At 45.5% G+C, this 48958-nt stretch carries 51 protein-coding genes and 3 tRNA genes; 45 read left to right on the top strand and 9 right to left on the bottom strand.

The features are described from left to right. Positions 1–65: 65 nt before the first annotated feature. The gene (locus tag DOT_RS03100; RefSeq protein ID WP_009614059.1) at positions 66–458 is read right to left on the bottom strand and encodes a hypothetical protein; all 393 of its coding nucleotides are present in this window, start codon (positions 456–458) and stop codon (positions 66–68) included. A 427-nt stretch (positions 459–885) separates the two neighbouring features. Between DOT_RS03100 and DOT_RS03095 the strand changes: the two genes are divergently transcribed. Both DOT_RS03095 and DOT_RS30185 read left to right on the top strand, forming a co-directional pair. Then, a complete protein-coding gene (locus DOT_RS03095) occupies positions 886–1890 on the top strand; it encodes a cell wall hydrolase (protein ID WP_242833758.1) in 1005 nt (334 codons plus the stop codon). 90 nt (positions 1891–1980) lie between these two features. Further along, a complete protein-coding gene (locus tag DOT_RS30185) occupies positions 1981–2148 on the top strand; it encodes a hypothetical protein (protein WP_009614055.1) in 168 nt (55 codons plus the stop codon). Between the two features lie 323 nt (positions 2149–2471). Here the strand turns inward: DOT_RS30185 and DOT_RS03090 are convergent, their stop codons facing one another. Beyond that, a complete protein-coding gene (locus DOT_RS03090) occupies positions 2472–3404 on the bottom strand; it encodes a metallophosphoesterase (protein ID WP_009614053.1) in 933 nt (310 codons plus the stop codon). Positions 3405–3521: 117 nt separating this feature from the next. On the opposite strand from DOT_RS03090, the gene DOT_RS03085 reads away from it, so the two are divergent. Continuing rightward, a complete protein-coding gene (locus DOT_RS03085; protein WP_040411112.1) occupies positions 3522–4499 on the top strand; it encodes a hypothetical protein in 978 nt (325 codons plus the stop codon). 175 nt (positions 4500–4674) lie between these two features. On the opposite strand, the gene DOT_RS03080 is transcribed toward DOT_RS03085, so the two are convergent. The 3 genes from DOT_RS03080 to DOT_RS03070 all read right to left on the bottom strand — a co-directional run bounded on the left by DOT_RS03080 (position 4675) and on the right by DOT_RS03070 (position 6270). Further along, the gene (locus DOT_RS03080; RefSeq protein ID WP_040411100.1) at positions 4675–4965 is read right to left on the bottom strand and encodes a hypothetical protein; all 291 of its coding nucleotides are present in this window, start codon (positions 4963–4965) and stop codon (positions 4675–4677) included. After that, complete coding sequence (locus DOT_RS03075) at positions 4940–5611, bottom strand: hypothetical protein (protein WP_009614047.1); 672 nt, start codon at positions 5609–5611, stop codon at positions 4940–4942. Before DOT_RS03075 ends, DOT_RS03080 begins: the two co-directional genes overlap by 26 nt. 170 nt (positions 5612–5781) lie before the next feature. Next, positions 5782–6270, bottom strand: a complete 489-nt coding sequence (locus DOT_RS03070) for a YlbF family regulator (RefSeq protein ID WP_009614045.1) — start codon at positions 6268–6270, stop codon at positions 5782–5784. A gap of 160 nt (positions 6271–6430) precedes the next feature. Between DOT_RS03070 and DOT_RS03065 the strand changes: the two genes are divergently transcribed. Beyond that, complete coding sequence (locus DOT_RS03065; RefSeq protein ID WP_009614043.1) at positions 6431–7108, top strand: GDSL-type esterase/lipase family protein; 678 nt, start codon at positions 6431–6433, stop codon at positions 7106–7108. A gap of 442 nt (positions 7109–7550) precedes the next feature. Here the strand turns inward: DOT_RS03065 and DOT_RS03060 are convergent, their stop codons facing one another. Beyond that, positions 7551–8291: a ZIP family metal transporter gene (locus tag DOT_RS03060; RefSeq protein WP_009614041.1), complete on the bottom strand. Its 741-nt coding sequence runs from the start codon at positions 8289–8291 to the stop codon at positions 7551–7553. A 253-nt stretch (positions 8292–8544) separates the two neighbouring features. Between DOT_RS03060 and DOT_RS03055 the strand changes: the two genes are divergently transcribed. After that, positions 8545–9297 carry a GerMN domain-containing protein gene (locus DOT_RS03055; protein WP_040411097.1) on the top strand — a complete coding sequence of 251 codons (753 nt, stop codon included), beginning with the start codon at positions 8545–8547 and terminating at the stop codon, positions 9295–9297. On the opposite strand, the gene DOT_RS29525 is transcribed toward DOT_RS03055, so the two are convergent. Beyond that, positions 9272–9580 (bottom strand): hypothetical protein, encoded by a 309-nt coding sequence (locus DOT_RS29525; RefSeq protein ID WP_009614037.1) that lies wholly within the window; start codon positions 9578–9580, stop codon positions 9272–9274. The genes DOT_RS03055 and DOT_RS29525 overlap by 26 nt on opposite strands. Before the next feature lie 76 nt (positions 9581–9656). On the opposite strand from DOT_RS29525, the gene DOT_RS03050 reads away from it, so the two are divergent. The 15 genes from DOT_RS03050 to DOT_RS02985 all read left to right on the top strand — a co-directional run bounded on the left by DOT_RS03050 (position 9657) and on the right by DOT_RS02985 (position 25617). After that, positions 9657–10094, top strand: coding sequence for a MarR family transcriptional regulator (locus DOT_RS03050; protein ID WP_040411095.1), 438 nt, complete (start codon positions 9657–9659; stop codon positions 10092–10094). A gap of 144 nt (positions 10095–10238) precedes the next feature. Further along, positions 10239–10925 carry a response regulator transcription factor gene (locus tag DOT_RS03045; RefSeq protein WP_040411093.1) on the top strand — a complete coding sequence of 229 codons (687 nt, stop codon included), beginning with the start codon at positions 10239–10241 and terminating at the stop codon, positions 10923–10925. 47 nt (positions 10926–10972) lie between these two features. Further along, complete coding sequence (locus tag DOT_RS03040) at positions 10973–12448, top strand: ATP-binding protein (RefSeq protein ID WP_242833757.1); 1476 nt, start codon at positions 10973–10975, stop codon at positions 12446–12448. Positions 12449–12679: 231 nt separating this feature from the next. Beyond that, the gene (locus DOT_RS03035) at positions 12680–14302 is read left to right on the top strand and encodes an HlyD family efflux transporter periplasmic adaptor subunit (protein ID WP_009614020.1); all 1623 of its coding nucleotides are present in this window, start codon (positions 12680–12682) and stop codon (positions 14300–14302) included. A gap of 39 nt (positions 14303–14341) precedes the next feature. Further along, entirely contained in the window at positions 14342–15067 is a 726-nt protein-coding gene (locus DOT_RS03030; protein ID WP_009614018.1) for an ABC transporter ATP-binding protein, read from the top strand. Then, the gene (locus DOT_RS03025) at positions 15064–16281 is read left to right on the top strand and encodes an ABC transporter permease (RefSeq protein ID WP_009614016.1); all 1218 of its coding nucleotides are present in this window, start codon (positions 15064–15066) and stop codon (positions 16279–16281) included. The genes DOT_RS03030 and DOT_RS03025 overlap by 4 nt, the downstream gene beginning before the upstream one ends. A gap of 141 nt (positions 16282–16422) precedes the next feature. Beyond that, complete coding sequence (locus DOT_RS03020; RefSeq protein WP_009614013.1) at positions 16423–18042, top strand: cell wall-binding repeat-containing protein; 1620 nt, start codon at positions 16423–16425, stop codon at positions 18040–18042. A 380-nt stretch (positions 18043–18422) separates the two neighbouring features. Continuing rightward, positions 18423–19376: a GntR family transcriptional regulator gene (locus DOT_RS03015; protein ID WP_009614009.1), complete on the top strand. Its 954-nt coding sequence runs from the start codon at positions 18423–18425 to the stop codon at positions 19374–19376. Next, a complete protein-coding gene (locus tag DOT_RS03010) occupies positions 19373–20275 on the top strand; it encodes a glutamate racemase (protein ID WP_009614007.1) in 903 nt (300 codons plus the stop codon). The genes DOT_RS03015 and DOT_RS03010 overlap by 4 nt, the downstream gene beginning before the upstream one ends. A 146-nt stretch (positions 20276–20421) precedes the next feature. Next, complete coding sequence (glmS, locus tag DOT_RS03005; protein WP_009614006.1) at positions 20422–20841, top strand: methylaspartate mutase subunit S; 420 nt, start codon at positions 20422–20424, stop codon at positions 20839–20841. A gap of 14 nt (positions 20842–20855) precedes the next feature. Beyond that, the gene (gene glmL / locus DOT_RS03000) at positions 20856–22235 is read left to right on the top strand and encodes a methylaspartate mutase accessory protein GlmL (protein WP_009614005.1); all 1380 of its coding nucleotides are present in this window, start codon (positions 20856–20858) and stop codon (positions 22233–22235) included. A 13-nt stretch (positions 22236–22248) separates the two neighbouring features. Beyond that, positions 22249–23703, top strand: a complete 1455-nt coding sequence (locus tag DOT_RS02995) for a methylaspartate mutase subunit E (protein ID WP_009614004.1) — start codon at positions 22249–22251, stop codon at positions 23701–23703. Between the two features lie 44 nt (positions 23704–23747). Continuing rightward, positions 23748–24071, top strand: a complete 324-nt coding sequence (locus tag DOT_RS02990; protein ID WP_040411087.1) for a hypothetical protein — start codon at positions 23748–23750, stop codon at positions 24069–24071. Between the two features lie 21 nt (positions 24072–24092). Then, positions 24093–24269 (top strand): hypothetical protein, encoded by a 177-nt coding sequence (locus DOT_RS30180; protein WP_157998397.1) that lies wholly within the window; start codon positions 24093–24095, stop codon positions 24267–24269. Positions 24270–24339: 70 nt separating this feature from the next. Further along, positions 24340–25617 carry a methylaspartate ammonia-lyase gene (locus tag DOT_RS02985; RefSeq protein ID WP_009614003.1) on the top strand — a complete coding sequence of 426 codons (1278 nt, stop codon included), beginning with the start codon at positions 24340–24342 and terminating at the stop codon, positions 25615–25617. Between the two features lie 128 nt (positions 25618–25745). Here the strand turns inward: DOT_RS02985 and DOT_RS02980 are convergent, their stop codons facing one another. Next, positions 25746–26321, bottom strand: a complete 576-nt coding sequence (locus tag DOT_RS02980; protein ID WP_009613993.1) for a Uma2 family endonuclease — start codon at positions 26319–26321, stop codon at positions 25746–25748. A gap of 286 nt (positions 26322–26607) precedes the next feature. Here DOT_RS02980 and DOT_RS02975 point away from each other — a divergent pair, with 286 nt between their 5' ends. The 8 genes from DOT_RS02975 (at position 26608) to citG (ending at position 34276) form a co-directional block, all read left to right on the top strand. Continuing rightward, positions 26608–27621 carry a 2-hydroxyacyl-CoA dehydratase family protein gene (locus tag DOT_RS02975; RefSeq protein ID WP_009613992.1) on the top strand — a complete coding sequence of 338 codons (1014 nt, stop codon included), beginning with the start codon at positions 26608–26610 and terminating at the stop codon, positions 27619–27621. 266 nt (positions 27622–27887) lie between these two features. Continuing rightward, positions 27888–28664: an acyl-CoA dehydratase activase gene (locus tag DOT_RS02970; protein WP_009613988.1), complete on the top strand. Its 777-nt coding sequence runs from the start codon at positions 27888–27890 to the stop codon at positions 28662–28664. A 190-nt stretch (positions 28665–28854) separates the two neighbouring features. Then, positions 28855–29118, top strand: a complete 264-nt coding sequence (gene citD, locus DOT_RS02965; protein ID WP_040411111.1) for a citrate lyase acyl carrier protein — start codon at positions 28855–28857, stop codon at positions 29116–29118. 200 nt (positions 29119–29318) lie between these two features. Further along, positions 29319–30197, top strand: a complete 879-nt coding sequence (locus tag DOT_RS02960; protein WP_009613984.1) for an aldolase/citrate lyase family protein — start codon at positions 29319–29321, stop codon at positions 30195–30197. 29 nt (positions 30198–30226) lie between these two features. Beyond that, on the top strand, positions 30227–31765 hold the full coding sequence (citF, locus tag DOT_RS02955) for a citrate lyase subunit alpha (protein WP_040411110.1): 1539 nt from the start codon (positions 30227–30229) through the stop codon (positions 31763–31765). 14 nt (positions 31766–31779) lie between these two features. Beyond that, positions 31780–32832, top strand: a complete 1053-nt coding sequence (gene citC, locus DOT_RS02950) for a [citrate (pro-3S)-lyase] ligase (RefSeq protein ID WP_009613980.1) — start codon at positions 31780–31782, stop codon at positions 32830–32832. Further along, positions 32833–33360 carry a citrate lyase holo-[acyl-carrier protein] synthase gene (citX, locus tag DOT_RS02945; RefSeq protein ID WP_009613978.1) on the top strand — a complete coding sequence of 176 codons (528 nt, stop codon included), beginning with the start codon at positions 32833–32835 and terminating at the stop codon, positions 33358–33360. It begins immediately after the preceding gene. Next, entirely contained in the window at positions 33344–34276 is a 933-nt protein-coding gene (citG, locus tag DOT_RS02940; protein ID WP_009613976.1) for a triphosphoribosyl-dephospho-CoA synthase CitG, read from the top strand. The genes citX and citG overlap by 17 nt, the downstream gene beginning before the upstream one ends. Positions 34277–34518: 242 nt before the next feature. Here citG and DOT_RS02935 read toward each other — a convergent pair whose 3' ends face one another. After that, complete coding sequence (locus tag DOT_RS02935; RefSeq protein WP_009613975.1) at positions 34519–35901, bottom strand: methyl-accepting chemotaxis protein; 1383 nt, start codon at positions 35899–35901, stop codon at positions 34519–34521. Between the two features lie 446 nt (positions 35902–36347). Between DOT_RS02935 and DOT_RS02930 the strand changes: the two genes are divergently transcribed. The 17 genes from DOT_RS02930 to DOT_RS02855 all read left to right on the top strand — a co-directional run. After that, on the top strand, positions 36348–36563 hold the full coding sequence (locus tag DOT_RS02930; RefSeq protein WP_009613971.1) for a hypothetical protein: 216 nt from the start codon (positions 36348–36350) through the stop codon (positions 36561–36563). Positions 36564–36822: 259 nt separating this feature from the next. Beyond that, entirely contained in the window at positions 36823–37581 is a 759-nt protein-coding gene (locus DOT_RS02925) for a nitrite reductase (RefSeq protein WP_009613967.1), read from the top strand. 51 nt (positions 37582–37632) lie between these two features. Further along, positions 37633–38025: a hypothetical protein gene (locus tag DOT_RS02920; RefSeq protein ID WP_009613966.1), complete on the top strand. Its 393-nt coding sequence runs from the start codon at positions 37633–37635 to the stop codon at positions 38023–38025. An 80-nt stretch (positions 38026–38105) separates the two neighbouring features. Beyond that, entirely contained in the window at positions 38106–39353 is a 1248-nt protein-coding gene (locus tag DOT_RS02915) for a globin-coupled sensor protein (RefSeq protein WP_009613964.1), read from the top strand. Between the two features lie 8 nt (positions 39354–39361). Continuing rightward, positions 39362–39811: a hypothetical protein gene (locus DOT_RS30935; protein WP_040411086.1), complete on the top strand. Its 450-nt coding sequence runs from the start codon at positions 39362–39364 to the stop codon at positions 39809–39811. 271 nt (positions 39812–40082) lie between these two features. Then, positions 40083–41306, top strand: a complete 1224-nt coding sequence (locus DOT_RS02905) for an HD-GYP domain-containing protein (RefSeq protein ID WP_085930971.1) — start codon at positions 40083–40085, stop codon at positions 41304–41306. A 67-nt stretch (positions 41307–41373) separates the two neighbouring features. Further along, the gene (locus tag DOT_RS29515) at positions 41374–41715 is read left to right on the top strand and encodes a hypothetical protein (RefSeq protein WP_139024107.1); all 342 of its coding nucleotides are present in this window, start codon (positions 41374–41376) and stop codon (positions 41713–41715) included. Between the two features lie 380 nt (positions 41716–42095). Next, positions 42096–42743 (top strand): O-methyltransferase, encoded by a 648-nt coding sequence (locus tag DOT_RS02900; protein ID WP_040411106.1) that lies wholly within the window; start codon positions 42096–42098, stop codon positions 42741–42743. A gap of 166 nt (positions 42744–42909) precedes the next feature. Continuing rightward, entirely contained in the window at positions 42910–43623 is a 714-nt protein-coding gene (locus DOT_RS02895) for a heparan-alpha-glucosaminide N-acetyltransferase (RefSeq protein WP_009613957.1), read from the top strand. A gap of 19 nt (positions 43624–43642) precedes the next feature. Then, on the top strand, positions 43643–44569 hold the full coding sequence (locus tag DOT_RS02890; protein ID WP_009613955.1) for a hypothetical protein: 927 nt from the start codon (positions 43643–43645) through the stop codon (positions 44567–44569). A gap of 98 nt (positions 44570–44667) precedes the next feature. Beyond that, a complete protein-coding gene (rph, locus tag DOT_RS02885; protein WP_009613952.1) occupies positions 44668–45393 on the top strand; it encodes a ribonuclease PH in 726 nt (241 codons plus the stop codon). Then, positions 45390–45989, top strand: coding sequence for an XTP/dITP diphosphatase (locus tag DOT_RS02880; RefSeq protein WP_009613950.1), 600 nt, complete (start codon positions 45390–45392; stop codon positions 45987–45989). Before rph ends, DOT_RS02880 begins: the two co-directional genes overlap by 4 nt. A 137-nt stretch (positions 45990–46126) precedes the next feature. Further along, positions 46127–46204: transfer RNA gene (locus DOT_RS02875), tRNA-Pro, on the top strand. Between the two features lie 59 nt (positions 46205–46263). After that, a tRNA-Arg gene (locus tag DOT_RS02870) sits at positions 46264–46340 on the top strand. 16 nt (positions 46341–46356) lie between these two features. Continuing rightward, a tRNA-His gene (locus tag DOT_RS02865) sits at positions 46357–46432 on the top strand. A 366-nt stretch (positions 46433–46798) separates the two neighbouring features. Then, on the top strand, positions 46799–47113 hold the full coding sequence (locus DOT_RS02860) for a DUF5658 family protein (RefSeq protein WP_009613948.1): 315 nt from the start codon (positions 46799–46801) through the stop codon (positions 47111–47113). Positions 47114–47974: 861 nt separating this feature from the next. Continuing rightward, on the top strand, positions 47975–48958 hold a 984-nt coding region (locus DOT_RS02855), incomplete at its 3' end, for a histidine kinase (protein WP_242833756.1).

Below are 48958 nucleotides of genomic sequence, written 5' to 3'. Positions count from 1 at the left end.
AGGAAAATGCGTCTGGATTAGGCTTAATAAGCCATTTCAAGGCGAATTTTTTTTATGTGCTATTTTTATGTGCGCCTGTTTTGCAACAGCCCCTTTTCTGAATAACTCTCCTCTGCAGGCAGGCAGAAGGCTCGATAGAACGCATGATTTTGAAGTTGGTGTTCCAGAGAAAAAGGCAATCTTTTAGCCGCTGATGTCATGAAATACGGGGATTCTTTTTCACTGCCTTGCAATAAACGATAACGTCTATTGAGAAGGCTATATTGTGTCTCTACAAGTAGGAGTTCAAGTACAGCAATTTCTACGTATTCAGGTGCCGCAAAATCCAGACGGTTCCAGGCGTATTTCATCTTCACTCTTGTATCCTCAATTTCTGCAAGCAGGTGTTCGGCCTCGCTAAGCTGTGGCGCTTCAGGAGAAGAGAAAGATGATAAAAGGTTTTTAACTAAAGTCCTCATATAATTCAGCCCTCACTTCACATACCGTGCTTTGACTGATATTAAGAAAACTGGCTGAAGCCTACACGAAGACACTGTCTTCGCACGTGTTAGCCTTTTTGCAGACACTATCTTCGCACGTATTAACCTTCTTGTTAGCCTTGGGCAAAGACAGTCGCCTTAGTTGCACTGATGCGCTATACTTTCTGATAAGTATAAAGAAAAAAACCTAGTTTTCTTTTGCTCAGTCAGAATAATATATGTCCGCTCCTTGTTGGATATGATAAATATGGTAAAAGTAAGCAATACAATAAGCAGTTAACATTGTTTTGTTATAAATCTCGCCTTTCTTGGGAAAGACTAGAAATAGTCTAAACTTTAAGAGGTGATTTTTATTTTATTGCCACACCGACGATGTCGGAAATCCTCTGCAATATTCCTATGTGGGATGATGTGCTTGTTTCTGTGGCAAGCCAGTATTTATCCCGCCCTGGGACGAGGGAGCAAAAATGGAACCGTGCTTTCTTATAATATTGCTATGGAAGAAACAAAGAAAGTTAATTATGTAAACGATAATGCTCTCGAGAATCCAACAGGCACCCTAGAAATTGTAGTTCAGCGTGGAGAAAGCCTTTGGAACCTGGCCCAAAAATACCATACTACGGTTGACCAAATTGCGAAGCTCAACCAAATGAAGAGTCCTGATCAAATCCAAGCTGGAGAACCCTTGCAGGTCCCGAATGGAGAAACAAGACAAACAACTAAAGACCCGGTGACTATTGATGTGAAAGATTATTCTGAGGAAGTCGCAAATACTACGTCAAGAGCAGTCGATAATACGGTCACAAGGTCGTGGTGGGAAAGTATTTTACGAAGTATACCGGTTTTTGCCGGAATTTATAAGCAAGGGTCAAGTACATCACGTTCGAGCGATCTTCAACCGTCACAGATGGAATCGAAGATTCCAACGTACGACATAGTTGCAAACCAAGAAACACAGTCAATCGATCAAGACGACGCTAAGACACAAGTAGCGCGAAACACGGTTCCAATAGAGGCTGAAAGCCAGGTTCTTTCTCGAGGCTTAGCGCATTTGGTATCCAAAGAAGATGTCGAACTCTTATCCCGTGTTATCTATGGCGAAGCTCGGGGTGAAAACTTTGAAGGACAAGTGGCAGTTGGAGCAGTCGTGCTCAATCGTCTGAAAGACCCTCGTTTTCCTAAGTCTATACAGGCTATTATTTACCAATCAGGTGCCTTCACAGCCGTAGAGGACCGACAGATTCATTTAGAACCCGATGATGAGGCCTATAAGGCCGCTGAAGCAGCACTATCTGGCATGGATCCGACGAACGGAGCAATATTTTATTTCAATCCACGTATTGCCACAGACCGTTGGATTAAGAGTCGACCCGTTATTAAACGGATTGGCAACCATACATTTAGTATCTGACTTGTATGACACAGCGCTCAGTGCTTACGACGCAGAGCAAACTAACCGTTCAAACTCCTGACTGTGGGGAGCGGGGTTCATCCTTCGGCGATGGCGATAATCTCCACTGGAGACTATCGTGCCAAAAGCGCCATCCTTGGCGCATTGGCGGCAGTGCACATCCGCTGGCCCGAAGACACTGTCTTCGCACGTATTAGCCTTCTTGCAGGGTGGCTGAGTGTCCCTGAAGCCCGAAGACACGGTCTTCGCACGTATTAACCTTCTTGCAGGACGGCGAGAAGGGACCTTGTGCACTGCCCCGTGTTTAGGGTCGGTTGCTTTAACGGAAGTTTGCTGATCTGCTTACGTAAAGACGTCGCGCTCGTGTCATACTGCGTCTGGGCTTGGGTCGAGGAACTTGTAACGGGGAATAAGTGGGAGAGGGGACGGTTCTTGACTTGCATCGAATCTGCAAGCAAGAACCGTCCCCTCTTGCGTCTCTTTACATATTTACCCCCCAGGCCACTGTGCTACGTTATTACCAATGACTAAAAATAGGTTATTTTCAGGGTAAAAGGGCACGAAGCATCGTGCCCCTTCACTTATGAGTGATGTTTTGGTGGTGCTTCCCCAAGGTGTAAGGTGAAAAAGGCAACCTCTGGTGGGACATTAAAGCGAAGTGGAATAACGCTTTCACCTATGCCGCGGTTAATGTAAAGAGGAACGTCGTTAATCACATGATAGCCTTCATAAATCCCATAGTCTCCCAGATAGGTGTTGGTAATCAGTGGTTGTAGCCCTGGCAGCCGGATTTGCCCACCATGAGTATGCCCGGTAAGAAGAAGTTCGGCCCCGTTTTTAGCCACATCGTCTAGGCAATCTGTGGAATGGGCTAGGACTAGGCGAAAGGGTGGAGTAGGAGGCGGGGAAGAAGAAAAAACCTTTTGATAGGCCAGCTCCACATCGTCATGGGCAGTAGCTGGGTCGTCGACTCCGATGACCCAGAGATTAAGCTGCGCTAAGAAAGAGGCATCGTTGAGCAAGGGGATCCATCCTAAGTTTCGAAGCTGTTGGAGATATCGTTTAAAGAGGGTGTGGGAAAGATTGCTATAATCGTTGTTTCCCATGACAACATATTTTCCGTAGGTTGCTGTAAGCCTTCCTAGGAAAGGAGTTAATTTATTCAGATCCGTCCGGGTGGAAATGATATCCCCGGTAATCACGAGGAGATCCGGTTTTTGGGCCATCACGACCTGGTCAATGCGTTCAGGTGAAATTCGTAGGCTTTCTAGATGCAAATCACTGAGTTGACAGATCGTTTTTCCCTCTAAAGCAGCAGGTAGGTTGGGGTAAAACAAATCCCACTGTTCCCGTTTCAGGGCCATAGTATCATGTTCGGCCCAGCCGAGGACCCCCGCGCTGCCAAGAGGTAATGTGGAAAGCAACCAATGGTTGGCTATAAAACCGCCGACACGCGAGAGAAAGGTGCGTCGGGATATGTTTTTAGAAAGCAGTGGAGTAAGTTTTTCGGGCATAGTTTGCTCGCTCCTTAATTATTAGTTTGCCCATTAGGTTGTCTTCAGAACCCTTCCATTCGTCCTATCATATCATGTTATAAAGTTACATTGAATTAAATAAAGGAGGGGAGCATGGTGAAGTTCGGTGGGGATAAGCCAAATGGTCCTTATGAGCCTATCGGACCGCAGGGGTTCCCTATGCAATTACCTAATGGTCAATTAGCTCCGGGATACTCTCCGGGTTCGATTCGCAATACACTGGGTTCAGGACTTAAAGCGAGTGGGGTCTTTCAAAAAGATGGACAAATCCAAAATCTACGCGGGGGTTTTATAGGCGCAAAGCAACCGCCTCCTTCAGGGATACCGTTCCAGCCCCCTCCACCTATGCCAGGCGTGGGCAATAGTCCACCTCAACAGGGTGGGGGATATAATCAGGGTGGATATAACCCAGGCATGGGATATAATCAAAGTCCAGGATATCAAGGCGGGTATAGCCAGGGTCCTGGATATAATCAAGTTCAATTTCAAGGGAATCCAGGGATGAATCAAACCCGGCAACTTGTTCTACAAGCCGCTCAAGAGGGGATTAATGGTAATGGGGCAGCGACGATTTCACCCGACAACAGCTTTCTGCTGATCGCTAATTTGCCAGTGCCCCAAACGTACCTGGGACCAGGACAGACAGGGATGTATGCAGCTTACTTGGTCGATGACAAAGGAAAGACTGGATTTTTGGTGGGGCTTTTGCGGCCCGTTGGAAATGGAGTTTATCGGGCACATTTCCAAAGTCCGGTTCCTCTTCAGCATTACAGTCGTGTCGTCGTTTCTGTGGAAAACCCCGCTCAGCTTGGGCAGGCTCCCAATGGACCAATCATATTAAAAGTCAAAGAACCCATGGGGATGATGACCTTTCTCACTCCAATGAAGAATACAGCAACGACAGTTTGGGGGAAAGTCACAGGATTGATTAGTGGCAGGAAAAAACCAGCAATAAGCCCAGAAGCTGCCCCCATAAATCCAGAACTTTTAGAATCGCTGAACCAGATGGGAGTCGCTTCCGAACCTATAGCCCCACCGATCCCTCCAATGTCTCCGCCGATAGGTCCGAATTAATTCGCATGGATTTAACGTATCGATAGCCATAACTGATCATTGGGGCTATAACAATTTTTATGCAAATTCATTTATTTTCGACCTTGAACAATATGAAAGATAATTTTAAGAGCCTTACACTTTGATGAGTGAAAGGCTCATGCTTTTGGTGTTTTAATGTTAATGGTCCGCATCCTTAAAATAAAAACAGAATGAGCACAACTAAGGCAAGTAACCCAAACGTACCTATAGTCACGGTGATGCCTAGGGTTGTGAAGGATGCTGGGGCTAAGAGTACATTAGAGAAAAATGCAATGAAATAGAACAAGGTTATCGCCAAAATGCCCGCGCCAACGGGTGGGGACTGTAGTAGTGGTGCAAACCGTTTAAACCCATAATCGTAAGTTTGAGGAGACTTGGGTTCGAAACATTTCTGAGGAATTACAGTAGGAAAGGTGGGATTACGGGGTCGACTTAGCAGTGGCATTTTTTACCCCTCCCTTCCCATCATTGCTATTGGTCACATTACCGTTTGTGTCGGGGTTCCCAGATCCATTTCCAGTTCCATCAGGAGTTCCTATTCCAGTGCGTTCAATAAAGAACTGAGCAATGATTAAACCTAGAGCAATAATCAGGTTGCCGGGTGCTCCGGGGATTTCGAATAAAGGAACGTTAAATGACGTATCAGGGCTTCCGTCAAATGGCGCAAAAGGAGCAGATATGATCAAGGAAACACTTAAATTATCGGGAAAGAGAGGTTCATCCCCTCCGACGGGACCAATGCCTTGCCCCGGAGCAGTTTGAACAGGTGAAGGCATAGGAACCTGCCCATTGATGGCTGCTTGCATGAGTTTGGTTAGTTGTGGCAAGGTAAGTGTTACGGGATAAAGATCTGGACTTGGGCGGGAGGGGTTTGGAGGATGGGCCAAGGAGCGTTTGAAAAGAAATGCCATAAGCACATCTAAACCCACAATAATCATGGAGGCATAATGAATTTGCGTAGAAGCCAAAGGAAATATCATCGCACTGACAGGGCTAAACTTTAAATTACGCCGAATGGGGCTGTCCACTAAGATGGAAAAGGAGAAAGGAGTCGCCGGCATCGGGGGTATACAGTTATATTGGTTGATCACGGCGTTTCTCCTTTCGTTAATAATTCATCAAAACCAAGTGCGAATAGTTACCCATCCCCCTAACAGCATGACGATTAGGAAGGCAATTAAAGTCATAGGATGCGTGATATCATTAACGAAATAGGGCCCGTGGTAACCATCGAGAGGCACTTTTCAATAACACTTCCCTTTTATAGTTTCTGAGTTAAGCCGGGTGGAAGCTTAATACCTTTTAACATCTCCGGTGAGATTTGCATCTTTTCCATGGAATCTCCGCCGCTGATTTTGTCAAGAATTTGCTGAGCCATGCCTTTTAACTCTTCCGGAATAGGCAGGTCATTTGCGGAAGGCATGCCATGCATTGAAGTGGTTAGGGTCAGGTTCACCATAGCCATAAGTTTTTCGTATTTTTGCTGTTGAACAAAGTACGCTTTTATAAGAGGATATTTATTCATAAGACGGATTTTTAGATCAAGAAGTGCTAGAGAATCTTTTTCTGGAACAACTTTACTGATCATTTGCGTGGTCACCAGTCCGCGTTCTTTATCCTGGTACTGGCTAAATGCTTCTTGACTTAGGGGATCGGCCATAATGGCAGCTTCAGCAGCTTTTAATCCCTGAATTTCAGGGGTTTGAGACAGGGCCTCCCCTAATTCACGAGCCTTGTTAATGTAATTCATGAGGCTACCTCCTTTTTTCCTTATACAAATTATGCGTTAAAGGGCGTACTGGTGTATGATGGATTTCGTAAGAGGTGAGAAAAAAGGTGTACTAAGGGAGAAAGAAGGAATGTCGTGAATGGGTGTAGAATATTTTTATATATAGAAAGGGGAAATTTTTATGCGTACGTATCGATTAGAAATACGCCTGATTCAAGTCGCTGCTGGACTTGCTTTTATCGTGCTGATCGCCGGATATTTTGGACTATGGGGGCAGGCTACCAAACCTCTTGCGGAAACTGCGGTTAATACTCAGGTTCAAGCACTCAGCAATCCAAAGATCGTCGCTTTAGGAGACTCGTTTACCTCAGGATATCCACTGGACGAGGAACATTCCTGGACTCAACGGATGGCGGATGTTCTCCAGGTTCCAGTAGTTAATAAAGGGAAAGTGCGGCAGACAGCTAAAGACCTACTTTCTCGCTTCGATGCAGATGTTGTGGCTGAGAAACCAGGCCGGGTTATTATTTTTGCAGGGATTGGGGATGCAATTCAAGAAGTGCCTCTGAAAGAGGTGCAAACCAATATTAAAGCTATAGTGGAGAAAGCAAAATCCAATCACATTACTCCAATCCTAGCCCTTCCGATCGGGTACCCGGGGGCTCAGCAAAACATTAAAGACACCCGGGAGTGGGAGCAGGATTATACCAAGGAGGAAAATATCCTGACCCTAGACTTTTCCAGCGTATTATTTGATTCCAACGGTAAATACCTAAGCGGTTTATCAGATGATGGGAAATATCCAACTGCCAAAGGGTACGAAGCGATGGGAGACTACGCGGCCCAAATACTCAAGTAACTCATTTGTTCATTTATTTCCAGAAAACAGAAATGCCATTATCACCACAAAGCAGGGGATACCGTAAATTCGGTATCCTCTACTTTTTTATCTTTCTTATGTCCCAACCAGACAGGCACTTAAACCTCGAGGAGGTTTGCTAGCTGAGAGCGCATTTTAGAATTGCATCTGAACACAAGCATTTTTGCGTCAAGCATGCAAACGGCTACAGCTAACAGAGCCCTAAAGTCGTCCTCCTCCCGGCGACCCAGCCCAGAGGAAGTTTCTTAGCTTAGAGAGCGCTTTAGCGGAATCGCGTCAATGGACGCAGACGATCAAGCGTTAAGAAACGCAACGGTTAACATGCAGAAAGCCCAGAGGTTTTGCGTTTTAGCTTTATCGTCAAGGGAATAGCGATGAAGCGTGTGCGAACGTGCTAAGACACTTCCTCCTCACTTCCTCCCTAACCTGGATGCAAAACACTGACTAACGTAAAAAAGACAAATCCAATTGTTCCGCCGAGTAGGGCATAATGCGGGTGCCGCTCTCGGGAGAGAGGAATAAGTTCAGCGAAGATGAGAAAAGTCATCGCACCTGCAGCAAGGGCGAGAAAAAAGGCCAAGGAATTCTGAACGTTTTCGAGGGCCAAGAGCCCGAGCAAGGCTCCGAGCGGAGTGAAAAAGGCGATCACAATATTGAGGAGAAGAATTTTCCACCAGCGGATACGGGCCATTTTTAACGGTGCCGTTGTTGCCATCCCTTCAGGCAGGTTATGTAATGTAATGGCAAAGGCAATAAGAAAGCCGAGGTTGGAGGCGGCTTCTTGGCTGACGGCGATGGCCATGCCTTCCGGAATATCATGTAAGGCGATCCCGGTTGCAATGAGGAGTCCGGTCCTTTTTAGACGTTGGCGACGTGACAGGGGGAGTGTGTTATTGGGGACCTCGAGACGTTTAGCCGCAAGAAGCATGAAGAGCAGGCCTAGTGCAAATCCAGCTCCTACTTGCAGCGGTGGGCCATTTTGCCAAGCACTTGGTAACAAATCGACGGTTACAACCGCGAGCATCACACCGCCAGCTCCTGCTATTAGGGAAGCCAGAACTCGTTCTTGTGGCTTTCCAAATAAAAGAACCAGTATGCTGCCAAAGGTCGTGGCCAGTCCGGCAATCGTGCTAATCCAGAGGATTTTGAATAAATCGTGCATCAGAGGCTCCTTTCTCTAAACATAACGATACCCATATTTATGGCTCAGAGCGACGCTTTATACAAAACAACCTGTACTATTTTTGAGGACAAAGCATAGGTTTAGAGTAAGGCAAAGGAACTTACTCAGTGGAGTACTTTAGATGAAGTTCAGTTTGAACTTATCTAGGGGCTAAAATGGGCGATGCGATATTCGGACATCGAACCATCGAAAGTCGAACGTCGAACATCGATCAGGGGAAGGGGCAAAGAATATGAAAATACGGGTTAGAAACAGTCTATTCATGGGGGTTGTACTCTTCAGTCTGATTTTTCTTCTGGGCTGTGGGACATTGGAGACCTTAATTAACAAGGAGGGTACAGCGACTTCGTTAGGAGATTTTATTGGTGGGGATAAAACTGCCACTCTTCCGGCTGCATCAACAGCGTCAGCTTCAGCGGATTCGAGGGAGATTTCACTGTACTTTGCAGATGGGACAGGTAAGTATTTGGTAGAAGAACAACGAACGTTGCCCAAGACTTTGAGTTTAGCTAGAGAGACGGTAACTCAATGGTTGAAAGGTCCCGCAGTTTCAAGTGGAACGACTGTGCAAGCCGCTGTTCCAACAACCACAATGCTCCTTGATATTGCCATTAAAGAGAATGTGGTTATCGTAGATTTGAGTAAGGAATTTTTGCAACCCAATTCTAAGGTGTCTTCTGAAGTCGCTCTCTATGGGCTAGTTAACACCCTAACCCAGTTTTCGACAATCAAGCAAGTCCAGATTCGCGTCGAGGGAAAACCTTTGACTAAGTATGGGACAATCGATGCAACAAACCTGGTAAATAAAGCAAACCTGGTTAAGGGGGGCGACTCTACAGACATAAACGCGAACCCTATTACCCCAAGCCCAGGAACAAAAAACAAAGGTTCAGGAGTTTCTACATCAGAGAAAACGAGCAACGGAGCGCTGCCTGATTCTCCAAGCTCAATTAATCTTTTTAACTATCCTCCCAGTTCCACGTGAGAGGGTTAACGAGATAATCGTTCAGCCGTTGCGCTCGATCACGTGCTAAACTGGGGCTTTGAACCTTTGATGCAAGTGGGCAGTGTGAAACACGAGGATGTGTTTCGGTCAGAGTGACATCATGTCGCAGGGTCGGCGACTTACGCAAAGGGCTTCGAACTGTATTGATCGCGGACCCTCCGGGACAAGATGTGAGGAGAAGACGGAAGAAACGAGGCTGGTAGGTACTCGGCAAACAAGGCATTGCTTTGTTTAGCCGAGTATCTTTCATTTCCATTTCCATTTATCCCATCTCTTAGATGTACTAGCAATAAATCTATGTTAAAATAAGATCTAAATAGGGGAATGGGGGTCGAGGGATGGCACCTACCGAAGAATTGACAAAACAGTTAGAGGAGACCTTAAGACGTGCTAATACCATTTTGTACAAGCGTGGTCGATCAATTCTAATTGGCATGGAGATTTCTGCACTTCAATTCAATGCACTCTTAACCATTCGGGAATTTGGGCCCTTGACAATGGGAGATTTAGGTAAACACTTGTTTGTCGCGTGCAGCACGGCAACTGACTTAGCGGACCGAATGGAACGGTCGAGCCTGGTCGAGCGAGTTCGGGACAACAAAGACCGAAGAGTGGTCAGGCTGCACTTGTTAGCTAGAGGGGATGAAGCCCTTGATGCCGTGATTAGAGAACGTCAAAGTTTTCTCGGTGCAGTCCTTAAGGATTATACAGATGAAGAATACGAGGACTTGTTGAGTCGATTGGAACTTCTGACCCAGCGGATGGAGTTGAAATAATCGTTTAGATACCTTTGCTTAAGATAAATTAGGTGAAGGTATTATTTTATCTTCATACAATCTTGAGAACTTTCCTAAATACATCTGAAAGATAAGCGGTATACTTATAATAAAAATGAGTACCGGAAAGTGGTGAATGTGGCAATGAAAATTATCTTAGTAGATGATGAACAGGAAATCTTAACCCTCGTCAGAGACTACCTTTCGCGGGAAGGATTTAATGTCTTGACGGCGATCAATGGTCTAGAAGGGATAGAGCTTATCGAGCGAGAAAAACCGGATCTCGTTTTGCTTGATTGGATGCTTCCAGGGATGAGTGGGTTAGAAATATGCAAACACTTACGTGAGACGAGTACGATCCCAATTATCATGCTTACTGCAAAGTCAGAGGAAATCGATAGAGTTTTAGGCCTCGAGTTCGGAGCGGACGATTACATCGTTAAGCCGTTTAGCCTTCGAGAATTGGCAGCGCGGATTAAGACAGTGCTGCGGCGTTCGTCGGGGGTGGTTCAGGAAAATAATTCTTCGATATTAGTCCGAGGAGAATTGAGCATCGACGTCACAAGCCATAAAGTGACGAAAAGAGGGCTGGAAATCTTCCTAACCCCGACCGAATTCAACATACTTCATCTACTTGCCATTCGCCCTGGTACAGTTTATAGCCGTCTTCAACTTTTGCGTCAGGCCATGGGGGAGGAGTACCTCTACTATGAGCGATCTATTGATACGCATGTTTCTAATTTGCGCAAGAAACTTGAGGACAACCCAAGTGACCCTAAATATGTGGAAACTGTGTTTGGCGTTGGGTATCGGTTCGGTGAAGGCGTGTGACATTACGGCGCAAATTTCTGCTCGCACTCATTGGCATGGTTTTTTTTATGTCCATTGTTTTTACCTTCATTGCCCTAACTTCTACTCAAGCCTTGCTAGGGCATGCTGAAACTTATGTACAGCAAGCCTTTGGTGAGCGCTTTAATCAAATGTTGAGTATTTACTATGAGAGCCACAGTAGCTGGGATGGGGTTCAAGAGTATATTACAAAGCTCAACCAGGGGCCGCCAGATCAGAAGTTTTCACGTCCCCCTCGTGACTCCCAACGCTTTTTAGTGTTCAACCAAGCAGATAGCGTGGTGGCAGCCGCATCAAGTAAAGATCTTGGCAAATCACTTGCGATGTTTCCGTTAGACACTAAAATCTCGAAACAATGGCAGGCAATTAAGGTGGGTGGGCAGACGGTAGGACATTTCTGGCAAGATCAACGTCCAACAGCGATGGATGGTAGAGTGGCAAAGGCCATTGGTACCTCGATTATTCAGGCGATGATCATCGGATTGATTATCACTTCCTTGGTGGCTCTATTCTTGGGGTTATTGCTGACTCGACATTTCACCCAGCCCTTAAACCATCTCATGGAGGCCGTGCGGAATGTGGGGAAAGGGAATTTGTCCTCGCGGGTTGATGTGAAGGGCAATGGTGATATTGCGACTTTGGCCCGGGACTTTAATCGGATGACTGAACAATTGGCCCGTAATGAAGAAGTGAGGCGTAACATGGTGGCGGATATAGCGCACGAATTGCGTACGCCTCTGGCAGTTATTCTTGGAAAACTGGAATCAATTCAGGAGGGAGTGCTCCCTTCAACGCCGGAAACTATCCTCCCGATTCAGGATGAAACGTTAAGACTCATTCGTCTGGTGCGAGATCTGCAACAGCTGAGTCTGGCTGAAGCCGGCAAATTACCTATGAGTTGGAAAGCAGTCGATCTCAAACAGATTCTAGAGAGAATTATTGAGCAATTTGCTATAGAATTTGAGGAACGAGAGCTGAAGATCGAAGTTATAGGAGATACGGCGGAAATTATTGGTGATCAAGATCGCTTGACCCAGGTATTTGTGAATCTGATTGGAAATGCTCTTCTCCATACACCGCCGGGAGGTTCTTTGCGCGTGTTGTTAGGGAGGGTCGAAAGGCCGATAGAAGATGAAACCATTCACGAGGGAAATACGCGTTTCCGTGCTGTCTTCCGACGCAAAGGGGAAAAACCGGAAGAAATGGACAGAGCGGAAAAAAGCCAAGGGGAGTTACGACCCGGAGAGTGGGTACAAGTGATGGTTGTGGATTCTGGAGAAGGAATTCCAGAGGAAGAACTTGAGCATATCTTTGACCGTTTTTACCGTGTAGATAAAGCACGAGAGCGGGAAAGTGGTGGAACGGGCTTAGGGCTCGCGATTGCCAAGGAGTTTATCCAGGCACACGGTGGCTCTATTAATGTGAAGAGCAAGCCGGGAGTCGGAAGTTGTTTTCAAATCTTTTTACCGGTAAAACCGAATGTAACTACCTTAACAACATCTTAAGAAGTCTATCGCTATTTGATCATATTACTATGTTATATTAAGCAAGGAATTTAGTCCGATGGCTAACCCCCACTAAATTCCTTGTTAATTACTTATGGAGAAAATGGCGATGAACCCTTGGATAAAATTTAACCCAACTTTATTATGAGAACTTCATTTAAGTAAGTTTACTTATACCCAATAGCTTAGTTTGATGACTGTTTCATTAACAGGTAGAAAAGGAGAGAGAGCATGAACAAAAAATGGGTAACCCTTGGAGTCTTGGGCGTTCTGGTCTTAGGAGGTGGCTATTGGGGTTATGAACATTTTAAAGCCAAGCCTGTCGTTGCCTCTAACATTACCGCAAAAGTAAAAATGGGTGATGTCAACAAGGTGATCACGGCAACTGGAACAGTCAATTACCCACACGCGATCACTTTAACCTTTCCAACAACCGGAAATTCTTCACAAGCCGGAAAGATCGTGGAGCTCAATGTCAAGGAAGGGGATACAGTTAAAGCAGGGCAAGTTCTGGCCAAGATAGACGAAACTAAGCTGGAAACTTCCGTTTTGCAAGCACAGGCCAATGTAACGTCCGCCGAGTCCAAACTTCGAAATCTTGAAGATTCATTCAATGACCAAACCCGTGCTCAGGCGCAGGCAGCGCTTGCTAAGGCACAGCAGAGTTTAACAACTGCCCAACAGAATGCCGATCCGAGCTATTTAGCTAACCAAGTCTCACTAGCCGAACAGGATGTCAAATCGGCTAGTGATAATTTAGCCAAGGCACAGCAGAGCGGAGAGGCTTCCTCTATACAATCCGCGCAAAATGCTTTGAACCAAGCGATCAATGATTTGACCGCTACTAAGAATCTCCAAAATGGAGGGGCGGCCAAGGCTTTGATATCTGCCCAGGCAGATGTTACATCCGCTCAATATCAAGTGGATCAACAAGCTCAGGGCCCGAAAACAGCAGATATTCAATCGGCTCAAGCGGGTATTCAAATAGCCCAGGCTCAACTGGCTAGTGCTCAGGCGGATTTAAATGATGCCGCAATTGTTGCCCCGGTGGACGCAGTGGTTGTCAGTTGCCCACTTGAACTGGGCCAAGATTCAGATGAAAAGTCAATTATTACGATAACTCCCCAGGGTGATAATCTGGAAGTGGATGCTTCGATAGATCAGGCAGATATCTCACAGTGCAAAGTAGGGCAGAAAGTGGATATTACCCTGGATTCCTATCCGAATGACCATATCAGCGGGACAGTAAATGCTGTTGCCTTACAAGGTACAACCACTCAGAACGTTACGACGTATACAGTCACGGCGATGGTCGATCAAGCCAGCGATTTGCTACGGGCAGGAATGAATGCCAATATAAACATCATTGTAGCGGAAGCGAAGGGTGTTCTAACTGTTCCCAGTGAAGCGGTTAAAACCAGAGGAAATGAAAAAGGTGTCATGGTACCTGTGACTTCCAGTACTGGTGCAGATCAAGCGAATGCGGCAGGTCAATCAAGCACCAAAGCTAATAATGCAGGAAACGCAAGTTCAGGTAATGCCGCTACAGGTAATGCCGCTACAGGTAATGCTGCTGCAGGTAATACTGGCACAAGAAATGCCGGCGCGGGATATGCTGGCGCAGGAAATGGCGCAATGGCGAATGTTCGGTTTGTTAAGGTAGAGACCGGTTTAGATGATGGAACGAATGTAGAAATCAAAAGTGGTTTAGAAGAAGGGCAAGAAGTCATTATTGGCACACGTTCGTCCTCGACGACAACCACGACTAATTCTACTTCTGGCTTTAGATTAGGCGGCGGTGGCGGAGGCGCTAACCCTGCCAGAGCAATGGGCGGCGGTGCCCGAGGGAACTAAGTGAGCTTGCTTTGACGAATACGTCAGGAGGGGTGCGATTTGATAGATCTCAAAGGGATCAAAAAAATATATGCGAACGGTGATATTCAAGTGGCTGCTTTAAATGGGGTGGACCTTCATGTTGGCGCCAGTGAGTTTGTCTCCATTATGGGACCCTCAGGATCCGGCAAATCATCCATGATGAATATTTTGGGATGCTTGGATACTCCGACAGAAGGCGAGTATTATCTGGATGGAACGGATGTGGCGAAGGCCAGTGGTGATGATTTATCTGTGATTCGTAACCGCAAGATTGGGTTTGTCTTTCAAGGCTTTAATCTTCTGGCTCGGACAACGGCGGTTGAAAATGTAGAACTCCCCATGCTCTATGCGGGGATAGGGGGTAAAGAAAGACGGGCACGGGCCATTGCTGCCTTAGAATCGGTTGGCTTAGGTGGTCGGATTCATCACCGCCCCAAAGAACTTTCAGGTGGTCAGCAACAACGGGTTGCTATTGCCCGCGCTCTGGTCACAAAACCTTCCATTATCCTAGCCGATGAGCCCACAGGGAACTTGGACAGTCGGTCTAGTGAAGAGGTAATGGCAATCTTTCAACGTCTCCACGCTTCAGGAAACACGATTATTATTGTGACGCATGAACCGGATATTGCAGAATTCACCCAAAGAATTGTCCGTTTCCGCGATGGTCATATTGAAGGGGACGAAGTAGTTCAAAATCAACGTCTAGCTCAAGCTCTGGTCCTTGAGGAGGGAGAAGCAAAGTGAACTTTTTTGAAAGTATCCGAGTCTCTCTCAGGGCTCTGCGGGCCAATAAACTGCGCTCGGCCTTGACGATGCTCGGGATGATTATCGGAGTGGCGGCGGTTATTGCCATGGTTGGGATCGGAAATGGCGCAACCGCTTCGATCACCTCCCAGATTCAGGGCCTCGGTTCGAACCTTCTGACAATTAGCTCGGGGCAGTCGAATTCCGGTGGGGTTCGCGGGGGGGCTGGCAGCTCCGATGCCCTAAGCATGACGGATGTTTCAAAAATTCCAATTGATACGGCAGTGAAGGCAGTTTCGCCTGTTACGACTACAAATGCCCAAGTAGTCTTCGGTTCCGGAAATACCTCCACAAGCATTACAGCCACTACAGCGGACTATGCCTTAATTAAAAATGTCACAATAGCTAGTGGGCGTTTTATTACCCAAGAGGATGTCGATAGTAGCGCAAGAGTTGCTGTTCTCGGCCCAACAGTGGTTACAAACCTTATGGGTGACGCGAATGCTTCAGTTATCGGAAAAGTTATTAAAATCAACAACGTTCCCTTTCAAGTTATTGGGGTGACAACGGCCACCGGGTCAACCGGGTTTATGAGTAGTGATGATATGATTACCGCACCCATTTCAACCGTTCAGGCGCGCTTAATCGGGAAAAAGACAGTGCGCAGTATCCTGGTATCGGCTACTTCAGCGGACTTTATGCAAACGGCTCAAGATGAAATTACAACAGCCTTGCATAAAGCTCATAAAATTCCCGAGGGCAAAGCGGATGATTTCACAGTTCAGAATCAAGCGGATATGTTAGCTACCATGACAGGAGTAACCCAAACCTTGACCATGCTTCTGGGTGGAATTGCTGGTATCTCCTTACTGGTTGGAGGGATTGGAATCATGAATATCATGCTTGTTTCGGTCACCGAACGAACACGGGAGATTGGAATTCGGAAAGCAATTGGGGCTAAAGGCATGGATATTCTGTTGCAGTTTCTCATCGAAGCAGTCGTACTTAGCGTCTTAGGTGGAGGGATTGGTATTGCCCTGGGGTATGGAGGATCTACTCTGGCAGGGAAGGCCTTAAAGATGAGCACCAGTATTTCTATGACCTCAGTGTTGGTTGCTTTCTGTTTTTCCGCCGCGATTGGGATTGTCTTCGGAGTTTTCCCGGCACGAAAGGCTGCGGCAATGGACCCCATTGATGCCTTAAGGTATGAGTAGATCCAACCTTTTAACAACCTTATTCGAGGTTTGTGAATCTCTGAGTTTCTAAGTACGCCGAGCCCCTAGGACGAGGAAAAACTCGTATAGATTCGAGGGTGTTGTTATATTTGTTCTGCAAGTTAGAAAGGAGAAATAGACATGGGGAAGAAGCGACAGATACGGACTGTTTTAAGTATTCTAATGATGGTTTCTTTGCTGATTAGTATGATTCCGGGGTTGGCAGTTGCTGCTACTGATTCCACTACTAGTGACAATTACATTACCTTGAGAGGGATTACGTTCGTGTCTGACGAAGACTCCACACTGATTATCGGGGAACCAACCACCATAAATGTGAAATTAACTCGGATTCCGGTGAGTAAGGTTTTCACGGGATCGGTCAATGCGACCATTACAGATCCTGAGGGGAAAGTGACCCAGTATTCTGCATCGGGTGGTGGTGGCTTTTACAATATCTCTAATGTTACCTTATACACACCGGGAGACTACACGCTTAAGATTAGTGCCGTTGATCCAAACAAAGGTTCAGTAACTGCGACCATAAAGGTCCTCGATGCAATTACAACGGTAACGGATCCGCTTGTTATAAACGCAGATAACTCTATAACAGTCAAGCTTACGGATTCTGAGGGGAATCTTTTGAAACAAAGGTCAGTGACTGTTGATGGAACGGAAGTTGATGGCGGATCTCAGAATTATACGACCTTAAATGATGGAACCTTTATACTGAATATGACTCCGACAAAATCAGGTAATGTCAACTTTCTCTTTGGTGGAAAGATCATTGGGACAATACCTGTTAGTCCAGCTTTTGTAGCGGATAGTCGGATTGGTTCCCAAACGTCTGATAATGTGGGGCTTGCGATTGAGGTTGCCAAGCAAGGTTGGCAGAGCGCAACAAATGTAATTTTGGCGCGGGATGATCAGTTTTCCGATGCTCTAGCAGCGGCTCCACTCTCTAAGAAACTCGATGCTCCGATTCTTATGACAGCTTCTTCCAGCTTAGATGAGCGGACATTAGCAGAGATTCGCGAGCTGGGTGCCCAGAACATCTATATCGTTGGCGGTACAGTGGCCATATCCCAGAGTGTCCAAGATAGCTTGAAGGGGTTTAATGTTACTCGGATAGCTGGCCAACAGGGATATGATACCGCTGCTCAGATTTCCTCAAATGTGGGAACTGATTCCACCCATACCGTATATCTGGCCAATGGGCATGCAATTCCAGATGCTATAGCGATCAGTGCCTTTGCTGCTGAGCAAGGAAACTCGATTTTGCTGACCGATAGAGATTCATTGCCAGCTTCTACGATGCAGGCTTTGACAAATCTGAATGCCAGTAACGTCATCTTACTAGGCGGAACGGCGGTTATTGGTACTTCGGTGGAACAACAATTAAGCGCAAAGTATTCAGTCAAACGTTGGGGTGGCTTAGACCGTTATGATACGCAAAGTATTATTTTCCAAAACCTTCTTAATACCGAAAATCCTCAGTCCCCACTTTATTTCACCTCGGGGCGAGTTCGCCAAGATGATGTCAGCTCGGGAAAACCCTATGCAGATGCCTTAGTGACGGCTGCTTTGGCTGCCAAAACAGGCGGTTTTGTAGCAATGCTGCCTGAGAATAATATTCCTTCAAGCTTAAACTATTTTTTATTGTTCAATAAGGGGTATATTGCCAAATCAGCTGTTGTGGGTAACAATAGTGGCGTCTCACAGAATTTGGAACAACAGCTTCAACAAATGTTGAATTATTAAACAGCTGGTAGGGGGCGCTTCATATGAAGTTTGAGCTCTACCATGGTTAGATTGATATGCAAAAGATTTATCCGATCCGCAGAAAGAAGTAGAGGATTTGGCAAGATGCCAAGTTACTCTACTTCTTTTTTGTATTAATCAAAAAATATAACCTTCGTTCTTTATCTTCATATAATATGGATGCACATTTAGACGACAATCTTTAAGTCTTTTAAATAAGATAGGATTATTAATATAATATTTTTTTTATAAATACTAAGATAAAGAAGGGAAATTTGGGAGAATGGCGAAATTATAAACAATTAATTGGACTAATTAACCATACCAATATAAGTCAATCCAAAGCTGAAATTGAATAAGGATGGGGAAGAGGGGATTTAATGAATCTGGATCGGAAAAGTGGTGTACCATATTACATTCAGCTTAAAGAACAGATTCGGCGGCGAATAACCCAGGGAGTATGGACAGCAGGAACAAAACTTCCGACAGAACGAGAGCTGTCTGAAAGCTTGTCTCTCAGCCGAAATACGGTGAGTCAAGCATATAAGGAACTGGAAAGTGAAGGAATCTTGAGTTCAGTGAGGGGGAGAGGCACCTTCGTAGAGGATACGTTACTGATTATGCAGCAGGAAGGTCGTAAAGAGAAGGTCTTACGCATCGTTGATGTGGCCATGGAAGAGGCGGTCGGGCTTGGCTTTACGATCGATGATTTTGTATCCTTCGTACACGTACGGGGGATGGAAAAAAAGGCGCTCCTTTCCCGGAGGAAAGTGGTCTTTATTGTAGATAACCCTGAGCAGCTCTCAGAGGCCCATTGGAATCTCGGCCCAGGTGTGAGTCTCCTGCCGTTTTTGCTTTCTGAACTTCAGGGATCCCCTCGGGTGCAGGAACGTTTGGCAGGAATGGACATGGCCGTCACAGGAGAAAACAACCTGGCTGAAGTCAAGGTTCTCTTAGATAAAGTTGGTATTCCTATTCTGGGGATTTCACTTCAGCCTAAACTGGAGACAATTGTTCGGATTGCCAAATTGACGGTGGGCCGGGAGTTGGCTTTAGTTTGCGAAAGCTATCAATTTGCTGAAATAGTTAAACTTGCGTTGAAGCAAGCCGGTTTGCGCCCAACGTTTAAAACGCTGGTCCAACCGAATGAGGATAATTTACGGAAGGTTTTGTTGGAATGTGGGGCAGTGATTGTAGCTCCAAAATTTCGACGAAGGGTTGAAAAAGTGCTTCCGGAACATATGGAATGTATTGAATTCCGCTTTGAACCGGATGCTGGGAGCCTTAACCTCCTGCGCGGCACTTTGCTTGAATTGAAGGAGGAGAAGATTTGAAAAAACAACGCGTGATCGGTATATTTGACTCCGGGGTCGGGGGACTTACCGTAATGAAAGAGATTTTGGAGCAACTGTTGGATGTCCGAGTTGTTTATTTTGGAGATACAGCTCGGGTTCCTTATGGGAACCGCTCTCGGGAGGAGCTTATACTTTTCGGAGAAGAGAGTGTCACGTTTCTGATTGGGCAAGGGGCTGAGGTGATTGTTGTAGCCTGTAATACCAGTTCGGCAACCGCGCTTCCCATTCTTAGGGATCGATTTGATGTCCCAATGATCGGTATGGTCGAACCAGGAGCTCGCTTGGCAGTTGAAAAAACAATTGCTGGCAGAATTGGTTTGATAGCCACGGAAACCACGGTGCGTAGTAAAGCCTATTCGTCCGGGGTGAGTCGAGCGTTAGCTAAAGGTTGTGTACCTGAAAACACGGTACTTCGTGAAGCTTGGCAGCACGGAGAGCAAGCCATTGCTCTGGTCAAAGCTCAGGGTTGTCCGCTCTTTGTACCTTTGATTGAGGCCGGGTTAGCCAATTCAGCAGAGGCTCGAGGAATTGCACGAACATATCTGACGCCACTCCAGACGGCTGGCGTAGATGCCCTTATTTTAGGGTGTACACATTATCCCTTCCTTGAACCAGTCATTCGGGAGATCTTAGGGGAGGATGTGCTGATTGTCGATCCGGCTTTGGCTGTTGTCCAAGAGCTTAAAGTATTGCTGCAGCAAATGGATCAGCGGGAACAATCAGGATTGGTTTTGGCACCTTCCGGTTCAATTCTGGGGAAAAGTCATTGGCGGACCCGTTATTTTGTAAGTGGAGATCCAGGCCTTTTCCGACAAGTCGGAAATACGCTCCTCCAGGAACCGATTGATCTCGTGGAGCAGGTAATCCTGAGCGAATGACGAGACTCGAGGCTCGAGGCACTAGGGTAAGAAGCAAGAACACGAGGCCTGAAGCACGAAGGATGAAGAATGGAATACTAGGCACGAAACTTGGAACTTGGAAAATCGGACTTCGGACTTCGAACCTCGATTATGGAGGAATGAATGTGGAACAAAAAACCTTGGTTTTAGGGGTTATTGGATCAGATGTTCATGCCGTGGGAAATCGGATATTGGATTATGCCTTGACCCAAGCGGGTTTTAAAGTCATTAATATTGGGGTGCTGGCAACTCAGGAGGAATTCATCCATGCGGCTATTGAAACGAATGCTGACGTGATCCTGGTTTCATCCTTGTATGGACATGGAGAGATGGATTGCCGAGGTCTGCGGGAGAAATGTCAGGAAACAGGGATTGGTAATATCCGTATGTACGTCGGAGGTAACCTGGTTTGTGGAAAATGCGACTTTGAGTCTGTCAAAGAACGGTTCTTGGCCATGGGTTTTGACCGGGTTTATCCACCTGGAACTATGCCAGAGACGGCGATTGAAGATTTGCGTAAGGATTTGGGTATTACGGAAGATTAAAGGGGGAATGGACCTTGCAAGCAGTCCTTCTCATTGATTTTGGTAGTACGTACACTAAGGTCACGATTGTCGATCTGGATACTGAGGAAATAGTTGGGACGGCCCGAGCGGGTACGTCGATTGAGACGAACATTATGGACGGGCTGAAGGTGGCCTTGGCTCAGATTCCTGAGCCAGCGGGAGGTTGGAATTTTGTTCGCAAGCTCGCCTGCAGCAGTGCAGCCGGTGGATTGAAAATGATCGCCAGTGGTTTGGTTAAAGAGTTAACCGCCGAAGCGGCCAGACGGGCGGCCTTGGGAGCGGGGGCGCGAGTGCTTCAAGTCTTTAGTTATGAACTGACCTTACAGGATCTCGACAAAATTACAGTCTCGAAACCGGACATCCTCTTAATAGCGGGAGGAACGGACGGTGGGAATAAAGAAATACTGCTGAAAAATGCAGAAATGCTTTGCGCGCTTCCTACTAGCCTTCCTATTGTGATTGCAGGAAATAAAGCGGTCTCAGCGCAGGCTGCGGACATCTTAAGAAAACACCACGATCCCGTAGTTGTGGCAGACAATGTGATGCCAGAACTCGGTGTTTTGGCAGTAGAATCTGCCCGTTTAGCAATTAGGGATGTCTTCCTGACCCACATCATCAAGTCCAAAGGGTTAGATAAAGCCGAGGAGTTCCTGGAGCGGATCATGATGCCAACGCCAGCTGCAGTGCTTTCGGCAGCAGAACTTCTGGCTCAGGGACACGGTTCCGAGCGAGGAATGGGAGAACTGATGATTGTGGATGTCGGGGGAGCCACGACAGATGTGCATTCCATTGCTAAAGGTGACCCGAGCAAACCCAGCGTTATGCTTAAAGGCTTGCCGGAACCTTATGCCAAACGGACGGTCGAGGGTGATTTGGGGATGCGTTACAGTTCGGAAGCTTTAGTGGAAGCGTCCGGGCGTCGCTTGTTTGATTATTTGGGTTGGACAGATGAGCAAGTTGCCTGTCAATTGGGCTTATGTAAGGAAAACCCTTGGCGAATCCCTCAAACGGAGGAGGAGGCCAAGTTCGATAGGGCTATGGGTCGAATGGCTGTGAGTTTAGCCGTTGAGCGGCATGTGGGAACAGTTGAGGTTGTTTATACTCCCTTCGGCGCGACCTATGTGCAGCACGGCAAAGATTTAACTCCCCTTCCAGTGGTAATCGGTACGGGAGGAGTCCTGCTTCATCACCCAGATGCCTTGGAAATCTTAAAAGGGGCGGTCTTTAATCCAGAGGAACCGACGCTTCTTAAACCACAAAAGGCTAGTTATTATTTAGATAAAGAGTACATTTTAGCGGCTATGGGCCTGCTGCGAGAGGTAGCGCCGCAAGTCGCGCTCCGGATGATGAAAAAATATGTGGTTAAATTATAGGAGGGTTCAGTAAATGGAATTAACTGTCCGACAAATGGATGCTGAAGAGTTTCAGCGCCAGCGACTGGAAGTCTTGGGACAATGGGAGACGGGCAAGGCTGTAAACCTTGAAGAAGCGGTCGCCTATCATAAATCCTTACCTAAGAGTAAAGTATTTGCCGAAAAACTCGCTGAAGGAAAGGCCAAGGGCCTCACCTTTGCTCAACCGCGCGCCGGTGTCGCCCTGCTTAATGAGCATATCGAGCTGTTGCGCTTCCTGCAAGATGAAGGAGGAGCAGATTTTCTTCCGTCTACGATTGATTCTTATACTCGCCAAAACCGTTATACCGAAGCTCAAGCTGGGATTGAAGAAAGCCAAGGCCTTGGGCGCTCTATGCTTAATGGGTTTCCAGCCGTCAACCACGGAGTTGCGGCTTGTCGGCGAGTAGTTGAAAGTGTTCAAGTGCCGGTTCAAGTTCGTCATGGGACCCCAGATGCCCGGTTACTGGCGGAAATTACGCTTGCCGGTGGATTTACGGATTATGAGGGAGGCGGAATCTCTTATAACATTCCGTATTCCAAAGATGTTTCCATCGAAAGTACGATCAAATACTGGCAGTATGTGGACCGCTTGATTGGTCTGTACGAAGAGCAAGGGGTCAAAATCAACCGCGAACCGTTCGGCCCTTTGACTGGGACGCTTGTGCCACCTGCTATCTCACATGCGGTTGCGGTGATTGAAGGAATTCTCGCGGTCGCTCAAGGTGTCCGCAGTTTGACGCTCGGTTACGGACAATGCGGCAATCTCATTCAAGATGTCGCTGCACTGCATACCCTGCCTGTCCTGGCAGAAGAGTATCTGGCAAAACTCGGCTTGCCGAAAGTGATGATCACGACGGTCTTTCATCAATGGATGGGTGGTTTCCCTCAAGATGAAGCAAAGGCTTTCGGAGTCATCTCATGGGGCGCGGTGACTGCGGCTTTGGGTAAGGCTACAAAAGTCATCGTGAAAACGCCGCATGAAGCCCTGGGTATTCCAACCAAGGAGGCCAATGCGGCAGGTATTCGCACGACGAAACAGATTTTAAGCATGTTGAAAGACCAAAGCCTACCCATGACACCGGAGTTGGCCTTGGAAGAGGAAATGATCTTGGCGGAAACCAGAGCGATCCTCGATCGAGTTCTCGACTTAGGCGAAGGGGATACTGCTGTTGGTGTCGTTAGAGCCTTCCAAGCGGGAGTCATTGATGTTCCCTTCGCACCGAGCCGTTATAATTCGGGTAAGATTCTTCCAGCCCGCGATACTACTGGTGCGGTCAGGTTGTTGGATTTTGGGAATATTCCGTTTGATGAGAGGATTAAGGAGTTTCACCGCGAACGGATTGCGCAGCGTGGCAAGGACGAGGGGCGAGATCCTTCCTTTCAGATGGTGATTGATGATATTTATGCAATTGGGAAAGGGATGCTCGTTGGGCGGCCAAGGGGTTAGCATCTTTGGGCTCGTCTCTGGGGTCGTTCTGGGGATGACGTTGCTTGAGACCCGTTCACGAACTGGCGCTTGCAGGCCAAACTAACGCTCAAGCTTCCCTCCAAACAGGGTGCCCGCCAGATGAGCCATCCTTGGCTCACTGGCGGCTTCGCACATCCGACGACCATGGATGGTCTAGTGTCCCTGTAGCCAAGGATGGCGAGAAGGGACCCTGTGCTCAGCCCTGTTTTCCGGGTCGCTTTCGCGAAGTTTGGCGGGCTGCTCGCTTAAGTCGTTCTCTTGGTCTCAAGCAACGTCTATCCTGGGTCGATGGGGTCGGGTTCCCGACGAGGGTGTTGTCTGGGATGCTAATCCCCTTGGGGTATTAGATTTAGATTAAGTAGGGATGTATGGCGAGAAGGGACCTTGTGCTCAGCCCTGTTTTCCGAGTGGGAGTAGGGACGGTTCTTGCTTGCATGCTGCAAGAGTGGGAGTGGGGACGGTTCTTAGTTGCATACAAATATCGTGCCTGGCCAAAGCGACGTCACGGTCTAAATGGTTGGCTCCGCACATCGCACGTCTCATAACAAACAGGTTGTTTTGAGCTAGAGTACAGGTTGAACATAAAGATGAGAAAACATCGAGGGAGGGTACATAATGAAAATTGTTGACGTTGTTGCTTCGCCGGGGCTTACTGGATTTTATTTTGATGATCAAATGGCGATTAAGGGGGGAGCGGCCCATGATGGATTTACTTATAATGGGGAGCCGAGGACACCGGGGTTTAGGGCGGTTCGTCAACGTGGGGAGTCTATTTCTGTGATTATGATTCTGGAAGATGGGCAAGTGGCTTCGGGGGATTGTGCGGCTGTGCAATATTCTGGGGCTGGTGGTCGGGATCCGCTTTTTTTGGCTAAAGATTTCATTCCTATTATTATGGAAGAGATTGCGCCTAAGCTGGTTGGACAGGAACTTGATTCCTTTCGGCGTTTGGTGGGTCTTGCAGAAAATTTAATCCGGCCTAATGGGGAACGATATCATACAGCCATTCGATATGGTGTAAGTCAGGCTATTCTTGATGGTGTGGCTAAAGCTAAGAAAAAGACGATGACAGAAGTTATTCTTGAGGAATATAAACTGCCACTGGTTTTGGAGCCTGTCCCGATCTTCACTCAAACCGGGGATGATCGTTATGATAATGCGGATAAGGCGATTATCAAACGTGCTGGGGTGTTACCTCATGCGTTGATTAATAATGTGGAAACAAAGCTGGGAAAAAATGGGGAACTACTCTTGGATTATGTGGAGTGGCTGAAAAACCGAATCCTGACGTTAGGTGGAGATAGCTATCGCCCTGTCTTGCATATTGATGTTTATGGTACAATTGGGATTGCTTTTGAAGATAGTACGGAGCGGATGGTCGACTACTTTGCGAAGCTGGAAAAAGCCGCTGCACCGTTGCACTTGCGGATTGAAGGACCGATGGATGCTGGAAGTGTCGAGGGTCAAATTGAACAACTTAAGTCTTTACGCGAGGCCTTGAAGACTAAGAATATTAAAGTTGAAATCGTTGCCGATGAGTGGTGCAATACGTACGAAGATATTGTAAAATTTGTTGATGCTCAAGCTGCTGATATGGTTCAAATCAAAACTCCGGATCTAGGGGGAATTCAAAACACTATTGAAGCGGTAATTTATGCCAAGAAATATGGTGTAGGCGCTTATGTCGGTGGATCTTGTAATGAAACGGATGCCGGTGGACGGACGGCAGTTCATGTATCACTGGCTACTCGCCCGGATCAAATGCTGGCGAAGCCTGGTATGGGTGTGGATGAAGGGTATATGATTGTGCATAATGAGATGAGTAGAACCCTGACTGTGTTGAAGTATCGGGAAGGGAAGAAAACCCATTCTGAGGAAGCGTTTTGGAGTTAGGCAAGGGTCGCAAAATACTAGTTTTTCAGAATGATTTACGTAGAAACATTGGAAAGGCCCTGCAGAGAGCTTGTCTCTGAGGGCCTTATAGAGGTATCTTTATAAGAAATGAATTCTAGAAGCTAGAATTAGACCGCCTCAAATATCGGTTTTAAGTCTACTGCCAAGTCTGGGAAGACAGTCACCTTGATCTGGTCTGTTTCAGTATACGATTCTGGCCTACCATATCTATCATTAGGTTGTAGCGTATATACACTGATAAATTTGCCGTCTGGTTCTACAATCCAGTATTCTTGAACGCCAACTTTTTCATATTTATTAAATTTCCAAACCTTATCGTTTCTTGCCGTTGCAGGGGAGGTTATCTCGATCACGAGAGTGGGAGTACCAAAGTAACCCGTACCTTTTAGACCTTTTTTATCACAAACAATTATAAGATCAGGCTGCACAACAAAAGTAGTTTCTTCATCGTTTTCGTCTTTTTCAGGAAGTCTTAAGTCAAATGGCGAGGCAAACACCTGACAGGACTTATCTTTTAGGTAATTGTTGAATTGGGTTAATAGTTCCCTCGATATAGCCTGATGTTGCCAGGTAGGTGCAGATTGCAGATGGGGTACTCCATTAATAATTTCCCACCGTTCATTTTCTGGCCAGGTTAAATAATCGGCGAAAGTATATTTTTTGTTTTCGTGATGTAATGGCATATGTTAAAGCCTCCTTATAATCAAATAAGATTCTTTAGTCAGACCAACAATAATCCTAAGGTACCTATTCTTCTTTAGTTTTCTCTGATTTATGTCATTATACCATTATATGGGCATTGCGTCATGTTTACTATCTTCCAAAGGGCGATATTCACTTACTAGCGATCTGTGTCCGTTTAAGGGACATAACTCTCTGGTGACACCTACTTAACATTTTGGGTTCGACCCATTAAAATATAAGAAGAAAGTCCTATTAACAGGTTTTAGCAAGGAGTAGACAGCGATTATGGGTAAAATCGGGTTAACAACGACGGTGCCGGTTGAAGTAATTTTTGCGGCGGGTGATACACCTGTTGATTTGAACAATATTTTTATTACAGGCTCGGAGGCTATGCGTCGAGTGGAAGAGGCGGAGTTGGCTGGTTTTCCGAGGAATGTATGTGGTTGGATTAAGGGGTTGTATTCAACGGCTTTGCATAATCCGGACATTGAGCGCATTGTTGCAGTAACACAAGGCGATTGTAGTAATACCCATGCGCTGATGGAGACGTGGGAAGTGGAGGGAATCGAAATTATTCCCTTTGCTTTTCCGTATGATCAGGACGCGGATATGCTCCGTCTTCAGATGGACAAGCTAATTAAAGCTTTGGGGACAACTTGGGAAGGTGTGAACCTCCAGAAGAAGCGCCTTGATCAGGTCCGAGCTTTGGCATGGGAAATTGATCGACTGACTTGGGAAGAGAATCAGGTGAGTGGGTTTGAGAACCATCTTTATCTTGTTTCGTGTTCAGATTTCAACGGCGACCCAGAGGGCTTTGCTCAGGAGATGGAGGAATTTATTCAAAAGGCGCACAAGAGGGAGTCTTTGTCAGGAGAGTTCCGTTCAAGATCTGGAGGGAAAGTGCGGGAAATCCGCCTCGGTTTTATCGGCGTTCCACCTATTTTCCCTGAACTATACGATTTTTTAGAACAACACGGAGCTCGTGTTGTTTTCAATGAAGTCCAGAGGCAGTTTGCGATGCCTTTTGAGACAGATGATGTAGTCGAGCAGTACCGCTTATATACGTATCCCTATAAAGTATTTCAACGGATTGAGGATATTTCTCGCGAGGCCGAGCGCCGCCAACTAGACGGAATCATCCACTATACGCAAAGTTTCTGTTATCGTCAGATTGAGGATCTGATCATAAGAAAGAAGCTGGAATACCCGGTTCTAACCTTGGAAGGGGAGAACCCAACAGGATTGGATGCGCGGAGTAAAATGAGGATAGAGTCCTTTTTGAGTATGCTCATCGATTAGGAGGGTCGCGAAAATACTTGGTTAGCTCCTGTGCTTGTCATGCCAAACTAAGGCGTTAACCTCCTGATGTAAGCGGGCAGGGTTCCCGGCCAAAGCGACATCCCTGTCGCATGGCCGCGGAACACATCCTTGTGTTCCGCCCTGCTTTATGAGAGCGGAGTTAAAGCCATGGCTACGACTCTCGCAAAGGCTTCGCGCCGTATTCTCGAGACCCTGCTTGTGGGTCTCAAGGGAAGAGTGGAAACATGTAGGAAGGAAGGCGGAACATGCCTAGACAAACCATTTGTGGAATTGATTTGGGGAGCCGGAGTGTGAAGATTGCCCTCATGGAGCGGCCTAAGGAAGAGGCACGTTTAGAGATCCTTCGGTTGGAGAGCTTGGATACGATCCGTTTTTACCGGGAGTATGGGCGAAAGCACGGGGATAAATTAGTCGTGAACTTTGAGGCCTTGGGTCTGCCTGTGGTAGATCGTTTGGTTTCCACCGGTTATGGACGGAATACTCTGGAGCTTGCTGGAGGTGAGGCGATTCCAGAGTTGAAGGCGCATGTTTTAGGTGCGATTTATCAGACGGGGCTAACGGATTTCACCTTGATCGATCTTGGGGGACAGGATAGCAAAATCATCCAGGTTCGGAAAGGGAAAATGATTGATTTTTTGACGAATGATAAGTGCGCAGCTTCTTCTGGACGTTATTTAGAAAATATGGCAAGTGTTCTCGATGTGACTCTTGAGGAGCTCGGACAATATACAGAGGATCCGGTGGAGTTGAATTCTACTTGTGCAGTGTTTGGTGAAAGTGAGCTTATCGGTAAGATTGTGGAAGGGTTCCCGCTGGCAGAACTAGGAGCTGGGGTTAACGCTACGATTGTTAAGCGAATTTTGCCGCTGTTGCGTTCTTTTGCCGGGGAGGTATTAGTCTTTACTGGGGGTGTTGCACACAACCGCGCAGTTGCCAAGCTCTTAGAGGTTGGGTCGGGACGACGGATTGTTATCCCGCAGGAGCCCCAGTTTAATGGGGCGATCGGGTGCTGTTGTGTATAGTGATATTAGAAAACTTCGTTCTCAAGTTCGAAAGCAAGACTGCTATTGTTCCGGCAAAGTATGAAATACCGCTCGAAGGAGTTTATTACTTTTAAGCTACTAAGGATTTTCTGTTGATAGTTAAAGGTAAAGTTAAAAAGATAATAGAGTGTTCTTAATTATTGTAGAGAAGTCAAATGAGGTGATTTACATCAAGATAACTAAGATCGCCAAGGCAGGTACATTAGAGTCCAACGATATTCTGATCATGGTCATGCCCAATGATTCGGGAAACATAGAGCTTGAACTAGAAAGTATCGTTATGCAGCAGTTTGGTGATGTGATTGAGCAAGTGATTTTACATAAGGTTAAGGAAATGGGTATCGAGGGCATTACTATTAAGGCTCAAGATAAGGGAGCTTTGGATTATACGATTGGTGCAAGAGTGGAAACAGCTATTAAACGAGCTATCTAACGATTAAAAAAATAATTCAAGACTCTTGATAGGGTCAAGAGGAGCTTGCAAATTAAGGGTTTAACTGAACTTATCCAAGGGCACAGGCGATGGGCGAAGTTCGGATACTCGGATACTCGTATATTCGTATATTCGTACATCGAACCACGAAACGCATATCGTGGTGATACGCATTGGATCATTAGTCGAGGTGAGTAAAAGTGCAAAAGTTAAGAAGAACGATGCTTTTTATGCCGGGAAATAACCCGGGTATGCTTCAAGATGCGGCGATCCTCGGAGCGGACGCTATTATTCTAGATTTAGAAGACGCAGTAAGTCTAACAGAAAAAGATAGTGCCAGAATTTTGGTAAGAGATGCAATAAAATATATCGACTATTCACAGGTGGAAGTCGTGGTTAGAGTCAATCCCTTGGATACAGAATTTGGGCCCCAAGATGTGGATGTGATTGCTAGGGTTAAACCAGATACATTGCTGGTTCCGAAAGCGGATGTAGAGGAAATAAAGCTTGTTGATATTATGTTGGCTAAAATTGAAGAAGAAGAAGGCTACTTAGTCGGTAGCATTAAAATAATCGCTCTGATAGAAACCGCTTTGGGCTTAGAAACGGTTTATGAGGTGATCAAGGCCTCCCAACGAATGGTAGGGGTTTTACTTGGTGGAGAAGACTTGACCGCAGATCTGGGAATTACGAGAACAAAAGAGGGAGAGGAAATCTTTTATGCTCGGAATAAGGTCGCAACCGTGTGCCGGGCTTTAAGGGTGGATGCTATTGATACCCCATTTACTGATACCAATGATTATGAGGGACTTACCAAGGACACAGCTAGGGCCAAAAGCTTGGGGCTGACCGGAAAATCAGCCATAAACCCCAGGCAGATTGAGATTATTCATGCTGTGTTTGCCCCGACAGAGGTGGAGTTAAAACAGGCCCTGAGGGTTTTGGCTGCCATGGAGGAAGCGGAAAAAGAAGGCAAAGGGGTCTTTTCTTTAGATGGTAAAATGATTGATGCGCCGGTTATCAATCGGGCGAGAACGACGGTGGAGCTTGGACAAAGACTAGGACTTATTGAGAGATAGGGGGAAGTATACTGAAATCTATAAAAATGATCAAAACGGTTTTAGGTAGAGAACTTCCGGCTTATATAGAGGGGTATGGAGAAGTTAAGCCGTTTCAAGGAGCTGTTAGCAATGAAAGGATTAAGACCAGGAAAGCCGTGAAACTGACCAGTGTCATCCCCAGGGATCAAAAAGTATTAGCAAGTTTAGATCAGGCGTTAGATAAATTAAACATAATTGATGGTATGACGATTTCATTTCATCATCATTTGAGAAATGGAGATCATGTTCTAAATATGGTGCTGGAGGCCTTGGCTAAACGAGGCATAAAAAATCTTACCGTCGCGGCCAGCTCTATCTTTCCTATCCATGCGCCCCTTGTAGAGCACATAAAAAATGAAGTGGTCACTGGAATTGTAGCGAACTATATGTCAGGGCCTGTGCCGGAGGCCATATCACGAGGGGAGTTAAAAAAGCCTGCTCTAATGCAGACTCACGGCGGAAGACCTAGGGCCATAGAAAGTGGAGATCTGCATATCGACGTAGCCTTCATTGCAGCGCCTACGGCAGATACCTACGGCAACATCAATGGAGTGGAGGGTAAATCGGCCTGTGGGGCCTTAGGTTATGCTGTTTCAGATGCCGAGTACGCCGATAAAACCGTTGTTATAACCGATAATTTAGTGCCCTACCCAGCCTGCCCGATTGAAATCAGCCAAGTTTTTATCGATTATGTGGTTCAGGTTGAATCCATCGGAGACCCTAGGGGTATTGTTTCAGGGACAACTAAGATCACGAAGGATCCGGTGGCTCTTCTGATCGCAAGAATGGCCGCCCAAGTAATCCAGGCTTCAGGCTTGATTAAAGATGGAATGTCCTTTCAAACAGGCGCAGGTGGAACCTCTCTCGCAGTCGCAGCAGAGCTTAAAGATATTATGAAACGCGAAGGTGTGATCGGAAGCTTCGCTGCCGGGGGAATTACGGGTTATCTTGTGGAAATGCTGGAAGAAGGATTGTTTCGAGCCCTCTTTGATGTCCAATGCTTTGATTTAGAAGCAATAAAATCGTATAGAAATAATAAACAGCACCAATTTATGTCTGCTTCCATGTATGGGAATCCTCACACTAAGGGAGCGGTGGTTAACAACCTAGATATCATGATCCTGGGAGCCACTGAAATTGACATCGCCTTTAACGTCAATGTTACGACAGGCTCAGATGGGGTAATCATGGGTGGCTCGGGTGGACATAGTGATACCGCTGCAGGGGCCAAGCTCTCCATTGTTGTCACTAATCTAATGAAAGCCAGGCTTCCAATAATCAAAGATAAAGTGACGACGATTACAACTCCAGGAGAAAGCATTGATGTTGTTGTGACTGAGCGCGGAATTGCTGTCAATCCTAGAAGAGTGGATTTAATTGAAAAGCTAAGGAAAACAGAGCTGCCACTTTTGACCATAGAAGAATTGAAATTGAAAGCTGAAAAGATTACAGGAGTGCCTAAGGCCATTAAAACCTCCGATAAGATTGTGGCTGTGGTGGAGTATCGGGATGGTAGTGTTATCGATGTTGTGAGGATGGTGGATTAAAGGAGAGAACGTACATGTATGGAGTTATTCCAAATTGGGTGAATCTTAAAGATCCTAAAGAAAGAGACGAGGTAGAAGCCTTTCTCCAGGGCTTTGATTTAAGCTTGGATCAGGATGTGGACTATACTATAGTAATAAGAGATGGGGTTTCGCAGGAAGCTTCAATTATTGCAACCTGTTCTAAAGCAAGAAATGTCTTAAAATGCTTTGCCATAATTGAGGAACATAGAGGAGAAGGAATAACCTCCATCTTAATTTCTGCTCTGATCGATAAACTGTTCAGTCAAGGTATATTCCACAGCTTTATTTTCTCAAAACCAGCAAGTGCTCATGTTTTTTTGGCTCTTAATTTCAAACTTATTCATAGTAATGAAGAGGTAGCCCTCTTAGAAAATGGCGTTTATGATATCTATAAAGCATTAGAGGATATGAAAGAAAACTATAATCTAGGGGGCGGAGAAAAAACTGCCTTAGTTATGAATTGCAATCCTTTCACCCTAGGACACGCCTATTTAATTGAAGAAGCGGCTAAAAACAATGAAGAGGTACTCGTTTTTGTTGTCGAGGAAGATCGGTCCCTTTTTCCCTTTGAAACGCGATACGAGTTGGTTAGTAAAGGAGTTTCGCACTTAAAAAATGTTAAGGTTTTACCCAGTGGAGAGTATATAATATCTTCCGCCACTTTCCCTTCCTACTTTTTGCGGGAAAAGGGAGCAAGGTTAAAGGCTTATGTGGAGTTAGACTCCTCAATCTTTGCCCAGTATTTTTGTAAAATCTTAAACATTACGCAGAGATATGTGGGGCATGAACCCTATTGCCAAGTTACTAGGGCCTACAATGAGGCTCTCAAGAAGGTCCTTCCTATTTATGGCGTTAAGCTGCACGTTATTGCAAGAAAAAGGTTTAAGGATGTTTCCATAAGCGCTTCTAGGGTTAGAGATCTAATAAAACAAGGGGAGCTGGATGATCTAAAGAACCTCCTGCCGGATGTTACTCTGGAGTTTCTAAACACACCCTTAGGAAGGGAGATCGTGGAGAAGCTGAAAAGTAGTTGCTCCTCGCATTAAATGATGAAAGAATACACAGCCGATGAATTACTTTTAGCTAGGGAAAAAAGGGTTAGCTTAATCGGCAAATTACTAAAACGGCATAATACTCCACTATTAGTTATGAGAGTAAATTATCCGGGACTCAAAAAAACGAATGAAATGACAACTCAGATAATTGAGGATATGAGCTCTCTAATTTGTACTCTTTTAAGCGACAAAATTTTTAGCAAGTTACTACTTCAAGGAGCAGAAGGCCCGATTCTTTATGTTGCTGTTAAAGAAGAGGCTTACGCTTTGAAGAGGATGGCTGTTGATCTTGAAGAAAAACATACCCTTGGGAGATGTTTAGACCTAGATGTGTATGATTACGAGGGGAAAAGTATAGGCAGGCAGGAACTGGGATATCCAAGGAGAAAATGCTATCTATGTGAGGACGATGCCCATTTCTGTGTAAGGGCTGGACGACATAGTGAACATGAGGTAATCGGATATATTGAAGAAAAATATAGGGAATATAGGGAAAACGTTTATGGTAGAGAACATTAGATTAAACACTAGCGTAAATGATCAATGTATTAATATAGCCAGTCTTGCTGTGCAGGCAATGCTCTATGAGGCTTCCTGCAATCCATCACCCGGATTAGTTTCCAGAGCCTCGAGTGGCGCCCATCGAGATATGGATTACTTCACTTTCTTAGATAGCGCTACTACTCTCATTAACCCCTTAATTCATTGCTCGGAGGCAGGATTCAGCCCAAGTACACCCCAAAAGATTTTCACTCAAATAAGGCAGATTGGACAATTAGGCGAACAACAAATGTTTCGTAAGACTTTAGGCGTCAATACCCATAAAGGAATGTTTTTTTTGTTAGGTGTTTGTTGTGCTGCCGGAGGCAAAGCATTTTACAATGGAACCCACTTCTCATCTTTACAAAGCATTATAAAAGATATGACTGCGGGTTTAGTTGAGCGGGAGTTGAACTCCAGGTATAATGAATTTAAAAACGCCAATGAATTATCTTTAACACACGGAGAAAGGCTCTTTTTGCACCATAAGGTAGAAGGAATTCGTGGAGAGGTTCAAAGAGGACTGCCCACGGTTTTTGATTTTTCATTAGGTTTTTATAAGAGGAACCGAGATTTAGGCAAAAACCAAAGATTAGTGCAAACTCTTTTGGCGATTATGCAGCATTGTGAGGATACCACAATTTTATATAGACATTCTATTGACACATTAAAAGAAATTCAAGAAAAGGCAAAGCAAATTATATCCATAGGCGGAGTAAAAACGTCCCAAGGAATAAAAGCGATCCATGAAATGGATAAAGACCTTTCTCAACGAAAGATTAGTCCCGGTGGTAGCGCAGATTTATTAGGGGTCACAGTCTTCTTAGATCTATTAGATGATTATATGGAGACAGCGAAGACGGGGAAAGAAGATTCATTAAGTCATGAAGGCTGAGCGAAGATATGGGGGGGCTTAAAAATGTGCAAGTCTCCTGAATGAGAAAGATTTCCCAGCATTCGTGGTCATCGATCATGGGGTAAATAATCTTTATGAAATCGGGAAAGTGCAATACAAAGACCATAGCATAGCAAAGCTAAATAACTATACAGCCTGAAAACATAGAGAGAGTAGCCTTCTGAATTAGGCTACTCTCTCTATGTTATTCTTATAGCAGAGCTAAGAGGTATTTAAGGAAATCAAATAAGCTGTTCTAACTCATTGAGGATCCCGACAACCTCTTGAGAAGCCTGGGACATCTCGGACAAAAGGTAGGCGGCTTTTTCAACGTTGCCTTGACTGTAAGCCTGGGCGGCTTGATGTGCTAATTCATGCACGCGTTCGTGTGGTGACGTAAGTCCTAAGAAAGTCGGATTTGTGCGTAATATGGTAGATTCGGGGCTATCAACCCATTGTCCTAAGCGACAGTCATGGTGGGTACCAACTTTTTGCGGATCCACTTGCTCATACCCTAAAAGCATATTATAGATGCGCCAAGTCCAGAGGAGGTGATCTGTCTTGGAAAGTTCAAGGGACTGTAGAGTGGTTATGACAGGGACACTCTGGATTTGGCGGGTTCTGATTTCTCCGAGTTGTTGGCTGATAGAATAAATCCCCTCGCCGGTTTGGTTGGCAACGATTTCAGTCGTATTGGCTGATTCGCTCACCGAGCTAATGATTTGAGCAAATTCTTCGATAACGGCACTTTGTTCTTCGCTTCCGGCAGCAATTTGTTGAATTTCCTCCGCGATCGTTTCGACGTGGTTGAAGATTTGCTCCACCTCTTGCCCCGCAGCCTGCATGACGGATTTTCCTTCCAGCATCATGTGGGAGAGGGAAAGGATGTCACTCGCAGTACGGCTAGAATTCTGACTCAAATGCCCAGTCTTCTGTCGGATGTCAGTGACGGACACCTTCGTGTGTTCGGCTAACTTGCGTACTTCGTCGGCAACGACTGCAAAGCCACGTCCCTGCTCTCCCGCTCGAGCCGCTTCGATGGCCGCGTTTAAAGCCAAAAGGTTCGTTTGATCCGCAACGCCCGCAATGACGCTGACAATCTGTTCGATTTCGCCCATGGAATCTAAAACAGCTTGTACCTGCTGGCTTACTTGTTCGAATTGGGCAAAGGAGCGTTCAACAAAGTCAATAGCTTGTTTGATCTTTTCAACCCCGGAGGAGGCCATACTCAAGGATTGTTCGACAAAAGACGCTGCATTTGCTGCGGATGAGGCAGTTTCTCCGGCAGCTGCGCCCATTTCCTGGGCTTGCGCGGACATATTAGCAATTTGCGGCGTCTGTTCCTGAATGCGCTGGAGCATTTCGCGAATGGAGGTCATGCCGGTCATTTGTCCGACCGCTCCGTTAATGTCCAGCATAGTACCGGCAACAGCGTTTTGCCGCGTCTCAATGATTCCGTTGATGACTTTGACGATACCGCTTAGCGAGCTAGTGGGAGAGAGATCTAGCTCAAGCGGTTTTCCGAGGTCGCAGTGGTTCAGACATTCGGTTAACTTGTCTAGTTCATCTTTGTCTATGGCCATCTGCGTACCGCTGTCAGAAAAATGACGTTTGAATTTAAACATTATACGCTCCCTCTCAACTTAAAAATCAGTTCGTATCTTCGAATTCTTCATAATACTTAAGAATTTCAGAGATAGTGAATTTGTATTACGACGTGTTCTTCTTATATTAGTAAAAATCCTGCTTCTTTTCCTATTTTAAAAAATAAATTTTTCTTTTTTTCGAGGATTATAGACACTACTCCCTTAAAGGTAGTCTCATAAATTACATCATGTATAATTACAAACAGTCCACTCCCAATCAAGTTTTTGGATTTCGTTTAATTGGTAGAATGACATAGAAGAGGTGGGTTTATGTAACAGAATAATAATACGAATTTACATAAGATTTTTAAATTTATTAGACCTAAAATAGACACAAAAGCTTCACAAAATCTTTAGCAACAGTCCAAGATTTTACGGTATAATGTAGATAATACTGGAAATCCTTGATAGGAGTTGGCTTGAGTATGAATACTTGCCCGTTATGTGGAGCGCGTGAGGTTGGCCGAATTGGCCGTGAACGGTATTATTGCAGAGAATGTTGTCACGAGTGGACAAAGGGAGGGGGAGAGGTTAAAATTTATGAAGTTTTATCGGATGGATCGGTAGAGCAGTTAGCAACGGATCATGATCGTTTCTTCCAAGCATACGCTCAATGTGGTGAACGTCGTCGAGCCGGCTGAAGCACGAAGCATGTACATATTGACAAGTGTTAGGGGTCAATATCCGTAAAACAGTCATAAAGAACAGCAGTGGATTAAAATATGCCTGTAATATCAATGAAAAGAGAGCCGAGATTTTAGGCTCTCTTTTGGTGTATTGGGATAAAAATCTTGATCTTTCAAATTATGTTGCAGGATTTTCTCTATAAATAATCGAATTATAACAATAAAATTATTAAAATAGAATTATTTCAAACGATTACTTGAGAGGGGAAGATTCATGACTGAACTTCAACGAGATGATAATTTTCACTGGACGGGTGAAGAGGTAGAATGTGAGAGCGGAATTCACTGGGCTATCGCTGAACAAGCCAACGGGATTGTGGCGATTATTGTGAATTCTCCTGGCGGGGTTTTGACCGGGAAACAGGTGCGTGTTTTGGCCGAGATCGTCGGAGAAGATGGGGTCATTAAGAACACACGGCGCATGGCCTCACTGCTTCTTATTCCAAAGGAAAAGGTTGGGACCGCTTTAGAACAGCTCCAAGCGGTTGGCCTTCGCGTAGCCAGTTTGCATAAGAGCATCCGAAACATTGCCGCTTGTCCGGGCAAAGGGTTTTCACCAAACTCTCGCGGAGATACTTTAGGACTCGCCCAGGAGCTTGATGAAGCCTTTTACGCAACGATCCTTCCCTGGGACTTCAAAATTGGGATTTCTGGCTGTCCACGAAACTGTACGGGAGTACAGTGTAATGATCTGGGATTAATGGCTGAGCCACGTGGTAAATACTCGCTGTGGATCGGTGGTTCAGAGTCTGGGATGAGTCCAAAACATGGAACATTGGTCCGTAAAGGAATTCCTCGGGAGCAGGTTATCCCTGTTGTGAAACGAATTTTGGAAATTTACGCGCAAGGGGCAGAGGAATTCGCAGCAGAACTTGGCGAAGGGGCACGGGCCCGACTTTATCATGTCCTTGAGAAGACGGGATTTGAACGGTTTAAGCAAGCAATCGAAGAAGTCTTGGCACCACAAGCGTAATGGAGATTGGGATAGACATCGCCTATTTGAACGTTGGAGAGGGGTAGGGAAATGGCGACACAAGGATTCAGTAAGCTTAGCGCCTATAAGGCTTTTTCGAAGATGGATAAGTCCTGTGCGCAGGGGTGTAAATGTTCTGCTCTGTGCCAATTGTTCATGGCGAAGGAATTCCTCAGTTTATCGGCTCAGACGGGGGAAAAATTCAACGATAAGATCCCTGAGGATATTTTGGATATGTTCCGGAGTGTACCATTAATCCCTGAGCGATATAAGAACATGGAACTTCAAGAAGCCTTCTTTGAGGTGCAAAGTATTTGTGATGGTTGTGCAACGGATGAGCACGATTCTTATTGTACGGTGAACGTGGTTCTTACTGCCTTGGGAATTTTACTTGAGGGCAAAGATTTCATGACGGACAAAGATAAAGAACTGGCTGGAAATTAGGAGATTATTCTAGTATTTCATTCAACCTAAAGATACTTAAGACATTGCAAGATTTATTGATAAAGAAGGGATGAGCTCCGATGATTCAGTTACATCAGTTTGACTTAGATGAAGCTGTTCGCTTGTTGAGAATAGATGCAGAACAGTTGGCTCTGCTTAAAGAGATTCGACCTGTGATCGAGCAAAATGCAGAGGAGATTGTCCGGAATTTTTATGCTCATGTTACAACACTACCAGGACTAAAAGCCATTATCGACCGATATTCTACGGTGGACACGTTGAAAATCACCATGAAGAAATACTTGTTATCTCTCTTCCCGGAAAAGATTGACGAAGCGTTCATACAGTGGCGAGTTACGATCGGAGAGGTTCATAATCGCATCAATTTACCACCGTCTTACTATCTAAGTGCTAATCAGGTCTTATGTGACGAGATCATACCACGGGTTTTTAAACACTATCGGAAGAAAACAGAGCAGGCCATTCGGGCCAGTTTAGCCGTTCAGAGACTTTTGAGTTTTGACCAGCAAGTTGTAATGGCTAGTTATATTCAGTCCTACATGACTGAAATCGATAAGAAGGCCGAATTAGAGAAGGCTTTAAATGAGATCGACAGCTTACAACGCAGGGTGAGTGAAGCCAGTCAAGCGTTGGCGGCAACTTCGGAAGAAACAGCGGCTTCAGCGTCGGAGATGAATGAAGCAACAGCGCAGATTTCGAATAATGCCTCTGAGGCAGCCCAATTCTCTCGCCAGGTGGATGTTTTGGCGCAAGAGGGTGCTCAGAAGATTCAAATGATCTCAGAAACAATTTTGCGTCTCGCGAATATGACAGCTGAAATGCAAGGAAAAATGACCGAGCTGGATAAAAGCTCCGCGCGAATTGCCTCGGTTACGGATGTGATCAAGGAAATCGCCTCTCAAACCAATCTCCTAGCCTTAAATGCCGCCATCGAAGCGGCACGCGCTGGAGAAAGTGGTCGAGGCTTTGGGGTCGTCGCCGAGGAAGTTAAGAAGCTCGCAACCCATTCCGAACAATCTGTCAAGGAGATTAGCGGACTGATTACGATCACGAAGCAAAATACGATTGCGGTGAATCAATCCATCGCTCAAACGACCGAGGCCATGCAGGTTGCCGCGGCAGAGGCAGGGGAAGTTGTAGGTCGTTTTGGAGAAATCATGTCTGCAATTAATGCCAGTATTCTACAAGTGCAAGGAATTGCTCAGCAGATTGATGCCTTAGCCTTGACCGCGGGCCAGATCGGAGCAGCCTCAGAAGATGTGGCTAATTCGGCAACTTCCTTGGCCCAAATGGGGATACGGGATTAGGAGGGGACTTGTATGACACAGTGCTCGGTGCCTACGACGCAGAGCAAACTAACCGTTCAAGCTCCTTCTCTGGGGAGCGGGGTTCATCCTACGCCGGAAAGTATTCCTTTCGGGATCGCGGCTTCGGCGATACTAATCCTACGCCGGTAGGTATTCCTTTGGGGATCACGGCTTCGGCGATAGTCTCCACTGGAGACTATCGTCACTGGAGACTATCGTGCCAAAAGCGCCATCCGCTGGCCTGCGAAGACACTGTCTTCGCACGAATTAGCCTTCTTGCAGGATGGCCGAGTGTCCCTGAAGCCCACGAAAACACTGTTTTCGCACGGATTACCCTTCTAACAGTTACGGTCTTCGCACGTATTAACCTTCTTGCAGGACGGCGAGAAGGGACCGTGGCGCATTGGCGGCAGCGCACATCCTTGTGCTCTGCCCCGTGTTTTGGGTCGGTCGCTTGAACGGAAGTTTGTTAGGCTACCCCATGGGGAGTGGCTCAAATGGCTGGCTGAATTAGTGAGTTACTCCCCCCGTTGGGAAGAGACGCCAAATGGTGCACCGGTGCACCATTTGATTTCACCTCTATGTGCATGGTTTTTGACGCCAAAGGCTGTTTTTCCATGCACTATTTATTAAGACACTACCCTTAAACCCTTGCGGAGTCTAGACTTTTCGATAATTAGCAAGCCCTAAGTAATAAATGCAAGTAGAATTTTGATTGGAGGAGCTGAAGTGTCTGAAGATGCCTTCTACATCCGTAGGATGTGGAGTTTCTCTCGTGCACTTGATCTCGGTTTAGTGGATGAAGAAATAGAAAAGGGTTTACAGCTCACCTTGGGGCAACGGCATGGAGAGCGTGTTGCTTATATTGCTATGCGTCTGGGGCGAAATCTTGGACTAGGTAAAAGAGAGTTAGTTCATCTTACAGTCGCTGGGCTGTTGCATGATATTGGGGCGTTGGGCTGTTTCCGAGAGTATCATGGGGACCCACGAATTTTAGAAAAACATTGCCTGGAGGGAGCGTTAGCAGTCGAGCATTTTCCGTCAGGAGTAATTTTAGCTTCTGCAATTAAGTATCATCATGAGACACCGGATACTCTGCATGCTGCTCTACGTGCCCCGTCGGAAGAAGTGCCGTTGATGGCGCGGATTTTGTCTTTGGCTGATAAAATTGATCTTAAGATGCTACGCAAACAGCATTCTCGTCAAGAACGAAACGAAATTTTGAAATGGGTAAGAGATAAATCTGGGATCTTATTTTATCCTGAAGTTGCCATCGCATTTGAGCAGGTTGCTCATAAAGAAGCGTTTTGGTTAGATATCGAACAGGCAGATTTACTTCAAATTGCCTTGGGACTCCTGTGCGGAAAATGGCACCTTCCGGCGACACGCGATTTAGACTCTGGATTTACACTCAATCTAGCGGCAACGTTTGCTGACTTGATCGACCAAAAAAGTCAATTTACAGCCCGACACTCATGGTCGGTGGCCGAAACGGTAGAAAGTTTGGCTCGGGAACTGGGTTGGCAAGAGGATCGACTGCGCGAAATCTATGTGGCAGGCTTACTTCATGACTTAGGTAAGCTCTCTATACCAAAGAAGATCTTGGATAAACCGGGAGCATTAAATTCCGATGAGATAGATATAATTCGCACGCATACATACTACACACATCGTTTATTGACTGAGGCTGGTTTTCCTACTCGGATGTCGGAATGGGCTGCCCATCACCATGAACGGCTTGATGGTCTAGGGTATCCTTTTGCTTTGAAGGGGAATGAGATCGATGAGGGGTCCCGTCTGATGACGATCGCGGATATTTTTGTAGCACTGACAGAAGATCGTCCCTATCGTGTAGCTATGACTCCCGGCGAAGCGTTTGCGCTGATTCAGCGTGGGGCTGGGACGATGGTGGACGAACGGTTGGTGGAGAGGGTGAAAAGAGCGCTTGTGTAGGGGACTTGTGTGACCCAGCGCTCGGTGCCTACGACGCAGAGCAAACTAACCGTTCAAGCTCCTGACTTTGGGGAGCGGGGTTCATCCTTCGGCGATACTCTATCCTACGCCGTTAAGAATTCCTCGAGGGATCACGGCTTCGGCGATACTCTCCACTGGAGACTATCGTGCCAAAAGCGCCGTCCTTGGCGCATTGGCGGCAGCGCACATCCGCTGGCCTGCGAAGACACTGTCTTTGCACGTATTAGCCCTTCTAACAGACACTGTCTTCGCACGTATTAGCCTTCTTGCAGGATGGCCGAGTGTCCCTGAAGCCCACGAAGACACTGTCTTCGCACGTATTAGCCTTCTTGCAGGATGGCGAGAAGGGACCGTGTGCGCTGCCCCGCATTTGGGGTCGGTCGCTTGAACGGAAGTTTGCTGATTCTGCTTACGTAGAGACCTCGCGCTCGTGTCACACTGCGTCCTAGGCTGGGGTCGAGAGACGGAGGCCGGGGAGACGGAGTTTATGTGGACGGCATATTTCATATGCACCGTCTTGTTTTGGGATAGTGGAGGGAGGCTTCTTGAGTCGCATACGTCGAGACCCTTATCTAACTTTACCGTGTCTCTACTGATGCTTTATCAATATCAGATAAAGCACAGTAGGGATTTTTTGCGTTAGCCGAGGAAGAATATAAACTGATGTTATAATTCTAATGGGTTATGCGTTTCAAAACCATTTGTGGTAAAGTTGTTAATGATACTGTTAATTTTGGAATTAGATCTGAGAAAAAGGGGAGATTGGCTTTGTTTTACCCTTTTGAAATGGAACGCTATCTGGAAACATTGTTGGGAGAACGGGACCCGCTGCTTCGAGAAATGGAGGAGCAGGCCCTTAAAGAAACTATACCGGTAGTGACGCCAATGGTTGGGAATTTTCTTAATTTACTCGTACATATGGGCAAATCGCAGTCTATTTTAGAGATTGGGACGGCGATTGGGTACTCTACGATTTGGTTGGGGCGTGCTGCAGAACAGACTGGAGGGCATGTTACGACGATTGATATGAATAAAGATCGTCGCGCGCGGGCCGTTATATATTTTGAACGTGCAGGACTTCAAAACTGCATTACGGCTTTGGAGGGGGATGCTCGTAAGATTCTTCCGACGTTGGATTCGGCGTTTGATTTTGTTTTCATCGATGCGGCCAAGGGGGAATATTTGGATTACTTGAGCCTCATTTATCCCTTAATTGCTCCAGAAGGGGTATTGGTGGTAGACAATGTACTTTTTCGTGGGTGGGTTGTTCCGGGAACTGCTTTTGCACCTAAGTATGACCGCATGGTGGGTAGATTGCGTTTGTTTTTACAGGACCTTTGCCAGAATCCGGACTTTTCCACCACTGTTTTGCCTTTTGGAGATGGGGTGTCAGTAAGTCGACGGTTAAGAGTATAATGCAAACGTTTAAATGGGATGATGCATAAAGGATACATGTTTCATCACAGAGAGTTTTGAACTATTTATCTAGGGTCTATATGTGTGACGGGTAATATTCGAACCTCGAACTTCGAACACGAACCACTAACCTTGTCAAGGCAGGAGATGGAAGAGGATAATGAAGATGGATAGGCGGCACTCACTAAATAGTAGGATTTCGAGCCAGCGTTATGAAGAGATTGATGTTTTAAGGGCGCTGGCGATTGGGCTGATGGTGCTATTTCATCTTGCTTATGACCTAAAGGAGTTTGCTGGGGTCAATATTGACTATCAGGCTCCTCTTTGGTTTGTCATTGGAAAGACTTCTGCTTTGCTCTTTATCTTTATTTCGGGGCTTTCTAGTGGTTTTAGCAAATCATCAGTTAGGCGGGGACTGAAAGTGCTGTTCTGGGGAATGGTCGTCACAGTTGTAACTTATCTGTTTATGAAAGAAGAATATGTCCGCTTTGGGATTCTACATTTTTTAGGCGTGACGATGATCTTATCCCCTCTCGTTTCTCGATTATCATCACGAACGCTTTGGGTACTTGTCGTTCCTATCGTCCCGCTTGGGTTGTGGTTCAACGGACTGGCAGTAGGAACGGGTCTCTTTATTCCGTTTGGGCTTATGTATGACGGGTTTAGTTCTCTAGATTATTATCCCCTTTTTCCGTATTTTGCTGTAACCATTTTAGGGATTCTTGCCTATCGACGTTTTTACGCTCAGAGAACGAACTCTCTATTTTCGTTTCGGCTGAATTCTGATCTGACTAAGTGGTTGAGTCGAAATTCATTGGGCATTTATTTAATTCATCAGCCCATAATCCTGTTTATTATTTTCGTTGTTAATCGTTTATAAGGGAGGGAGGGCTTTGACCATGTTTGTTCATGAGCATTTGATGCAGGCGGTCTACTTTGCTCCACGTGGGAAGCGACGTCTTCTATTTTTAGGAACGAATATTCAACAACGTTATTTAAGTCCTGAGGACAAACTGATAGGGTTTGTGGGAGATGCCGGGGCTGGGAAGTCGTTGTTGATTCGAGGGATGTTTCCAGGGTTAGAATTGACTAATGATGACGATGGAATTAATATTAGACCTTTGCCTTTGATGGAGGATGCTGAGCGTGGACATTTCCGTTATCATACTTACCATTTAGATGTCCGTTTCGAGTCGGCGTTTACACAACCTTGGAGAATTGCCGAAGCTATTCGAAAAGCTATAGTGAGTGGGCATCGCGTGGTCGTTGAACACTTTGACCTCGTTTATGCTCAGCTTGAGGTTAACGCTGAAGTACTGATTGGAGTAGGGGAAGAAGTGATTGTAACTCGTCCGACAGTGTTTGGGCCAGAGCCGCAGAGTATTGTAGATATTGTTTTTGATTCGATTAAGTATCGACGCATGGCTCACAGCGCTGAGGACATCACCTCGATGATTCTTGAGGAGATGGGCTTGGATAAACCTGAAGTCCATAGTGACATTAAACACGGTTTTGTCTTAGAATTGCCGGAAAAACCAGATATTGATTTAGATTTAGTGGAACAACGTGTTCTGGATTTAATTAATGCAGATTTGCCTATTTGTTTTGCCGATGATGGGCATATACGGGTCGGGCAAATGCTCTATCCCTGCACAGGTCCACGGATTCATATTCGGCGAACTAGCGAAATCAAAGGCTTTCACTTGCTTAAGGAATTCCGGTTCGACCCCATTGCCCAGCTTTATACCATTGCCGGAATTGTGGGAGAGGAAACGATACCTAGCCGTACTGTAGATTTTTGTGGAGGGCGCAATCCAAATAGCTAACGCCCCATATATTGAGGAAGTAATTGGCATTTCTCCTTCTATTCTGGTAAACTGAGATTAGTAATAAGTACTTGCGCGAAGAAAGGTCAGGTTATAATATGCAACGTTCTAATGGTCGGGCTTATGATGAATTACGTCCTGTTAAAATTTCACGGCAGTTTACCAACATACCTGAGGGCTCAGTTCTCATTCAAATTGGGGAGACTCGGGTTTTATGTACAGCCAGTGTTGAGGAAAAAGTACCTCCTTTTCAAAAGGGGTCGGGTAAAGGATGGGTTACAGCAGAATATGCAATGATTCCTCGGGCGACACAGTCACGGACGCAACGTGAGGCGACCAAAGGAAAGCTCACCGGTCGTACGATGGAGATTCAACGCTTAATTGGGCGTGCCCTACGATCTGTGGTTGATCTGAAGAAACTTGGCGAACGCACAATTTGGTTGGATTGCGATGTGCTCCAAGCGGATGGTGGAACGCGTACCGCTGCCATTACTGGAGCCTACGTTGCCTTGGTTGACGCTGTTCAATATTTATTGGAAAAGAAACTTATTAGAACGAACCCAATTCAGGATACGCTTGCAGCCATCTCAGTGGGGAAGGTTCAAGGACAGGCGGTGCTGGATTTAGCGTATGAAGAAGATTCACAAGCGGACGTAGATATGAATATCGTCATGACCGGTGCCGGAAAGTTTGTGGAAATCCAAGGGACTGCAGAAGAAATCCCCTTTGATCGTGCAGATTTGGATGCGTTTTTGCAACTTGCTGAAAAAGGTATTCGCGCTTTGATGGAGGTACAGAAATCGGCGGTGGAAACAAGCTCATGAAAATAGTACTGGCGACTCAGAATCAGGGGAAAGTCCGAGAACTTCAAGAATTGCTTATGGATGAGGGGATTGAAGTACTTTCATTATCGGATATTCCTGATTGGGAGGATGTGGAGGAAACAGGAAAAACCTTCGCAGACAACGCTGCACTTAAAGCTAGAGCAGCGGTCAAGAAAACAGGATTAATTGCTCTTGCCGATGATTCCGGTTTGGAAGTAGATGCCTTAGATGGTGCTCCAGGCGTTTATTCTGCGCGCTTTGCCGGTGAGCCTAAAGATGATGAACGTAACAATGATAAACTACTCCATCTCTTAGAAACTACCTCAGATGACAAAAGGACAGCGCGTTTTCGCTGTGCGTTGGTTATGGCAACGCCTTTTGGGAAAGAATATCTTACAGAGGGTGTTGTTGAAGGGCAAATTTTTAGGCAACGGCGTGGACAGGATGGATTCGGCTATGACCCGATCTTTTACCTGCCAGAGTATGAACGAACTATGGCTCAGCTGACCTTGACTGAAAAGAATAAATTAAGTCACAGAGCTCAGGCATTTCGTAAAGCGATTCCAATCCTGCAAGCTCTTAAAGAGAGCGAATAGGCAGTGGTTTAAAAGGAATTTCAAAAAGAAATCATGGTTTTTCTGGTGATAAAAATGTCCTCGAATCGCTCAAAAAAACTTTTGAGATTTTTCTTGACGAATGGGCGAAGATGAGCTATACTAATCAAGTCACCAATCGGGGCATAGCGCAGCTTGGCTAGCGCGCCTGCCTTGGGAGCAGGAGGCCGGGGGTTCGAATCCCTCTGCCCCGACCATGATTTTCCCAAGATCTTCTTCGGTTAAATGGGTAACCTGAGTTGACGATCGTAATTCTGCGCCTGTAGCTCAGTTGGATAGAGCATCTGCCTTCTAAGCAGGTTGTCGGGGGTTCGAGTCTCTCCAGGCGCACCACTTAAAAATCATTATGGTGGGTGTGGCGAAGTGGTTAACGCACCGGGTTGTGGCTCCGGCATTCGTGGGTTCAAGCCCCATCACCCACCCCATAACGCAAAAATTACGTCAGGAATTTATTTCTGGCGTTTTTTGGTGTGTAAATATCGATATTTGTTAAAACAGTGTATTCAATATATTGGTGTTCTGGCAGCAGTTCCTGTGAAGAAATGGCTACTCGACTAAGGATTAATTTATTAGATAAGCAAAGTTACAAATCCTGATGAGCCATTTATGGCGTGTCAGGATTTCAATGCGTTTAAATCGTTTTGTTCATGACAAAGATGGTAGGAGATAGAACTAAAGTATAGCTATTTAACACAAAAGTGGACAAAATAGTGTACTCGTATGCACGACGCGTAATACTACAAATCAATGAATAATAGACGTAGAATCAATTGTTTTTGTAGGAGAAATTTATGACAGTGTATGAAAAAAGAATCATTCTGGCTTCGTGTATTCTATTTATCTTAAATGCATTTGATGGATTAATGACTTTTTGGGGGCTACGTCTGCAGGTCATAGAAGAGGCTAATCCACTAATGCAAGGACTTATCTCTACGAACCCTAGAAGTGTTATGGGGGCAAAGTTGTTCCTACCCGTTTTTGCGGGAGTCATGTGTTGGTTCGCGCGAGAAAGATCACTGCGATTAGTTAAGTATTTACTTAGTTTTGTCGTGGTAATCTATTTATTGACAGATCTGATGCATCTCTTTTGGTGGTTAAACTTGTAGTGATGAACAGAAAAGGTGAATTGAAAAGGTGTTGTGATCTATTTCTAAGGCAATTCTATCAAGGAATGCTGTCGAATACGCTGCAAAAATTGTGCTTATAGAGGGTATTTAAGAATACTGTTATACAAAAAATGACGAAACAACACAAAATTCGCGCTAACATTACGGAGAATGTTGTAATTCTATTAAGAAAATCGAAAGCCAGAAAATAATGAAGGAAACAATTGGTTGAGGTAAAGTATTATACTATAGTATAATATACTCAGTTATTGAAGAGTAAGAATCTTCTGTGTGGAAGCGATAATTCGCAACGATCACTGGTCGCCAAGAGTTATGAAAGTAAATAGTGAGCTAGGCACACCATACCAAAGTATAACGTTCACTCTCTCATGGCGGATCTTTAATTTAAAGCATGTGTGAGACAATGATTTGCAGTTAGAATTGGTCACGTTAAATTGCAAGGAGTCAAACGTGAACCCGGCACACTCATATTTGAGTGTGCCTTTTAATGTTCGCCAGAATGGCGATTAGGTGGTGGTGAAGTCCTGTTTAGTTTGGTTAAGTTGGTTTCGGTTTGTTTTAGTTTGTTTAAGTTAGGAGGTTGATGTTAAGCAGTAAAGCGGTTTTTTGTAGATCGCATGGAGTGAGCATTTAAGTTTGATTCACTGCTGAACTTTGCAACCCGGATTCAGCGAATTCGAATATAAGTGGATGATTCTGAATGAGGTGAGAAAGATGATAAATAGGGAGATAAATCTCATAAGCTATCTCTGTTGTGTTATTTTTACAGCGAATCACCTATGGCCACATCAATCAATTCCTTTGATCAATAAAATAGAAAAGCCCATTATCCTCTATATATTGGCCGAAATTATTATTGGTATGTGGATAGAAGTAAACAATGCGCGAGCAAATAACATAATTCTCGATAAATCGAACGTTAAATTAGAGTTGTCAGTTGATAAACTCATTGAGTTCTATCATTCAATTGACTTTCAGAAAGCTTTGAGTAATTCCTTTGATATCACACGTAAATTGTGTGAGCATATCTCTACAATAACGGGAGTTGCTTCAACTTTCGTATGGTTATCTCCCGAAGAAGGAGTTAAAGGCACTATACAAATGACACCTTACAACGAACTTTTCGAAGAAAAGATTGCTAATGAACTAGGGAAAGCTTGGAATAATCTTCGAAATGAAGAGGAAGCTACATTCGTTCGCCTCGTACATTCATGGTACTATTTAGCCCCGGTTAAAACAAAAACAAAATTTTATGGATTTATAGGAATATTTTGGGATGTTACCGCAAGCGACGAGTCTAAGGCCCGACTCCTACAAAACGTTAGGGTCGTTGCAGGATGGAGTGCAATCATTTATGAGAGGGTATATACACAAGACATGACGGCTCAATCGATGATCAAAATGGAGCAAAAACGAATAGGTGAAGAAATTCATGATCTCATTTCTGGACGACTTTTTAGCGCTGTTTGTGCTACGTCTGTCTTAATGAAATCCGCTAAAGTGGATGAAAAAGATAAGGAACAACTTCAGCTCATTGCAAGCACAGTTAATCAAGCCCTCAACGAGCTGCGTTCAATAATCCACTCCCTCAAAAATACTCCTAACGAACAGTGGTTCGAGCGTCAGATAAAACGCTATCTTGACACGGTTGCAAAACTGCATGGGATTTCTGTCTCCTTAGTAATCAAAGAGGAATTTGCCAACATTAAGAGACAACAGGCTCGAGCTTTACATCGAATTATTTGTGAGGCGGCAAGCAATGCCGTGGAACATGGTCATTGCAAAAATTTAAGTATTGAACTTATGAATAAACGATCCGAATTA

The organism is Desulfosporosinus sp. OT, from assembly GCF_000224515.1.
Lineage (GTDB): Bacteria > Bacillota > Desulfitobacteriia > Desulfitobacteriales > Desulfitobacteriaceae > Desulfosporosinus.
Note: the sequence above shows the minus strand (reverse complement) of the source record. Positions and strands in the feature narration are given on the sequence as shown.

Bases quoted from the DNA above. Each gene is read 5' to 3' on its own strand.
- DOT_RS02980 (WP_009613993.1), bottom strand. From the start codon at position 26,321: ATGCCATTACATCACGAAAACAAAAAATATACTTTCGCCGATTATTTA.
- citC (WP_009613980.1), top strand. From the start codon at position 31,780: ATGTATGGAGTTATTCCAAATTGGGTGAATCTTAAAGATCCTAAAGAA.
- DOT_RS03045 (WP_040411093.1), top strand. From the start codon at position 10,239: ATGAAAATTATCTTAGTAGATGATGAACAGGAAATCTTAACCCTCGTC.
- DOT_RS02925 (WP_009613967.1), top strand. From the start codon at position 36,823: ATGACTGAACTTCAACGAGATGATAATTTTCACTGGACGGGTGAAGAG.
- DOT_RS03020 (WP_009614013.1), top strand. From the start codon at position 16,423: ATGGGGAAGAAGCGACAGATACGGACTGTTTTAAGTATTCTAATGATG.
- DOT_RS02915 (WP_009613964.1), top strand. From the start codon at position 38,106: ATGATTCAGTTACATCAGTTTGACTTAGATGAAGCTGTTCGCTTGTTG.
- DOT_RS02970 (WP_009613988.1), top strand. From the start codon at position 27,888: ATGCCTAGACAAACCATTTGTGGAATTGATTTGGGGAGCCGGAGTGTG.
- DOT_RS03050 (WP_040411095.1), top strand. From the start codon at position 9,657: ATGGCACCTACCGAAGAATTGACAAAACAGTTAGAGGAGACCTTAAGA.
- citG (WP_009613976.1), top strand. From the start codon at position 33,344: ATGGTAGAGAACATTAGATTAAACACTAGCGTAAATGATCAATGTATT.
- DOT_RS02935 (WP_009613975.1), bottom strand. From the start codon at position 35,901: ATGTTTAAATTCAAACGTCATTTTTCTGACAGCGGTACGCAGATGGCC.
- DOT_RS03015 (WP_009614009.1), top strand. From the start codon at position 18,423: ATGAATCTGGATCGGAAAAGTGGTGTACCATATTACATTCAGCTTAAA.
- DOT_RS02975 (WP_009613992.1), top strand. From the start codon at position 26,608: ATGGGTAAAATCGGGTTAACAACGACGGTGCCGGTTGAAGTAATTTTT.
- DOT_RS03095 (WP_242833758.1), top strand. From the start codon at position 886: ATGATGTGCTTGTTTCTGTGGCAAGCCAGTATTTATCCCGCCCTGGGA.
- DOT_RS03060 (WP_009614041.1), bottom strand. From the start codon at position 8,291: ATGCACGATTTATTCAAAATCCTCTGGATTAGCACGATTGCCGGACTG.
- DOT_RS03090 (WP_009614053.1), bottom strand. From the start codon at position 3,404: ATGCCCGAAAAACTTACTCCACTGCTTTCTAAAAACATATCCCGACGC.
- rph (WP_009613952.1), top strand. From the start codon at position 44,668: ATGCAACGTTCTAATGGTCGGGCTTATGATGAATTACGTCCTGTTAAA.
- DOT_RS02880 (WP_009613950.1), top strand. From the start codon at position 45,390: ATGAAAATAGTACTGGCGACTCAGAATCAGGGGAAAGTCCGAGAACTT.
- DOT_RS03065 (WP_009614043.1), top strand. From the start codon at position 6,431: ATGCGTACGTATCGATTAGAAATACGCCTGATTCAAGTCGCTGCTGGA.
- DOT_RS02985 (WP_009614003.1), top strand. From the start codon at position 24,340: ATGAAAATTGTTGACGTTGTTGCTTCGCCGGGGCTTACTGGATTTTAT.
- DOT_RS02920 (WP_009613966.1), top strand. From the start codon at position 37,633: ATGGCGACACAAGGATTCAGTAAGCTTAGCGCCTATAAGGCTTTTTCG.
- DOT_RS03080 (WP_040411100.1), bottom strand. From the start codon at position 4,965: ATGCCACTGCTAAGTCGACCCCGTAATCCCACCTTTCCTACTGTAATT.
- DOT_RS02890 (WP_009613955.1), top strand. From the start codon at position 43,643: ATGTTTGTTCATGAGCATTTGATGCAGGCGGTCTACTTTGCTCCACGT.
- DOT_RS29525 (WP_009614037.1), bottom strand. From the start codon at position 9,580: ATGGAAATGGAAATGAAAGATACTCGGCTAAACAAAGCAATGCCTTGT.
- DOT_RS03035 (WP_009614020.1), top strand. From the start codon at position 12,680: ATGAACAAAAAATGGGTAACCCTTGGAGTCTTGGGCGTTCTGGTCTTA.
- DOT_RS03040 (WP_242833757.1), top strand. From the start codon at position 10,973: ATGTCCATTGTTTTTACCTTCATTGCCCTAACTTCTACTCAAGCCTTG.
- DOT_RS30185 (WP_009614055.1), top strand. From the start codon at position 1,981: ATGGCGATAATCTCCACTGGAGACTATCGTGCCAAAAGCGCCATCCTT.
- DOT_RS03070 (WP_009614045.1), bottom strand. From the start codon at position 6,270: ATGAATTACATTAACAAGGCTCGTGAATTAGGGGAGGCCCTGTCTCAA.
- DOT_RS02995 (WP_009614004.1), top strand. From the start codon at position 22,249: ATGGAATTAACTGTCCGACAAATGGATGCTGAAGAGTTTCAGCGCCAG.
- DOT_RS02895 (WP_009613957.1), top strand. From the start codon at position 42,910: ATGGATAGGCGGCACTCACTAAATAGTAGGATTTCGAGCCAGCGTTAT.
- DOT_RS02860 (WP_009613948.1), top strand. From the start codon at position 46,799: ATGACAGTGTATGAAAAAAGAATCATTCTGGCTTCGTGTATTCTATTT.
- DOT_RS30180 (WP_157998397.1), top strand. From the start codon at position 24,093: ATGGCGAGAAGGGACCTTGTGCTCAGCCCTGTTTTCCGAGTGGGAGTA.
- citX (WP_009613978.1), top strand. From the start codon at position 32,833: ATGATGAAAGAATACACAGCCGATGAATTACTTTTAGCTAGGGAAAAA.
- DOT_RS03100 (WP_009614059.1), bottom strand. From the start codon at position 458: ATGAGGACTTTAGTTAAAAACCTTTTATCATCTTTCTCTTCTCCTGAA.
- DOT_RS02930 (WP_009613971.1), top strand. From the start codon at position 36,348: ATGAATACTTGCCCGTTATGTGGAGCGCGTGAGGTTGGCCGAATTGGC.
- DOT_RS03055 (WP_040411097.1), top strand. From the start codon at position 8,545: ATGAAAATACGGGTTAGAAACAGTCTATTCATGGGGGTTGTACTCTTC.